Here is a 57,671-nt window from a genome sequence, read left to right on the forward strand (position 1 = left end):
TCTCAAGTCATTGCGGAACACTTTCCGCCTCCACTCTTTTGACCCAAATTCAAGATGTTCGTATTGATGAAACCGTGCGGAGAAGATTTCCGACACATACGGATTCTGCATGAGTGATTGTTCCAGCCTTTGTACCCGGTCGACTTGTTCCTCGCTGAAGAAGGGGCTTGCGATAAATACTCTGACGTTTCTGATGATCGTGCTCTCCATGGGACCTCCTCTGAGACGTATTTACTACGTATCATATTAAGGAGACTTGAGGTTCATGAGTAAGACTTTCATTGGACATGCGAAAATTGAGTATGACATCATACGTACTCGATTTTACTTAGTTAGTAGAAGCTGTCGGAAATCACCATACAAAATTATCGTCAGCGATCATCGACGCCGCTTCATCAGGGAGTGATTGAAAATTACTCACTTTATAATCCCCAACCTTGGGCCCTGCACTCAACCCTATTATCAGCACAAGCCAGACGATGATTGTGATCCAGATCCCCCGCTTTGTCGATACCCAGTCTGCAATCGGATACAACCATTTTTTCATCATGCAGCCTCCTTCTAGTCTTCGCTACTCATTGTAAAGCCTGAATATAAACTTAATATCAACTTTTGTTTACAGAAAGGGGGAAATCATTCACCGGTGAAAGAATCCTAAATGGAGCCGTTTTGAGGATCTAAAAAAAAATCCCAAATGACACTCATTTTACCACCCAAGGAGCTATAAAAAGCAAAAAAGGCCCGTCGATTGACGAACCTTTTGCCTTGTAATATTAATTGATGCCGACATAACCATCTTCAATTATAAGTTTTCAATTTTCTTCATATCTTCTGCAGATAATTCAAAATCGAAAAGATCTAGATTAGATGCTTGATTTTCAGAGTTGTGAGATTTAGGAATAACGATCACACCACGTTGGATTTGGTATTTTAATAAAACTTGTGCGGCAGATTTTTTATAGGACTCACCGATTTCATCCAACACTTCTTTTTGCTGGGCTTCGGCTTTCATAGGTCCCCATGCAACCGGTGCAAGGCCCTCTTCTTTTAATACTGCAAGGAGATCTTTGTTAGGTTCTTTTAGGTTAATTTGAATTTGATTAACGGCTGGCTTCACTTTAGCGAATTCTTTCAATTCTTCCAGATGCTCTTTTTTAAAGTTTGAAACGCCGATTGCTTTTAGTTTGCCCGCTTCGTAGTATTCTTCAAAGACTTCCCACGTGTTTTGAAGTTGTCCTTTGTCTTCGATAGGAAAGTGAATAAGAAGCAGATCCAGATAGTCTGTTTGAAAGTTTTGTAGACTGTTTTCGATGGCTGCTCGGGTAGCTTCCTTCGAAGAAGTATATTCTTCATTGGCTGGAACCTTTGTCGTAATAAATAACTCTTCCCGAGGCACTGTGCTCTCTGCTAACACTCTTCCGACAAGTTCTTCGTTTCGGTACATGATGGCTGCATCGATTGAACGGTACCCCAACTCAAGTGCTGATAGGAGTTCTGGAATTTCATTTGTTAACGCTGCGTTATAGTCATTGTTTTCTTTCCCATACGTATTTGTACCTGTCCCTACAATTGGCATCTTCAGCCCATTATTAAGCGTAATGTATTCCATATGGTTAAGCACTCCCTCTGTATACTTAATTTTCCTGATTACAAAATCCATCATACCAAATTATAGAATTTTCAAAAAGTAATACGGACGGAGGAGTTAGCCCATGGATAAACCTATCAAAAGTTATACTTTACTATTATCCTTATCTGCTAAAAGCTTATCTAATTTTTCTTCGACCCGTTTAAGCCTGCTATTTCTTCTCCTCAGAATAACGACAAATAGAATGATGCCCACTGGAATGGCCAAAAGAAATACTAAAGACACTAACTGAAAAATGATATCACCGGTATTTACTGATGTTGTTGATTGCGCTGATGCGAATAGGAACAAAGAAACATCTCCTTTTAAAATAGTATGTAAATTTATATTAGCCCTTAAAAAGTTGCTCATTCATGACGCTAATGGAATAGATGTTTTCTTCTACTAAGTTATGAATGATTTGTTTTAATACATGCGGTTCTCGCAAATCCTCTTTTTCTAATGCTAAAAGGTCATTCGTTTTTATCCACCTGCTGTCAGTAATTTCATCTTCTTCAAGATGTAAAGTACCTCCCGTAATCTCACCAACAAAATGAAATAAAATGACTTGATCGTTCGTATTACTGGTAAAATTGTATACTCCGGTCGTGCCAATCAGCTTTACATCCAAACCCGTTTCCTCTTTCACTTCCCTTTTAGCTGAATAAAGAATATCCTCACCATACTCTATATGCCCACTCGGAAAGTTCCACTTATGGACGGCATTGGGTTTGTTTTCTTTTATCATCAATACTTTATCCTGATTAAAGATTGATACACTTGCTACTAATACAATTCCATCTTGAGACATCTATTTCTTCTCCATTCTATTTAAATACTACATTTTCTTTATTATGTATTACTTCTTTAACCAGCCAAATAACCTCAAGATGATGACGAACGTTCTTCGCTTTGTTCTTTTTCCTTTAAATACTTTTCATATACTTCTTTGACGCTATCTCTGCTCCCAACTGGTACAAGTTCTTTATGTATGTCATGTATTAAAACGAATGCCCTGAAAATCACTCCTACAATAATTGCACATAAAATATATATACCAATAGGTCCAAAGAAAACCAATATACCTAAAAGCCCAGATAAGAAAATAGATAATAATAATTTCACAAAATCCCCCCTTACACTTTTACTTGATCATAAGAAGTTATTCTTCTACAACCAACCTGCTTTTAACTCAATACCAATTATTTCAAAATAGAGTCCCATACACAAGACTATTCTTCAAAACCAAAAGAGCTCACCCTTCAAATTGGATAAGCTCTTTGCCCCCTTTACTAATTAGTGGCATCTATCATCAAGAACCGTTTCAGGAATTAGATTTTATTGTTATTTTGGAATGGAGAAGGAAAGCAAAAAAATAAACTTATTGCTTCTTGAATCGGTAGCCTACACCCCAAATGGTTTCAATAAATTCAGGGGTTGAAGGGTCCTCTTCAATCTTCTCCCGTATTTTTCTGATATGGACGGTGACCGTCGTGATGTCCCCGAACGAATCATATCCCCAGAGCCTTTCGAATAGATGTTCCTTTGTGAAGACCCTGTCAGGATGGGTGGCCAGGAACACCAATAAATCGAACTCTTTTGCGGTAAATGGTTTTTCTTCATTGTCCACGTATACTCTCCGGGAATCGAGGTCCACCCTGAGGCTCTTGATTTCGATTTCATCTTTCGGGGCTTCCTTTCTGATTAATCGATCGTATCTTGATATATGCGCCTTTACCCGGGCAATAAGTTCACTAGGTGTGAAGGGCTTAACAATATAATCATCTGCTCCGCGGTCAAATCCCCTGATTTTATCAATGTCTTCTTTTCGGGCGGTCACCATAAGAATCGGAATATCTAAGAATTCCCGGAGCTTTTTGCAAAATGCAAACCCGTCGATTCCCGGCAGCATTAAGTCCAACAGGATGAGGTTGTATGAAAGTGTCTTTGCAAGTCGCAACCCTTCCTCCCCTGTCGAAGCGATAGGAGGATCTGAAAAGTATACCTTTTTCGGGCTGACTTTGCTTAAACTCATTTGGGGAAACAGGATCATTTATTCGTCTGGTAAACGAGCCCTATGGCGCCAGAGTCAAATGTCTTGTTTTCAATTAGCTTAAGATTGACCTTTTCTTTGATACCTTGGAATAACGGCAGCCCGCTCCCGATCAGAACGGGAGAAATTGTAATTTTATACTCATCGATTAAATCTAGCTGCATAAGGTAATGTGCGAACCTTGGACTTCCGAGTATGACCATATCCTGACCTGGCTGCTGTTTGAGGTTGTTGATCTCTTTCATGACATCTTCTTTAACCAGTCTGGAATTGTTCCATTCGACTTTTTCCAGTGTCCTCGAAAAAACGATTTTTTCTGTCTTTTCGATCCATTCGGCATGATCTCTTTCATGTTGTGAAGCTGTTGGGTTTGAAGAGACAGATGGCCAGTAACTGTGCATCATCTGGTATGTCCCACGCCCCCAGATGACGGTGTCGGCAGTACTCAGAATTTCTTTCGCATGCTTCTCAAGATCAGCATCGTAGGAAACCCATCCAATGTCCATATCCCCCTTCGGCCCTTCTACAAAACCGTCAAGCGATGCGTGCAGAAAAAGAACAAGTTTTCTCATTTTCAATTCTCCTTTATTTATTAGGAATAATTACACTATACGATAACTGAAAATTCAAAACAATTCCCGACTGGTTTTTTTTATATGGATGCTAATCTAAACTGCCATTCATAAATTAAATATTTAAAATAAAAGTAAAGGAGGAAATTTGAATAATGCGAACAAGTGTTTTATAATGTGTTTTCATAAATGAAAAATTATTGAAACGGGATTATGGAGGCGTGGTATATGTATGTAACGATTGCAGACTTTATTAGAGAATGGAATTGGGAGGCAACCCTAACTCAAAAGGTTTTGGAAGGTTTAACGGATGATTCATTGAATCAAAAAGTCTACCCGGAAGGTCGTTCATTGGGGAGGATTGTTTGGCATTTCACGACAAATATTCCAGAGTACTTAACTCATTTCGGGCTGAATGTAGACGGTGTAGAAAATGTGGAAAATGTTCCTGCCTCAGCTAAAGAAATGGCTGAAACGTTTAAAAATATAAGTTCTAGTGCAGTCAAAGCCATTGAACAACAATGGACAGACGAATCCTTGAAAGAAGTACAAATTGCATTTGGCAGGGAAGAAACAAATGCTCAAGTTTTAATGGGACTAATTAAACACATTATTCATCATCGTGGCCAAATTACTATTCTTATGCGTCAAGCCGGAATCAAACCGTTTGGCGTTTATGGACCGCCAAAAGAAGATTGGATCCACTTAGGTGTGGAAAATCCTCCACTCTAACACTATCTAGCGAGTTCGATAGTATTAAGAATGGGGAAACCCTGTATTTTTTGGGTTTCCTCATTATTTTGACTATATTTCAATATTAGAGTTTAACAGAGCCACTATATTACGATTGGATTAACATCAACAATGGACTCACTACCAATTTTTTTGAAAAAGGAATCTAACTCTAGATAAATTTTATTTTATAAGAGAAAGACGACAATCTCCTAAGTTATTGCCTCACAGTGACTCATTCTGCTCTTTATCCAGCTCCACCTTCTTATTCATCCCCCACCGGAAACGGTTTTAATTCCTTAGAAGAAGCAAGCGATTTAACCCTAGCATTTTGATCACTTTTATCTTATTTAAAGTCATACGATTTTCACGAGGAAATGGATTGTCCAGATTCTTTGACGTTTCGAAAAATCACTTAAATTCTTTCAGTACGACCTTGGCTGCCTTTGCTATAAGTTCATTATCATAGGCAGCATTCTCAGTATCACGGCTGGATAGAATCGCAATGATGATGGGAGCTCGATTCGGCGGCCATACGATAGCGATATCGTTTCGTGTTCCGTAGCCTCCAGCCCCCGTTTTATCGCCTACCTCCCATCCTTTAGGAACAGCGGCACGGATCAGTTCGTCTCCAGTAGTATTCCCCCGCATCCAATCTGTCAGAATGGTACGCTTATCATGCGAGAGCACGTCGACGACCGTCAAAGCCTTCAAGTTGGTCGCAAGTGCTCTTGCTGTACTCGTATCACGGATGTCTCCTGGGATGGCACTGTTCAAATCAGTCTCAAAGCGATCAGCCTCGGTGACATGATCGCCGAGTTGCCTCAGGGCATTTTCAAAGCCGTCAGGTCCTCCGAGTTCCTCTAATAAAAAGTTCCCTGCCGTATTATCGCTGTACCGGATAGCCGCATCGCTAATTTCCCTAAGGGTCATCCCGGTATCCACGTGTTGCTCTGTAATGGGAGAATACGTGACGAGGTCATCTCTGGTGTAGGTGATGACTTCGTCAAGTTCGTCCATCGAGTTTTGCTGCAGCACCAACCCTGCAGCCAAAGCCTTAAAGGTGGATGAGTAGGCGAACCGTTCATCAGGTCGATAAGCTACCGCCTGATTTGTACCGGTGTCAATCGCATAGACTCCGAGGCGGGAATCAAATTTTTTCTCGAGTTGCATGAACTTATGAGCAGTCCCATGACTTGCTGCATTTCCTTTTGCCTCGGTCTGCTTTAATCCGTTGCCGATGAAACTTAAACTTAGCAGTCCGACACACAACATAATCTTTAACATTCTGACACTTTCCAATATCATCAGTCCTCCCCTACTTGATTGACAATAGTCTAATTAGACTTTATACTAGATTAGTCTAATTAGACTTTATACTAGATTAGTCTAATTAGACTATCGTGTAAAGGAATGAAACTGTAATGATTAAATCTTTTTTAATGCTAGGACAATCGAATATGGCCGGTCGTGGATTCTTGCATGAGGTAGATCCTATCTATAATGAAAAAATAAAGATGCTTCGTAACGGACAGTGGCAAATGATGACGGAGCCTATTAACTATGATCGTCCTGTTGCTGGTGTAAGTCTGGCAGCTTCATTTGCAGACCAGTATTCGAAAGCCAACCCGGATGATGAAATTGGTTTGATTCCTTGTGCAGAAGGTGGCAGTTCCTTGAACGATTGGCACCCACAAGGCACTCTCTTTCAACATGCTTTGTCTGAAGCACGATTTGCTCTTGAAACGAGTGAAATTTGTGGCATTCTTTGGCATCAAGGTGAAAGTGACAGCCACCAGTCTCTACATGAGACGTATTATGAAAAGTTATCGCTTATCATTGAAACGTTACGTAACGAATTAAACCTTCAAGATGTCCCATTAATCATTGGTGAGCTTGGTCATTTCTTAGGGAAAGAAGGTTTCGGAAAGTATTCATCAGAGTTTCAAGAAATCAACGCTGAATTACGTCGATTCGCTTATGAGCAGCCGAATTGTTATTTTGTATCGGCAGAAGGTCTAACTGCCAATCCGGATGGTATTCATTTGAACGCCGTTTCCCAACGAAAATTCGGTTTTCGCTACTTCGAAGCATTTTCGAAAAAGTGTCATATCACAGGGCCTCTGTCGGATGAAAATCAATCACTAACGATCAACCATACCTATTCGAAAACGGAACAAATGTATATTCACAGTATGAATTTGGCTCTGGGCAAAATCACATACGCTGAATTTGAAGCACAGATGGCGAAGGTGATGCAGCCTTGATTCCCTTACTTATCCTTGGCTTACTCATTCAAAATCCTGGCGCTCATGGCTACGAACTATTAAGCTTAATGGAAAAACGACATTATAAGTATATCGTCAACTTTACTAAGGGATCATTCTATTACAATTTGCAACAACTCCAAGAAAAAGGGTTGATTGAAGAAACAAATGAAGGACGTCCAAACAATGGTCGTGACATTCACACCTTTAAAGTAACGTCTTCAGGGATAGAAGAATTCCATAAATTAATGGCCAAATACGGAACCAAATCCGAGTATGTCAACTTACCAGTCTATGGGGCATTACTCTTTGCAGATGTATACGATAAGCATAAATTAGTAGATTTAATCCAGTCCCAAATTGATCAAACAGAAGCCAGAATTGCTCTTCTCGATGATTACTTAGCTACCATTGAGGAATTACCTGGTAAGATTGATTATTTTGGTCGCATGAACGAAAATTCCCGTTCTCATCACTTAGTGAATTTAAAGTGGTTTAAGGAATTGAAGGCAGATATAGAAAGTGCGAATGATTAAATAAACTTCCATCGAAAAAAACGTCCTCTTGTTTTGCCCAAGGGACGTTTTTTTATATTTTTTGTATAGTTTCGCGATATTCTTATCTACACTCACTGCCTGGATAAAGAGCGTCAAGCAGAATCATGCGAGATTTACAATAATCGTGCGGGATTTCAGATAATCATGCGGCTAGCGCCACAATCGTGCGAGTTTAATAGAAATCAAGCGAGAAATACGATAATCATGCCGCTGTGTCGAATTTTCTTTATTTCCCTGGCAGAAAATCACCACGGCGACAAGTACAAGCCGTTTCGCAAAAGTAAAATAAGCGGAGATTTTCCGCTTACATTCAGAATGAACGGTGTATTTGGGGTAATTAAGCGGAGTTTTTCCGCTTAACCAAAAAATAATCATCCGTTATTGTATTTCTTCAGTCAATAGGCGGAAGTTCTCCTTCTATTTCAGCCTATTTAACCTAACAATGACGAAATAACCGGAATTTTTCCGTCTATCTGGTAGCTCTGGTAAGTAAGCGACAGGGGAAAGCGCCACGGGGACAGGCACCGCGGCTCCAATTCAAAAAGCCAATCGACCTGTCCCCGCAGCTCCCTCCTCTTCAACTCCTCAAACTCCCCCTCATCCAAGCCTTCTCCCGAAAAGGTCCGATCGGAATCTGAATCAAGGTCGTTAAGCTCTCAGAATCCAGCTTATAAATTCCATCCGTCACCCCTGTATCAAACCCAAGCAGTGGATGTCCCCCAAACCCGGCGGCGGCCGAAGATAAGAGCAGGCGCTGAACAAGCATTCCCGCTTCCATCTGCATGACCCTGTACCCTCTGTAGCCAAGGGAATCCTTGAAATAGTCTTTATTCCCGATGATATGAAGGCACATCGGCACCTGCAACAAATTGACGTTATCCAGCGACAGCCCCGATTGCAGCTGAAGACGATAATCCCCCTTACCGATTTCCCTTAGTGAATGGCGGACGCTATCATATGCGTATGCGCCATTTGGTATGCCTTCAACGTTATACAAACAGCCGTAAATCGAAACACGGGGTGCTTCCCCGTCAAAAACGTTGTCTAGGTCACTTCGAAACGAGTAGGAATGTGCGGCCCTTTTCAACAAAGCCGCGAGTTGCTCCTGACTAACCTTCCCCATAACAAAATCCATTTCCGGTGAATGGCGCTTTTGGCATGCTTCCACAAAATCATACGGACCTGACTCGATTTCCGGGAGATGGATTTCTTTTTCTCCCGCTCTCATACCCGGTTGTTTCGTCACCTTTTGAAAATCACCGGTACATTCGAGTTTAGAAGCTTGATTCACCTCCAGTAACCTAGGAAACTCCCGAACCTTTTCAGACTTTTCATAGTGTCCAAGAGAAATAGCTGGCAGCTCCCGGCATAATTCTTCAGCGGTGACTGCCCGCTCCACCCCCCTGCCACCCCAATTCGTTGCAGCAACGGAAAGCGGGATGACGGAATAGACGCTTTCCTCTTCCTCTGCTAGCCCGAGCAAATGGTTGATCGGGGAATCGAGAAATTGAGTATACACCCCTGTCTCGAATCCGAACTGTTTGGATGTTTCCAAGAGCTGCCCCATCAGGACGCCGGCATCGAGCCCCTGTAGGCGGTAGGAGAAGTTATTGTATTTAAAAAAGTTCTTCCAATATCTCACCGACACAAAGGCCGTGGCAAAACACGTTGAGATGTCGGAGCGATTGCCGAGTGCCCGTTCTACGTACGAATCGACATTCCCGTCCCGGAGCAGGACAAGCCTGTGGTGGGCGGGATCATAATGATAGATTCCATCGGGTAAATCATCGAGTTTCAAATAGAGATAGAGTTCATTCGGATACAGCGCACCACCTGATGGAGCAAACCTCCGATAGGAGTGGATGGGATACGACTCCTCCCCGAAATCATCGGGATGCACCGACTGGCTTACCCCGGAGACGCCGTACACATACCAGAGAAAATGACCGATTCTTTCGACATCGGGTTTCCACGGCGGCAGCTCCCCGGTGAGTGACAATGGTACTTCGAGTGACAATGGTACAACCGGCAACCCTCGGTACAGCTTATAGGGAAGGGGCCCATCCTCCCAGTCCACTTCCCAGTTGGGCTGATTGGCCCGGTTAATATCACATTGCAGATTGTGCAGAAATTCGTTCAGACTCACCTTCCTTACCTCCCTCGTACCTTAAGGAAACGGATGCGGTTTTTGATTGAGCTCTTCAAATGTCAACGGCCGGTCCCTATATCCCAGTTCCGCCGGGACGTGAAGGACCCTTTCAAGACCGGTCAGACGGGTAAGATGTTGGCCGAATGTCATCGGCAGCATGCCGGGAATCAGAACTTTTACGCAGTGAAGTCCGTTCTTTTCAAGTTCCGGCGCGGTTTGGTCCACCACGATGACATCAAGGTTTCGGCTTCGGAATCGTTCAAGAATTTCCTTCAGGTCATCCGTCAAATCCGCATGACGGGAATTCCATTTGAACTCCTCCTGGAAACTTCGCATGGACCGATCCTGTAAAAAGCTGAAACGCTCCTCCGCCTGGGGCAATCCATACAGCATGCCGTGATCATCCATCTGTCTCACTAGAGAATCATCGTACAGCATCTTTTCATAGTTCGCCTTGTTCTTTTCCAACTTATCATCCAGATTCAGCATCATCCCGGCAAGCTCCTGAATCGCACTTTTCGCCGCTCTTACAGGGTCCAGATGGGCACCTGCCGCAAGGATCAGATTCAATCCCGTATCCTTCCTGTTTTTAGCCATGGCAAAGACGCTTGGAATTCCGTGCTCCATGGTGGAGTTGTATAAAAAGAGATCGTACCCGGCGACCGCCCTCATCCTCTCAATCATTAACTGGAGCTCCTCGTCTTCTGCAGTAAAAGGATCGAGACGAGGCAGACCCAGCTCTGCATACCAGGTCATCAAAAAGGAATCCCGTTCGACAACCTCCATGATTCCGTAGAAAATGGCTTCCTCCCTGCTTCCCCCAAGGGCACAGCCGTTGGACGTTTCATAAACAAAACCGGATGAACCGCAGCCCAGACTGTAGTAGGCAAGGAGCTCTGGGACGAGAATCGGCCGCTCTTCGATGAGCGAGTATCCCCACACCCAGTCGATCCTCCTGTCAGGGTCGAACTTTTCAAATGGGAATCCCGGCATAGCATACTGTTCGTCAGTGTGCACGCCGACCTCCAGAGGATTCAATGCATGTTCCTCCACATTCCGGTAACTGTCATGGACAACCGTCCGTTTACCCCGCGCTTCCAATCCACAGTGACGTTCCAACCCTTCAAGAATGGCGGTCAGCTCGCTGTCTGAGTAGGCTTGAGTCCGTCCAGCCGTCCCTTCATCACCACCGGAGATCATCGGCATATTGACGCTCGCATCAGCAAAGGGCGTCACCAGGTCATACATCTTGCTGTTAAAAAGCCCGGTCCGGTTATCCAGATAATCGTCTACAAGAACCGATTTCAATTCATCCAAGGGAGTACATCGGAAACTGTCGGCTCGGATCTTCGGACTGGGGTTGAGGGTAACACGGGCTAGTTCCGCCGAATCGTCCGGAACCTGACTGCAGTTCGGGCATAACGAATCGGGTACGAATGAATGCCAGGAGCTCTTCAATGTTTTCAAATCGGTCAAACATACCTTCCCTCGGGAAAGTGGCTTTGCACCTTCCAGGACCCGGTAAGCTTCTGCAGCGATGATGTGAGCCATATGCGATAATCCGGTATTCGAAGCCCACGGATCTTTCGTCATTCCCCCTACTTCAGCAAGTTTCCCCTGCACCTCCCGCATCTCATGCCGTTCCTTTCCTCCAAGGAGACGTCTCAGATCGGCACATTGGGAGCATCCCGGTGTGTCGGGCTGAACCAGTGGGCCGATGATCCCCTCTCCAAACGAGACGAAGCCCCTCAGCCATGAAACCCCAGTGCCCCTCATTACTTCTTCTGCCATGTGATGGACAGCTGGATTCCATGCATCATCCAACACCAGTACTAAATCTGTATTTGCCGGGAAGCTCGTTTCAACGGTCTTTTGCCTGAAAACGGGGTACCGTGCTGACATTTGCGCACAGACACGGTCCGACAGCATTCCCTCCCCTACAATCACTACGAAAGAACTCATTAGGCTTCCTCCTCTCGCAGCAGCACACCAAATACGCCTTCCAGCTCTTGTTTGAATGCGGGCTCAATATCCAGTTCATACACCGTTACCTGTTTCTGATTCACTTTCAGAGTGTTAAGAGCATCTTTCAGATGATCAGGCGCGATCCGATCTTCCCCTGCCGGAATAATGATTCTTTGTACATTCTCTTTCGCCAAAGCAACGGCAACAGGATTTGCGTCGAATGCATCCGTACCGTTCTGGGCTTGAAAGAGTGCTTGCTGCAGGGAATTCCTCAACGCCTTGGTGATCGTGAAGCCACTATTTCCGTACCAGCCATTTCTTCCACGGACATAGACAACCGGAAATCCATGCACATCCTCCCCTAATCCGATGTCAGGTTCCATTTGCATCGTCGTCAGTGCTTTTAGATAAAAATGGCATGTTTCATCCTCCACTGCTTCTAATTCAAGACGGGAAATGATGTTCTTTTGAAGAGACTCCCTTTTTCTCAGCTCCTCCGTCAAACACTTCTCTAAACCGCGACCAACACATTCCGCGAACGTCGTCCCTGTACAGAACGCCATGAATTCTCCGGTATCATGTGGGACCACCATACTCCCCAATCTTGAAGCATACCTCTCTATTCCTCTTAACCCGGCTTCACGACGTGCCTCTGCATGGGTCAAAGCACTGCATACCTCCGCATCCAGCAGTTCTGCAGAACCTTCAGACCGTCCGTCAACAGGCTGCACACGGCATTGAGCCAACGGAAGCTGCTTCGTATCCCCTTCCTCCCATACATGAAAGATCCCCGTTTCTTTGGACGTCAGCAAACTGAAGAAATACAGTAGTTTTTCAGGATCAGACCTTTCTGCCCCCTGATCCAGACGGGTTTCCAGATTCAGCACAGGTTCAGCTCCAACTCCTGTTTCCAGTGGATGCGGTAAGAAGGAATGCCAGCTTCCTTCAAGTGTTTCGGTATCCAGCAGAAAGAGCCGGTTTCGCTGATCCGGTTTTGTCACTCCTGTCATCTCTTTGAATAGTTCAAATGTAATCATGTTCGCCATCATCGCACCAGGCACTGCCGACTCAGCATGGTACTCCTCTTCTTTTTGCAAGGCAGTCGCGTGAAGACGCCTCCAGGCAGATTCCCACCCCGCCTCGGAATCAGGATGGATGATGGGTCCAGCGATACATGTCTGCTTGTGACAAATCGCCGGGATCAACAGCTTTTGATCTGCCCTGCAAATGGCATGAAGAAGGTCGAGTTCCTCGAGGCTTTCGTTTTGCGTCACATATAGGATCGAATCGTATGGCCTTATCGTCTCCCGCCACCCGGATCCACTAAATTCCACTTCATAAAGCTCTACATCGGGATCGGTTTTCCGGGCATGGTCCACAAGTTCCTTCAGCCTGCGTCTATTCGTAGGCACCTCATCGGTCACGAGTACCTGCAGCTTCGCCAACCCGGATTCAATGAGGGATGAAACCAATGAAGTCAGAAGAGGACCAGACCCCGCTGCCAGGACATTGGCATGACGATAGGTTTCAAATCGTGAAGCACCTGAATCTGCCAAACTATCGACGAACTCAATCTGTGACGCGAATTTTCCCACTGCATGTTGAGGCAGGTTATGTGGCAGGTCCCTGCTTACGTCCCGGACAAATCCATTCTTAAGCAACACCTCTGCTATTTCCATGACCCTGTTTCGATAAGGATCAGGCAGTCCGTTCGTCAAATCCTCAAGGGAGTACTCCCCATTGAACATCGGCAAGAGCTTTTCCACCCACTGATCAATGCCGCTTCCCTCCATCCGGAAAGAGCATAGGTTATTCCTGAAATACACGCCGCTGTCCCGCTCAGGGAGATAAAACGTATCCCTCTTCACTTTTAGTCGCATAGAAGGGTTCAATTTTCCCATAGCAATCCTCCTAACCCCCGCTTATCTCATTTATATTTTGGCTGTCATTATTAGCGTATGAATTTCAATTTGTCCCTTATGTATAAAATAAAGATCCCTGCACACTCACAGGGATCCATTTGAAACCGATATTCTCCTAACGACCGCAGCGTCCACATCTGCCGCAACCGCCACATCGTCCACATCCGCCACAGCGGAAGCATCCTCCGCAGCCACCGCAACGGAAACACCCACCACACCCGAAGCAGCTAAAGAAGCATGCGAATCCAAAGCCGAAACAGCCTCCCAATCCAAGGAAAAGTCGTTCGTCGTTCGGATCATACATATTCTGATCCCAGGAAACGGGCTGTGTTGCCTGGAAATCACCTACATTCAAATTCTGAAGTTCATTATGAAAATTATTCATATCCTCATTACCTCCCAAAAAAAGTACCATAAGGCTTTCTTATCGATTGACATGGAGTTTCTATTAGGCGAAAGCACGATAAATGTGAATCATCCTCAATAATTTATGTTCGCTGGCTGGGTGTTGTGACTGGTGAAGAAGCCTAGATTGGGATTGAGTATTTTTGCACAAAAAAAGCCGGCGTCAGCCGACTCTTCGTAAAACTTATTGATGATTCCTGCACACTTCCCGTAAATCTTTCATCACTTCTTCTTTCTCTTCCCATGAATAAATGGACGCACCTGCAGCCAGTGGATGACCTCCACCATTGTACTTTTTGGCAATCGTGTTAATGACAGGACCCTTCGAACGAAGGCGAACCCTGATTTGATCATGTTCTTCAATAAAGAAGACCCATGCTTTCATGCCTTTCACATTCCCCAGAGTACTCACAAGAAGGGATGCTTCAGATGGTACAACAGCATGCTCTTCAAGAATATCCTTCGTCATGACCATCATGCCACAGCCATCCCCGTCCATCTCGAAATTTTGCAGCACATATCCGTTAAGCTTCGTGACGTTGGAATCGACTTCATACATTTTATTGAATAATTCATTCCGGTCAAAATCATAGCGGATTAATTCACCGGCGATGTCAAAAGTCTTCTGAGTGGTGCTTGGATACAAGAATCTTCCCGTATCGCCGACAATCCCCGCGAACAGGAGGCGAGCCCCTGAATCAGGAAGGGTCAATCCTTTGTCTTTTCCGAACTGGTAAAATTCGTAGATCATTTCACTGACGGAGCTTGCCGTGGTATCGATCCACAGGTGATCCCCGTAGGCATCTTCGTTTGGATGATGATCGATTTTCACAAGCAGGTCCCCTAGTTTATAGCGGCGGTCACAGATCCGCTCTTCATTGGCCGTATCACAGACGATGATCAGGGCTCCTTCGAATACGGAATCTTCAATATCGTCGAGACGTTTTAAGTAATGGAGGGTTTCCTCTTCTTTCCCGACGGCATAAATGTTTTTCTCAGGGAAAGAGGCTTTCAGCATTTCCACGAGTCCTCCCTGGGATCCGTATGCATCCGGGTCTGGACGGACATGTCTATGTACAATGATCGTTTCGTATTGTTTGATGAGGTTCAGGATTTGTTCTTTCATGGGAATCTCCTTTGTAGTGGAATTTATATTTGGCATTCTGCTCCGTTATCTGTAAAATAGTAGCGAGAGATGTCAACGATGGAGGACAAAAAACTATGTATTTTCTCGCATTACTGATTGTCGTTACGTTCACGTTCTATGTCTTTTATAAAATAAGACAAGTGCGGACACGACGACCGATGGAAAAGAAATGGTTATCTGCGAAAGCAAGCATTGCCCTTGGGCTGTTCGTTGCCCTGTTCGGGATCAATCAGCTGTTTTTATTCCCAAGCACACTGACGTATGTCATCGGCACGCTGTTCATCCTTTTGGGACTTGGGAGCTGCTGGGCTGGATATAAGATGTACAAGCATGTGCTTCCTTTTGCACAGAGGGAAGCGAAGGAACTGGATAACCAATAAAGTACTGTAAAAGACTAGATGCCCATCTAGTCTTTTTGTTTTACCGATTAATGCCGGTCAATCAACTGACAAATCATCAGGGATTTCCCCATGAGCACGCCTTCGTTATATACTTCTACATCCACTTTACCAAATTTTCTCCCGACGTCGAGTACCTTTGGATGGATTTCGAGTATACTTTCCATTTGGACAGGCTTGATAAAGTAAATAGTCATGTTTTCGATGACGAGGTCGCCTTTTTTGTATGGCTTTAGTGCACGGTTGGCCGCTTCGGTCATTAAGGTGGTGAAGACACCATAGGAAAGCGTCCCGATCCCCGTTGTCATCTGCGGTGTGACGGCAAATTGGTAGATTTCTTTGTTGTCTTTCTTCTCGCCGACTACTTCGACTGCATTTGAGATGAGGTCATCGATCGTTTCCCCGACCTGTGGCTGACGCTGGATCATTTGCAGGGCCTTTAATACATCCTGACGGCTGATGATTCCCTGCAGCTTGTTCTGTTCATTGACGACGGGAAGTAATTCGATCCCTTCCCAGATCATGATATGGGCAGCGGATGCGACGCTCGTGTTCGGGCTGACGGTGATTGGCTGCTTCGTCATGATCTTATCGATGCCCGCATACTTTTCCTGACCCATAACGTCTTTTGAAGTCACCATCCCATGGACTTTCAGGTTTCGATCCACGACAGGGAAACGGCTGTGGAATGTGTATTGATTCTTTTCGTACCATTCTTCCAACGTGTCATCCAGGTGCAGATAAATCGTATCATCCACTTTGGTTAAAATGTCTTCCACTAACACGATTTCTTTCTTGATAAGCTGATCATAAATCGCACGGTTGATCATGGTGGCGACGGTAAAGGTGTCATAGGAAGTAGAGATAATCGGGAGTTCGAGTTCATCCGCGAGCTTCTTGACGTCTTCGTCTGCATCGAATCCACCGGTGATCAGGACGGCTGCTCCTGCACGCAAGGCATGTTCCTGAGCCTGGTTCCTGTTCCCGATGATGAGGAGGTTCCCCGCTTCCGTGTATCTCATCATGGCTTCAAGCTTCATGGCTCCAATGACAAACTTGTTGAGCATCTTATGCAGGCCGGATCGTCCACCGAGTACTTGTCCATCGATGATGTTGACCACTTCTGCGTACGTAAGCTTCTCGATATTTTCTTTCTTTTTCTGTTCAATCCGAATCGTCCCTACGCGTTCGATGGTGCTGACGTAGCCTTTTGTTTCGGCATCTTTGATCGCTCGGTATGCCGTTCCTTCGCTGACGGTCAGTGCTTTTGCGATCTGGCGGACGGAGATTTTTTCTCCGACAGGCAGGGTATCTATGTACTCCAGTATTTGTTCGTGTTTTGTAGCCAAGCTTTTCACCCTTCTTTATAACGTCCTACTTTATATGTTTATTATAATGTGAAAAGCGCGGTGTTTCAATTTAATCGGGGCTTTGAGTGATACAAGCCCCGTTTTTCTTTACCCAAATGATCGTGATTTCACTTTCCGAACAGGCTTCGATTTCAACTTCTTACCCTTGCCTGTTCCTTTCGGTGTGTAAAGCAGGGCGGCTAGGTTTCCGGCTAAGACAAAGGTGGCGAGTATGAGCCAGCCGATGGCGAAGTACCCTTGTAGGCCTTCTGCAAAAATAGACATGCGTGGGGCTCCGTAGTAGATGAGTGCCCCTGTGATGAGTAAACAGAGTATATAACGTTGTTTCAAACATTTCCCTCCTCTCTAGGCTTGTATCATGTATATGCGAGTGGTTGATGGATGTTGTGTAAAGGTGAGAAAAAAGGGGATGTGTTTGTCTATCTATGTAATTAAGTTTTGTGAAGGATGATATTAATTGGTTGGTGTATGAGCTTCCTTTTTAGCACTTTAAATGAAATGGTTGTTTTAGTTGATGTCTCAAGGGTTTTTAACATTATGTGGTAATATAAATGTAAAGATTACGAATCTTCAGTTCTTCAATTACCAGGCAATTTAGAGGAATAGTTCTTAGGGGGAATTATGTGAGTAGAAAAAGTATATTCTTATCTGCAGGGATTGCACTACTAATTGCTATCAGTTGGTTTGGCTATCATAAAGTCACTGATGATACTTATGAAGGTATGTCGATTATTCCAGAGCAACACAAAGATATCCCTTTATTTAAGGGATTGAAACCAACTAGAAGCCAATATGTCATAAAGGGAAATCATTGGGAGGATATATATGACTTTTATATAAGTAAACTTACATCCCTAGGTTGGGAAGTTGAACATGTCGAGTCAGCGTTGGACGATAACGATATTGAAAATGACTGGTCTGGTTTCTATTCCCGATGGAGAAAAGAAGGTTTTGACGGGGAGTTATGGATTTCTTCAAATTATAATCAATTTGATGATAAAACAGAGGTCATCTTTGATAAGACTCCTATTCATAAATCAACTTCTTGGATCGAAGAAACACCAAACAACCTTTGTATCTATGAAACCTTAAACCAAGAGGATTGTTTTGTTATAGATGATAAATCAAAGGTCAAGGGAATAAAAACACTAATAAATAAGGCGATTGACTGGGATGATGGGAAACTATCTAATCGGGAGAAAACAAGTGTCATTGATTTCGGAAACATGAAAATTAAGGTTTATTATGAGAATGATAAAGAAATTTATTTTCAATCCAAAAAAGGCACTAAAATAATGAAACCAGAACCTGAATTCTTTGAACTGACAACTCTTTCACAATAATTCTTTATACATTAATAGAGGCTATAATTGAATAAGAACAAACAAAAAGCTTGGGATATCCCAAGCTTTTTGTTGTGGTATTTTTATTGTTAACTTACTTCTTATTCCCTATTAATATTCAATAACATCTCCAGCCTTCATAACCTGCCCCTCAGAATCCTCAAGCATCTCAACGAATTTATGCGGATCCTGCTTAATCGGCGGGAATGTATCATAATGAATCGGCACGACTTTCTTCGCTTTCAAGAAGCTTGCTGCCGTTGCCGCATCCTCTGGTCCCATCGTGAAATTATCCCCGATCGGTAGGAAGGCAAGGTCGATTGGATGACGCTCCCCGATCAGCTTCATATCAGAGAATAATCCTGTATCCCCTGCATGGAAGATCGTCTTCCCTTCAATCATTAAGAGAACGCCTGCTGGCATACCCATATAGATGATTTCATTTCCGTCTGTGATGAGACCTGAACCGTGGAAGGCTTGAGTCAGTTTCACTTTACCAAAGTCGAACTCAAACGCTCCTCCGACGTGCATCGGATGGGTCTTCACTAATTGCCAGCTTAGGTACGTTGCTAGTTCGTGGTTAGCGATGACAAGTGAATCGTTTTTCTTCGCAAGTTCCACTGTATCCCCTACGTGATCGTTGTGACCGTGTGTCAAGATGATCACATCTGGTTTCTCGTCGTCCACTTTCAGATCCGTCAGTTCATTCCCATTGATGAATGGATCGATCAGGATCGTTTTACCGTTGGTTTCGATTTTGACTACTGAATGTCCGTGATATGAAATCTTCATAATCTCTCTCCTCCAAATAAACTTATCTATTTTTCTTACTCCCGTATACTATTTTATGTTATACCCGAATTTCATAAAAATAAAAGTGAGTTTGATCATTGGTGAAGAATTCAGCATATAAAAAAGCCGACTGAACATTCCCATGCAGTCGGCTTCCTGTTGTTATTGTTGCTCTAATTGTGTTCTAGTATCTGAGTAGTCTACATCATGCGCTTCAGCAACCGCTTGGTACGTCACATATCCGTTCAATGTGTTAATACCTTTTAATAAAGCTTCGTTGTCTAGGCACGCTTTTTTGTAGCCTTTGTTTGCGATTTGAACCGCGTAAGGTACGGTTACGTTTGTTAATGCGATGGTTGACGTACGTGGTACGGCACCAGGCATGTTGGCAACGGCATAGTGTACAACGCCATGCTTCACGTATGTTGGATCGTCATGCGTTGTAATGCGGTCTGTTGTTTCGAAGATTCCGCCTTGGTCGATGGCGATATCAACAACCACTGATCCAGGTGTCATCGCTTTGATCATGTCTTCTGTTACTAATTTAGGTGCTTTCGCTCCTGGAATCAGTACAGCTCCGATCACTAGGTCTGCTTCTTTGACAGCTTGTTCGATGTTTAACGGGTTAGACATAAGCGTTGTTACGTCGCTACCGAAGATATCATCAAGCTGACGAAGGCGATCCGGGTTAAGATCAAGGATCGTGACGTTGGCACCAAGTCCGACAGCCATTTTCGCTGCGTTCGTACCGGCAACTCCTCCACCGATGATCGTTACTTTACTACGGCGAACCCCAGGGACACCTGAAAGTAATACACCTTTACCACCGTGGATCTTCTCTAAGAACTGGGCACCGATTTGAGTCGCCATACGTCCAGCCACTTCACTCATCGGAGTCAGTAATGGAAGGGCACGATTCAGTTCAACCGTTTCGTACGCGATTCCGATCACTTTATTATCAATTAACGCTTTCGTTAATTCCGGTTCTGGAGCAAGATGTAAATATGTAAATAAGATAAGCCCCTCGCGGAAATAAGAGTACTCACTTGGAAGTGGCTCTTTTACCTTCATGACCATATCCATGGACCATGCTTCCGCTGCAGAATCAACGATGTGTCCACCTGCTGCTTTGTAATCTTCATCTGTAAATCCTGAACCCATTCCCGCTCCAGCTTCGATGTAAACCTCATGTCCGAATTGAACAAGGTTCACAACACCAGCCGGCGTCATGGCCACACGATTTTCGTTGTTTTTAATTTCCGTTGGTACACCAATACGCATACTAAGCCAACCTCCTAAATGCACTATTGCTCCTTGGAGCATTCACTTCCTAAATATAACACTATTCATATATAATAGCGAAGGGCAATTACTCACCCTGTAAGCACTTACATTCTAACAAATAAATAAGGAAATATCTCTACTTTTCTTTAAAAAAATAAATGATTATTTCTTCGCTTTTTTTCAAAAATTCTTTAAAATAGAAACCATGCATCCTAGTATACCCAAAGGAGACTATTATATGAAACAACCCATGATCGAACGGCTCGGACTCGAAAAGGTCCCACCCGAATTAAAATCAACCACATGGATCGAATACTTCATCATACAGCTCGCCTTCTCCGTGAACGCAGGAAACTTCCTCATCCCGGCACTCGCCGTCCTGGAAGGCGGACTATCCTTTCAGGCAGCATTTCTTGCCACCGTACTCGGAGCAAGCGTCGCCTTCCTATTCGTATCATTCCTATCTCTACCGGGCTCCCGCTACGGCCTGCCCGCTCAATACGTCCTGAGGTCCATCATTGGAACCCGGCTGTCGATGCTCATCGCATCCCCCATCCGGTCCCTGACGTCCCTCTACTGGTTCAGCGTCCAGACCATTGGAGGAACCTTCGTCATCATCTCCATGGTGGAAAAAGTAACACCTTACACGATTCCGTTCATCCCAGTCGCCATCGGACTCGCCATCATCATGACCCTTCTAGCCCTCATCGGCTTCGAAGCCGTCAAAAAAGCGACCAAACTATTCATTCCGATCCTCGTGATCGGCCAGGGAATCATCCTGTACCTGTTCCTGACAAAAGGAGCCGATTCCCTCCCAACACTAAGCCAAGGTCAGGAACCCTTCTCCATCGGAACGTTCCTATTCTACTCAAGCCTCGTCTTCGTCCAATACATCTCAGGCGTCAGCGCATCCTCCGACATCACCCGCTACAGCAAAAGTGATCAGCACGGATTCTGGGGGCTGTACGGAGGAAACGTCGTCGGATTCATGATGACCGCGCTGCTTGGAGGATTGAGTGCCAGCTTGTTCAAGGATCTGAATCCGTTCGTGGCAGCTGGGCAGCTGACCGACTCCAGTCTGCTACTATTGGTAATCACCGCTTGTGCGATGGTGTCGATGATTTCAATTAATCTTAGTAATGCGTATACGGGGGGATACAGTCTACTTAACGCACTGCCGTCCCTATCACGGATTCAAAGTGCATTGTTGTTTAGTCTTGCAGGGATTATTTTAAGTTCGTTTCCTCAGCTGGTTTATAATGCGCAGGAGTATATTTCTTATCTGGGGATCTTGATTATTCCGATATCGGCTATTGTTGTGGTTGATTATTTGGTTATTCGGAAAGGGAGGATTTCTGAGAGTTCGCTTGTTCGGCTTGCGAGTGGGGAGTCGAATTTTAATCGGGAGGCGTTGTATGTTTTAGTGATTGGGATGGTATTTTATTTGGTGATTCCGGATTCGTTTTCGCCGGGGTTTAGTTGTTTTATAATCACTTCAATTATATATGTATTAAGTAAAATAAAAAGTAGGGTAGAAAAACAAGACCCTATTCAGAGACTTGGTTAATTTAAGAGAGTGAGCCTTTAGGTAAGGTTCACTCTTTGCTTGTAAAGGCTTCTCTTTAAATTTTCTAACTCAGAGGTAATAAACAAACTTGCTTCTACACTACACATATTTGGATGGTGATGGCAGATAAATATTGATGCCGTGGTGTATACCTTTTACTTTTTAATTTATTTTCATTTAAAATATAATACTACATCATTTCGCAGGTAGGGTGAGAATGTGTAATATCATTTACGTCGTTTCAAAAATGTATGGAAAATCATCGTTTCTAGCAAACAGCGTTGTAACATTTTCTTGATGTTGCGTTAGCATCAAGTGAATACTAGTTAGCCCACACTATAAGTGTGTATATAGGTGTTGGTTTTTTAACTTAAATAAATCTCACTAATTTATTGACACTTTTTTCATAGATAAGTATCGTCACTAAGTCTAATAATTAATTATCTTTTAACCACTTATTATATTTCATCTGAAAAATAAGTTGATGAATTTATTATTCTGTTAATAAACTTTTCAACTTCAACGTATTTTTCTTTTTCCTCATTTAGTAATTCAGCTAACTTTGGGTTCCCCATAATATTAAAAGAACCTACGATTCCAGTTTTGATTTGATCTGACGAACCTGAAGAATTAGTGAAGCTAATAGTTTGTCCATCATCTGGATTTTTATCATTTTTTAAATTTTCAACAAGATATAGAATGCCTTTATTTTTGTGTGCAGGTTTCTCAATTTTATCGATAACATCTTTCTCATTAATAGACTTTAAATCTTTCTTTTTCAATAGTTGATTTACTAAAAATACAAGGACTTTCGGATACAATAAATCTTCAATTTGCAAATCTGGTTGGAATTTTTCTTCTGTAATTTCCCCCAAAAAATTTGGAACAAACATGCAAAATACATTTATGTGTTTATATTTCCCACTTTTGGTTCCTCCTATTTTTTTAAATACTTCTCTACCTTTTAAATCATTATCTAAGATGACTAGGATTTTAGGTTTATAACTTTTTTGCTTAATATTACGGTAATAGGAGTCATAAAACTCTAAGTACCCAATAATTTTATCGGCTCCATGAGCTGCAATAATGTTTGGAGCTTCGTAATCAAAGTATTTTATTAACTCATGAATATACTTTTTATCTGTTTCACCCTCAACTAAAATATTATATTGTTGTAATACTTCATAGTCTTCAATGCTAATACCTAAATATTCTCTAATTTTTTCTTTACCCGTATCTTCATTAAAATTTACTAATTTAGTTTCTAAAATAGAGTAGTCTCGTTTTCTCCTTTTAAAATATTGTGATGATATTTGTAATTCTAAAAGATATACATTTTCTAATCGATATGTATCAATAAATATTTGAGAGTGAGTAGTTACAAAAGTTTGAACATGTTTTCCCAATTGTTTTAAATCTCTATATAGTTTTTTTTGTAATCCTTCATGTAAGTAGACATCAGGTTCATCAATAAGGAAAATAACATTTTTATTCTTTATCTTTTCAATTATTTTAAAATGTAAAAGGATATGTGCTAATCGCTGTAAACCTGCTCCTTTACCATCTATTCGTTTATTTGATCTATCATTTATATAAAAATCTATATCATCTGTAATTAAATCCCTGAACTTCTTAATGTCATTAGGGATATCAAATCCAACCCCCCAATTTTCTTTATACTCCTTAAACTTCGGGTTTATTTCGTCTGCAAGTTGTTGCAAAATAGAATCTAAACCTTCAACATATTTATCAAAAGCATCTTTTAATTCTTTTTTTGCTCCTCTAAATTGACTCTTAGCATACTCTAAATCATATATGTCATCTATGATATTGTTTATTACTTGAGGTGTTGAAATATTTATTGATTCAATAAAGAAAAAACTAAATGAATCTAAATATTCTTTTATTTCTTTTTCCGTCATCTTGATTCTCTCTATTTTTTTTGCTCTTGCGTTCTTAATACCAACTGTATGCTCCAAACCTCTTTTATCGAATTTCCTAATAATTCTAATCGTTTGTTTTTGAGTAGTCTCAAAATCAATCAAAATCTCAGGAAATACAGCGCCACCTCTAGTACCTTCAATTTTATGATATGGAGAGTCATTTTCAGCAATATATTTATCTGGATTAAAAAATATATCTAATGCTCTTAATGTATTGGTTTTACCTGAATTATTCTCTCCACATAAACTCATATAATTATTTTCAACATTCAAATTTATTTCTAAATCTATAATTGAACGAAATCTTTTAACTACTATTCTCGATATTTTATCCATTTCTTATTTCCTCCGTATAACCTCAAAGCTATATTATTTAAACGTTCAAAGTAAGTTACTATCAATACTTAATACTAAAACTTTAAAAATATTATCTATTAATCTTTAACCAGGATCGATAGATCACTTATATTCTCCCTGATAAAAATCATAATAATAAGTTGTGAGAAAAAACAGTGTTTATATTTTGTTTTCTAGAAATGATGTCCATACTTAATTTCTAACCTTCAGGAATATTATACCACTAATACCATTTACATATATTAAACAAGTGGCAGTTCCGTTTTATTCCCTCTGATCTCCTTAACAAACAAACCTTTAGGTTTTCTTTAAAGGGACTCGTAATTTGCTTGTTATGATTCTCTGCTTTAAGCCCTATTACTACATCAATGTAACGCCTACCTATTTTACTTTTTCAATAAGAAGTCAAAATTCTGGCCACTACTCATCCTCAAGGTAGTAAGGGTCTAGGTAGGATGTTTTCTCTAAATGATAGACATACTTCTTTACGTTCAAAACTGTTATCCTCTCTTAATTCCATTGAGGTCTTATATATCAATAAGGGTCTGACCCAATACAATAATACGATATCGCCCAGGTTCTGACCCATGAACTCACTGAAACTATTCAATTAATATAAAAGAGCATCTAAAACCACAATACCACCTAATTGCTTAACAATTGCTGGATCAATTTTCAACATAAACTCTCGATATTGTTCGGCATTTCTTAGAAGAACAGTAATAAGATTATAATGAAATGTTAAGCTTCCTAAGATTCTCCATTCACGTTCGTGTGTCCAATCTGTAACCTGTCCATTAAAATAAAGTTCTTTTAAATCAAAATCCACAATTCTCCAGTATTGACTTGGATGGATAAATTCCTTAGCAAGTTCAGACCTTTCATAAATTACCGGTCTAGCACCAAAATCAGGTATACGTTGATTACTATCCAGCGTATAAAGCTGAGAAATTGTCGATTTATGAAAGGAAATCCCACAGGCATCATAACGTAACTTTCCAGTTTTTCCTGATTCGTAATCTTCGATATGATTTATAGCATTTTCCGCTACTGAATATAGGGGAATATCCTGAAAGCAAACTACTTCATTCCCTCCGATAATAAAGCCTTTTGAACTTCCACGGAGTTGTCTTTCTGTTAATATTTTTACTAGTACATCAGTAGCACTCATTTCAGCACCTTGCCTCCTTGTTAAATGCGTAAGAAGCCCTGTTAAATCAGTGCGATTTTTATTAGTCTGGTTCCATTGGGAGATTTGAAATACCATTGTATTCTCCTCTATATCATTTTTTTAATATGAACTACTTTTATATCGACTTATTAGAAAACATATGAACATAAAAATAATAAAACTTCACTTTCTCTAAATAACTGGTGTCGCAGGGCAGCTAACCTTCCTCCTTTCATTAACTTAATATGAAATTTTCGGTAGAACAAAGGTGGAGGGGGAGTATAAAAAATAGTTGTCTTTATAAGGAATGGTTTATCTGTTGCGTTGAATCCTGCATTTAGTTTGAAATCAATCACTGAGAGGTTTTTCAAATATTAAATGAATATCATAGGGATTTTATACAGCGCCATATGAGAGATGATTACTCACAGTTTTATTTTGAGGAATCTATTGCTTCTATTGAATCACTCTAGATAATGAGTAATTTAAACGGGAAACTGGTCAGACCCTCAGTTCATTTACACTTTAACGCAAAGTAATAGAGTATCTAATATATGAACTGCTTCATCCCTTTTGAAATTATTTTCAAAGTAACTTGATATCTTTCATTGACTATTTTAATTGGTAGTAAAATTGTATTTTGTTAGTACAACTATATTAATTATTGATTTCTTTACAATCTTGTAATGCTAGCATGTAAATTCTAATTGTTATATACTTAAACATGGAAAAATTGGTGAATTTAGGAGGCTAACCGATTGAGATTAATTCCGTCTGACCCTGATATTTACACAATTGTACAGAGAATAAAAAATGGTGACATTGATCTCCAGCCTGATTTTCAACGTGGTGAAGTTTGGAGTGAAGTGAAAAAGAAAAGACTAATTGATAGTATCCTTCGTGACTGGCATGTACCCCCAATCCACGTCGTAGAAGTTATTGAAACTCGTCGTCAAGATGTACTTGACGGACAACAAAGGCTTGTAGCAATTAGAGATTTTATAGATGGGAAAATAACCATAGATGGGTTTATTGAACCTAATGATATTAATATCCAAGAACTACATGGTTTCAAATATAACGATCTACCCGTAGTTTGGCGTAGAAAGTTTGAACAATTTACTATTAGACTGTTTAAAATTACTGATTACAGACCTGAAGAACCAGGGGAATTGTTTTTCAGATTAAATCAACCCACTAATTTAACATCGGCTGAACAAAGAAATGCATTTTTTGGTCCCGCAAGAGAACAGATTAAGAGTTTAGTAGAAAGTTTCTCTTACTTTGGTTTGTCAGAAAATGTACTTAAATTTTCAAATTCAAGGATGGCCTATGACGATATTATTGCAAAGTTATGTTTCACACTTGAAATAGGGACTCTTTACGAAAAAATAAATGCAAATGATATAACTAATAAATACAGATCTCAAGATAAATTTGATAATTTAATTATAACTCGTGTCCAAAATTCTATTAAAGCTTTGGGGCAAGCAAGTAGTTATATTGATCTATCAATAAGATTTAATAAAGCAACATTATTTTCTTGGTTATGTTTCTTATCTGAAATTGAAAATGAAAATTTTTTATTTGAAAATATAGATGTATTAGGAGAATATATTTCTTATTTTGAGATAGTTAGAAAAACTAACAAAACACTTCCACTAAGTATATTCTCAAATGACTATGGTCATCCAGATTCATTTGAAGAACATCTTTTAGGATTATTCAATGATAGAGCAAGTTCAAGGGTGGCTAATGTTACTTCCGTTGTTTCAAGAGATTTAATAATTTGGATTTTCTTTTATAAATTTTTAAAACAAAGGAATATTGATCCCGATTACTTTGATAACAATAAAGCCTCCATATTGGAAGAAATTATTACAGAGGCAGAGTTGAAATTCAAAAGAAAAGAAATAGCTGACCTCATTAATGATGTAGTAAGTAAATACTCCTGGGGTAGATACATATGAGAAGTGCTAAAGTTAATGACCATTGGCGAAGAACTTATGCAAGAACCTTTCCGAATAAATTAAGTTCAATAAAATATGAAAATATACCTAGCATGGGTTCGGGTGTAATTAATTTTAATGGTGGAATTACCGCAATTTGTGGCATTAATGGGGCAGGTAAAACTACATTACTTTCTGCAATACTTGGAATATTAAACCCTGATTATATTAAAAATTCTAATGTTCATTTATTGAAGATACGAGAGTCTACCATCACTGGTCAACTAATATTAAACAACCAACCTACCTCTAGATCTCTTACTATTAATGACAGTCAAATAACTATCACTCCAGATTTAGATCAAATGAACTCAGTTTGGATAGATATTTCATCATATAGTAATGAAATGATTGATTTATTTCAAGACATGGATAATCTCGGAGAGCTCTTAGCACAACACGAGCCCAGATCCTCCTCACATGAGGAAATTGAACTCATATCCTATATTACCGGAAAAACTTATAATTCTATATTGACATACGAGGTAGAGGTAGAAAGTGATAAACTCGTTCCTTATTTCACTGTAAATTGTGATGGAATATCATACGGTTCAGAGCTGATGGGAGCAGGAGAAATATCTGTATTCTTTATACTTTGGCAATTACATAGACTATCCAAAAACTCTATCTTAATTGTAGAAGAACCAGAAACATTCTTATCACCACATGCTCAAGAAGCTATACTTAACGTTTTTGCAAAATATAGTGAAGAGAAAGGTATTTGGGTTATTTTATCTACTCATTCACCAAATATTCTAAGTAAGATTCCACCTCAACATGTTAAATTAATTTCAAGATTAAGAAATGATGTAAAAATTATCGTTCCTCAAGATCAATCATATCTTACAAGCTTAGGGATTCCTTTAAGTAAAATAGGGATTCTATTTGTGGAAGACAGGGCTGCCAGAGAATTTTCGAAGGTATGGATATCAAGATATGGCCCTCAGCTTATTTCACAACTTGAAATAAAAGATATTGACTCTGAAAGTAAAATAAAAGAAATATTAAATGGATTTCCTGCTCTTGATAGATGGTTGAAGATTATAGGCGTTTTTGATGCTGACCAATCAGAATGTATTAATGAAACTTACAATTGGCCATATACTTTTCTTCCAGGTGAAAAATCACCTGAAGAAGAACTAAGAGAATCTGCATATTCTAATCCTGAGTTTCTATCCTCACTATTATATAGAACACCTGAAGTGGTGCACATGATTCTTTCAGAAATCGATGGGTTAAATCACCATGACTGGTTGGTAGAGTTCCACAAAAAGCTCGGATTAACCTACGAGCAATTAGTATTCGTTCTTTTTGAAACATGGCATGACTTTGAAGGCAATTCAGAATTAGCTAAAAAAAGTTTCGATGATTTAGTTGAGTTATTAAATATATAGAAATTCAAAATCAGGGTCTAACCCCCGGTACATTAATGCTTTACCTTGCCAAGGGTCAGACCCCAATATTTTGTTTATTTTTGTAGTATGGTTTAAATTTAGTTAATTTACAGGAGGTGTGTATATGAAGGAGAAGTTTGCGACATTTTTAGCGGACCCAAATCGTGTAGGTCTTAGGGAAATTTTTGAGAACCAGTCAGGGGAACATAATGAATTGGATTTTAAATTAGAATGGCCGGTTAAAGGAAATTTAGCAAAACATATACTAGCTTTCGCTAACTATGGTGGCGGTTTTCTTATTATTGGTGTTAAAGAAGAAAACGGCGTTATTGAGCCTGAAGGGTTAAAATCATTCAAGCCCAAAGAAAACGTTTTTAACGAATTAGAAAATTCACTTCCGAAGTCTCTATTAAATGCACTTGATATATTTGATTTTAACTATGAAGAAACTGAATATAACAAATTAAAGGGTAAAAAATTTCAAGTTTTATTTATTCCGAACTTACCAAAGCTAATTCCTTATGTTTCTATTAAAGATAGTGAGTCACTAAAAAAAAATCGAATATATATTAGGCGAGGAGTTACAACCGCTGAAGCATCTTATGAGGAAATACAGCAGATAATTAGCAAACGGATTGATACCGGTTACTCTATTACGGCTGAAATGGAATTAGAATCCCATTTAGACCAACTTAAGACATTGTACTCCCAGCTTAAACAATACAATATTTATTATAAGAACACCCCTTTAGCGGATATGAGTATTGCAATCACCCGGAATATGGCATCTGTTTTTGGAGAAGCGGTCAAAGAGACTAATCCTAATTACCCTATTGAAAGTTATGAAGAATTCATTTCAAGAATAATAAAGCAAAAGAAAAAAAGAATTGAAATTGAATTAGATGTACTAGGGATCAATGATTAGCAAAATAGAGCTACCTTAATGGTGGCCACTAAAGTACTATCGTTCTCCAATCCTCACCTGCCTCTTTCATCAAAAAAACCCTTCCGCACAATCATACGGAAGGGCATTCCTATCAATTTTATTCTCCAGATTCCTCAACATTCTCCTCCGTCACCAACTTCAACGACACCGGAATCTTCTCCTTCACTTTCTTCCCCTGCAACACATCAGCCCTAGCCTGAACCGCCAACTGACAAATCTTTTCAGGCTGCTGATCAACAGTAACAGACAGGTTACCATTACGAATGCTAGTCATCGCATCTTAATTTCCATCAAAAAATTGGGGTCAGCCCCCCCCCGGTACATTAACGCTTTACCGTACCGAGGGTCTGACCCCATTATTGCGTTCTTATCTAAGTACGCAATAATGCTCCATTCGGCTCTTTTAACTCCTGCTCTACTATTTGATTCATCTTAGAGAAGTGGTCCAGAAATTGTTGTGCCAGCTCTTGTTCCTCCGTGTCACTTTTCAATGAAACGATGTCGCGCAGAATCTGAGCCATCCAGGAATTATCAAAATATCGGTACTTGCCTGTATTCCATGTCGTTTGCTGAGGGGATTTTTCATTGACATAGTACTTCCAGAAAGGCATCTGTTTCGATTCCTCGTATGTCAGTTGGAGTCTGTAATGGGAATGGGCAGGAATATTTCCATCTTCACAAAATTTACCGATGAAATGATCCTTCACCATATAGACACCTAAGATCCGTCTGTCTTTTTCAGGCATGCTGGGATCGACCGCTGTCAGCAGGACCGCACTGTTTTGGTGTAAGCGACTGGGCTTGTTTGGCTTACCCTTATTCGTACCACTTTTTATTTCGCCAGAGGAAACCGTCCAATCTGTAAAGGAGCTACTCTGTTCTTCTGTATCGCACCTGTAAACCATCTGCGATTCGGGATGAAGTTTATGATTTTTCATACTTTTTTCATGCCCCACTCGAAGCTCCTGGTTTCTTTTTTGCCGTGCCTTTTCCTCTTGCTTCTGCATTTCTTCCTCTTTGAGTTCCATTTCCTGCTCATGTAAAATTTTTTCAAGTGAATGGGCAGCACTTTTATCATGTAGCTTCAAGTGCTGTCCAAATGCATCCGGGTAAACAAATTTTTTATTTTCCGAGGCGAAATGGATTTCAACTACCGTATCACTATGATTCACGATGCTTCCCATACCAAACCGCTCATGTGTAACTTTCTTATTGATTAAATTCAATATATTAGTCCTCCTTGTATAAACACTCGGGTACTATTGCCTAAAAAGCTCACAAAAACTGTTTGAATTTCCCTTCGGAATAAATAAAATGGATAACTAAACGTTCAATGTAAAAAATCACCAGATAATAATCATACCATTTTATTGATAAGAATACAACTTTCGTGTTGACAAACCATTTTATTGAGAGGTAAAATAAAATTTTGTTCAAATCTTGATGATTGGTACAAGAGTGCTTTTTTGGTTTTTCTCCGGTTAAATGGGGACGGATTCAACTTGGTTTTTTGCATTAATCTGGACAACTCTTCACCTAGTAGAACATACTCTCTTCCACGTGTTCGAACCAGAGCTTCTCCGTATCAACTACTCAAACATCATGATTACATCCATCCCGATAACCAAATGTCCAATCAGCGCCTCCACCCTATCTACATCCTTAGCGTCTCTATGTTGGTGGTGTTCTCTAATATCTATTCTTTCTCTAAGATCTTAGTCTGTTTGCAGTTTATTTCCGTACCCGATTCACACGCTTTTCGCCGCACGAAGACATTCCGGAATCAGCTTTATTATCAAGCTGGTCAATCCCAGAATCATTACATCCCCTTTTTACAAACATTCTGATCCCACAAGCTAAATCATTCATCGGCTTAAACGTATAGACTCCCCCATACTCATACCTCTCCGACACCAACCCCTTACAAAAAGGCCTTATTCTCACTTTTAAAAACAGATCCTCTCGAGTCCTCCCAATGGACCGAATATAATGCCCTTCACCGAGCACCACACACCCTAACTGAACTCCGCCCTCATACATGGCATTCAACAGAATCAACAGATACAGGTGATAAAATGTATCCAAATCCAACATCCAATGATTTAATTTTCTCCATCTACTCATTTGATTCACTCCTGATTCAATCTGTATTCAACTTTTATATAGAGAGATGGGCTGGGAAAGGATACCCTAAGGTGAATATTCTTAATTTATGTTGTTATTAGAGCTGAGGAAGGTAAATACCTTTGAAGGAGAAAATGAAGAGCAGGTTTGTTATCATTCAACTGAAAATCAGGGTCAAACTCCTACTTCATTTGGAGCAAACACAAACAAGAAAAGCTAAATTCGTTTCTCCACTACTTTTATCAACAAAGGAAAAAACCTCATTCGTACAAATGCACAAATGAGGTTTCCCACCACAATTTATTCTGTAGATTCTTCTATATTCTCCTCCGTCACCAACTTCAACGGCACCGGAATCTTCTCCTTCACTTTCTTCCCCTGCAACACATCAGCCCCAGCCTGTACGGCCAACGAACCAATCTTCTCAGGCTGCTGAGCAACAGTCGCAGACAGGTTGCCATTCCGAATGCTAGTCATCGCATCTTCATTTCCATCAAATCCAACGACTAATACGTCACGTCCGGAACTTTGGATCGCCTGCAGTGCTCCCAATGCCATTTCATCATTATGAGCGAACACGGCTTTGATGTCTGGATTCCCTTGAATCAAGTTCTCCATCGTATTCAGTCCCTCGGTACGATCGAAGTTTGCCGTCTGTTTGGCCACGACATCTAGCTTTTCATCCGCGATGTTGTGAAATCCGGCTCCACGCTCACGTGTGGCAGACGCTCCAGGGACACCTTCCAGTTCTGCAACCTTGGCCCCTTCACCGAGCTGTTCGACGAGATATTCCCCGGCCATTTCGCCACCCTTTTCGTTATCAGAGCTGACGAGTGTGGCTACGTCTCCTTTTTCCGCTGAGCGGTCAAGGGTGACGACAGGGATGCCCAGGCTGTTGGCAGATTGGACGGCAGTCGAGATAGCTGCTGAGTCCGTCGGGTTGATGAGTAGGACGTTGACGCCCTGCTGGATGAGGTCTTCTACGTCATTGATCTGTTTGGCGGCGTCGTTCTGTGCATCGACCACGACGACTTCCATGCCTTGTTTCTTCGCTTCGTCTTCTACTCCGTTTTTCATGGAGACGAAGAATGGGTTATTCAGTGTTGAAACGGATAGTCCAATTTTGATGTCTTCCGGGTTTGAGCTTTTATTTGGCTTTGCCCATTCCGGCGGCTGCAGGGAGCAGGCGCCCAGGAATAGGAGTGACAAACTGATTAGTAGTAACCATGCTTTTTTCATAGTATCCCTCCTACGCTGCTTTCTTTCGGTCGATGAGAACGGCGATGATGATGACGACACCCTTTACGACCATTTGGAAGAAGGATGAGACGCCGAGCAGGTTCAGACCGTTGTTTAACGTTCCGATGATAAGTGCACCGATCAGTGTTCCGACGATCAGTCCGCGTCCGCCTGACAGGCTTGTCCCGCCTAGGACGACGGCGGCGATGGCATCAAGTTCATAGGATGTACCCGCTGTCGGCTGGGCTGAATTCAGGCGTGACGTGAGGATCGCTCCTGCGAGTGCTGCCAGTAAGCCGGCCAGGGAGTAGATCATCACTTTGATGCGTGGTACTTTGATTCCTGAGATCAGTGCTGCTTTTTCATTCCCACCGATGGCATACGTTTTTCGGCCGAACGGGGTTTTATGCAGGATCACCCACAGGATTGCGAACGTCAGGATCATCGTGACGGCAGGGACAGGAATTCCAAGGAAGTATCCTCTTCCAAACAGTTGGAATGCATAGCTGTCGCCGAGTCCTGTGATCGGGTTACCGTCTGTGTACACGAGCGTCAACCCACGGAACATCGTCATCGTTGCAAGTGTTGCGATGAATGGGGCCATTTTTCCTTTTGTGATCAATAATCCGTTGACCATTCCCATAACCGCTCCAAGGATACAGCCGATCAGGATCGCTAAGATCGGGTCGATTCCCGATACCATCATCCCTGCCATGAGGGCACTGGATAAGGCGAGGATCGAGCCCACGGATAAGTCGATTCCTCCGGTCAAAATAACGAAGGTCATCCCGTAGGCAATCAGGGCGTTGATCGCGACCTGTCGTAATAGATTCAATAAGTTCAAGGGTTCTAGAAAACTAGGGTTGATGATGGATACGGTCGCAATCAGCACAAACAGTCCGAGGAGTGGACCGAGCTTTTGCATCAGATTGCCGACGTGATTCGTTTTGAGTGCGTTATTCATGTGCGTGACCTCCTGTCGCCAATGTCATGATTTTTTCCTGTGTGGCTTCTTCCTTAGATAGCTCTCCTGCGATGGTCCCTTCATGGACAACGAGGATGCGGTCGCTCATTCCGAGTACTTCCGGCAGCTCGGATGATACCATCACGATCGCGACTCCCCGGTCGGTGAGCTCGTTCATCAGTTGATAGATTTCCCGTTTTGCGCCGACATCGACTCCCCTTGTTGGTTCGTCTAGGATGAGCACTTTCGGACCGATTCCGATCCATTTGGCGATGACCACCTTCTGCTGGTTCCCACCCGAAAGGTTCTTTGCGTGGGTCCGGGCTGATTCGGTTTTGATCGTCAGCCGTTTGATGAGCATTTCCACAAAGTCCTGTTCACTTTTATCATTGATCAAGCCTTTCTTCGTAAAGCTGTAGAGGCTTGGAAGAGCGATATTATCCTTCAGGGAAAAGTCGAGGACGAGTCCTTCATCCTTCCGATCCTCGGTGATGAATCCAAGACCAAGCTTCACTGCCTGATCTGGTGTTTTAATAGTGACCCGTTTCCCGTTCACGAGGACTTCGCCTTCATAACGTCCGTCGAGTCCGAAGATGGTGCGCATGATTTCCGTTCGGCCTGCCCCCATCAAACCTGACATGCCGACGATTTCTCCTGAACGTACTTCGAAGCTCACTTTTTCAAAAAGTCCCTTCTTCGTCAGGTTCCTCACTTCAAGCATCGTTTCGCCAGGCTTTGGTTGGCGTTTTGGAAAGCGGTCTGTTAATTCACGTCCGACCATTTTCTTCACGACCTCATCGAAGTTCGTCTCGGGGATCGGCGTCGTATCCACCGTGCGTCCGTCCCGCATGACCGTGATCGTGTCACAAATCGTGAAGATCTCTTCCATCCGGTGGGAGATGTACACAATCGACACGCCTGCTTTTTTTAACGAACGGATGACGGTGAAGAGTGTCTCGATTTCCCGGTCCGTCAAGGCCGCCGTCGGCTCGTCCATGATGATGACTTTTGCATCTGTCATGAGGGCTTTGGCGATTTCGATCATTTGCTGCTGCCCGACCGAGCACTGTCCTGCTTCTTTTGTGAGGGGAATGGAAATGTTCAGCTTTTTAAACTGTTCATTCGCAACCGCTTTCATTTTTCTGGTGTTGATGAGACCGAATTGTGTAACCGGTTCCTTATTGATGAAAAGATTCTCAAGGACAGTCATCTCCGGCCAGACGTTCAGCTCCTGATGGATGAAGGCAACGCCGAATTCCTCAGCCTGCTTCGGATTATCGAACGTCATGTCCTTCCCGTCGATGGTGATCGTTCCCTGATCCTTCTTGTGAAGACCCGTCAGGATGTTCATCAGGGTCGACTTTCCGGCACCGTTTTCTCCCATCAAGGCATGGACTTCACCTTCCCCGATCTCGATGTCCACGCCTTCAAGGACCTTGTTCGTCCCAAATGCTTTATGGATATTCTTCATGCTGATCTGCATGCTACTACCCCCTTTGTTTTAAAAAATGACTCCCGCGTGAAGGATGCAATTCGCGTACGGTGTGACTTCTCCCGTGCGGATGACGGCCTTCGTCTTATGTGTTTCTTTCTTGAAGTCTTCATGGGATACATACTGGATCCCGTCAAACCATGAGGTCATTTGTTCGTGAACCCCTTTATTTGTTTCGACTTCCTCGGCAAGTGTGACGGTTTCGACGACCATTTCTTCCTTTAACAGTTCAACCACATCAAGGAAGGACGGCTCTCCCGGTTTCAGTGCCAGGTCGATCTTCACGACGTCTGACGGAATCGGGAGACCGGCATCGGCCACGACGATCGTATCCGTGTGACCGAGATCGGCTAATATTTTTGCAATGTGACTGTTCAAGATGCCATGTCGTTTCATTCTGCCAGCTTCCTTTCCACTTCGTCTCTTGTCGGCATTCCGCCCTGTGCCCCGAATCCGGTCACGGAAAGGGATGCGGCGCGGTTTGCGAATCGGAGGCTTTCTTCCATTGATTGTCCTTCAGCCACAGCTGTTCCGAAGGCGGCATTGAACGTATCGCCTGCCCCTGTCGTATCAACAACTTGGACTTTGAAGGAAGGAACGAGGATTTCTTTTGTTCCATCATGGTAGCGGACTCCGGCTGCTCCTTCGGTGATAATGACTTTGTCAGGATATTGTTTCAGCGCTTCTGACGGTTTCATTCCATTAAAGAGAACATCTGCTTCATGTTCATTCGGTGTCAGGTAGCTGGCACCAACAATGACTTTCTGTGAAATCTTCCGTGCCGGTGCTGGGTTTAACAGCAGTGGGACTTCAATCTGGTTGCAAAGGTCTGCCACGTACTCAACGGTTTCCTCCGGGATTTCCTGCTGGATCATGATGAGATCACATGTTTTAAGGAAATCGGCTGTTTTCTCCACGTACTCAGGTGTCACAAGATCATTGGCCCCTTTTACGACGACAATGCTGTTATCCCCTTCAGCAAGGATGATATGAGCGGTTCCGGACCTCTCACCTGTAACCGGTTCCACATACTCTGTATGGACACCGTTACTCTTGAAGTTTTCCAAAATCTCTTGGCCGTAAGGATCATCGCCGACGCATCCGATCATGTAAACATCTGCCCCAAGTCTTGCTGCTGCAACGGCCTGGTTGGCGCCTTTTCCTCCGGGTACCGTGTCAAAGCTGTCGCCCAGTACCGTTTCCCCTGCACCGGGGCGTTTCGCTGATGTGACCACCAGATCCATGGATGAACTGCCGATCACGGCAATCTTCGCTTTTTTCATCTTCCTTCATCCCTTTCGTGTTGTGTTTCTCTGTATGAGTTCAACCGGAAGCTGAACCGTTGTATCGATGTCTTTTTCTTTTTTTATCAGTTTAATCAGAAGTGCTGCGGCCTGCCTGCCCATTTCGTAAGCCGGCTGCCTGATCGTGGAGAGCGCCGGATAGGAAAGGCTGCTCTGGGGGATGTCATCGTAGCCGATAATCTGTACGTCTTCCGGAATCTTTTTCCCGAGCCTCAAGGCCTCATGAAGAATCGCGATCCCGACGATATCATTGCTTGCGATGACCCCGTCCGTATCAGGATAGGTTGCGAACAATTCCTCTGCCCAGCCCTTTGCGTCTTCAAAGGAGAACGACGTCGTGGACATAACGGTGAAATCGACGTCCGTCCCGCTTAGGTACTCGACGGCTCCACGGAATCGGTCCTGTGCCGGCTTGACGTGGGCCGGTCCCTTCATGACGGTGATCCGCTTCGCCCCTTTTTCAACTAAGGTCTTTGCCGCCAGGCGCCCCCCTTTACGGCCGTCCGCATAGACAGCCGGATAGTTGTCCGTGGTCCGGTCAAGGAGGACGAGTGGGAGATTCAATTCACTATACAGTTGATCATGCTCCACATGATTGGTCGCTGAGATCATGCCGACGACATTGTTCTGAACGAAGGTCTGGATATAATCCAGTTCCTTCTGGATGTTCTCGTCGCTGTTACCAAGGAGGAGCCTGAACCCCGCCTCACTCACTTCATCCTCGACCCCTCTCGCCAGCTGCGGGAAGTACGGGTTCGTGATATCCGGAAGCAACAGTCCGATCAGTCTCGACTCCCGTTTATAGAGAGAGCGTGCGACCTCATTCGGGCTGTAATTCAGCTTCTCGATCGCCCCCATCACTTTCTTCCTCGTCTCGGCTCCTACATAGCCGTTATCATTCAGCACCCGGGAGACCGTCGCCACCGACACCCCCGCTTCACTCGCCACATCCTTGATTGTTGCCACGTGCGTCACTTCCTGTTCGTTTGGTTGGTTATTGTGTAACCGGTTACACATAAGGTAACACAAATTTGTAATCGCTTGCAACCTTTTAAGTATAGATACTTTTCACCGTGCGAGGATATGAGCCCCTAAGGCTAGAAAGGTGAACTTAAGTCATCATTCACGTTCCATGTTTTTCAATACTACATTCCAAGAGGTGGGGAATGTACCCACCTACTTGAAAATTCATTTGTTCCAATACGCTTTTGCCTCATCTTCAAGAACTTTCAACCTTCTATAATAATCAGGAAATTCGTTTAAATGAGCCAATGCAATTTTCCCAGTAGCGATTGGGTCATCCCCTGTAACACTTGTTAGGTAGTATTTTTTCCCGTGTTCAAGCTCAGTATTTACTCCCATCCAAAACTCAGTTAAATTGAATTTACTCTTACTAAAATCAATACCTAAAAGTAATGCTATGGCTGCTGCTTCCTCTTTAGAATAGCTGGTTTTGAAGGTATTTGACTGAGGGGCGGTGGGTCTGAACATAGTTGTTTCTTCCAATGTTGCATCTGACTTGGCAGCATGAACAGGACCAAATGAATGGTTGGGAGGAGTATATCCTCTGTGAGCAGGACGACTTACATAGCTTTGCATAGCTGGATTGATATCATTATGATATTGGTTTTGATTTTGATATGGGTACATACTGGAAACATTGTACATTTTTTTCATTCCCTTCACCTATATACGAAATCATGATATGCCTGCACTCCGGGAATGTTCTTCTATTCATATTAACGTATAGTCACCCTTTATTCTTGGCAATCAGTCTGTCAATGGTGGCTGATACATCTCGAAAATTCATTTTCCATTTTTCTTTTAACGAGATGCTTAATCCAATATGGAACACTTTTTTAAGGGAAAGATGTTTTGATAAGAAATGAGAGTCCATTACCTGACCGTAAAAAAAACATTTCATAAACTGAGGAACAGCGACATACCACGTGGTAAAATAAGGATATAATTATGATATCAATTATTCCATAAAAGGTCAGGAAGCGGAAGTAAGCTATAGATTATTGGGGAGCTAGAAGATGAAAAATAACAAACAAAACAGAAAAGAATTTTTTAAAGATACCCTTCTAGAGTTTATATCTGAAGTGGTTTTCAACATCTTATTGTTTATACCAAAAATGATTTTTCGCTTGATACGAAACATTTGGTGAAATAGGAAAGCAGCAATAACTGAAAACCAGCTACATGCCGGCAGTACCCTCTTCAATGATCATACAGGTTAATGGTGTAAGAAACTAAATGTAAGGGGAGAGAAATATTGGCGAAGGATACAATAGAACTGATTAAGGTTGGTAGTTTAGTAGTTATTGCCATTAGTATGGCTGTTATCGCTTGGCGAATGGGCGATGTAGTGAACTACCTATATGATATTGCTCTGAAATAAAGATCCTTTCTTTAAGGGGCTTTGTTAAGCCACCAGCCTCCCTTTGTTCAAGTAAAGGGCAGGTTAATTGAATAACAACAGAATAAGGAAATATAGGGGTGAGCAATTTGGAACTTATTTTAGCATTATTAGGTATTCTATCTACCGTAGGCATTCTTTATTATATGGGGAAGTCTGGATTTGAATGGGGAAAGAGTATCGATGAAGATGACAAGGGACAATAAATTTAGGTCTTTCTTTAGATGTTCGAGTAAAGGGACTCTTGCTGAACAATCAACCACCCTCTATTCCAGTAAAGGGCAGTTTAATGCAAGAAGAAATAAAATTGGGGTGAAGTGAGTTATGTTCGTTAAAGTTTATCAGTATCATATTCAAAAAAATAAAGTAGACGAATATTTAGCAATTCAAGAAAAAGCATCAGAAATTTACGGGAGACATTTAGATTTTCACACAATGTGTCTAAATAGTAAGGATGATGCTACGAAATGGATAGAAATTTCAAGATATAAGGATGAAAATGAGTATCAAAAAAGTATTGATATGATTAATGAACAAGAAGAAATACAAGAACTATTCAAAGCATTCCAATCTATCTTATTTAGTGAAATAAGTGAAGAAGACTTTATTGAAAAGAAAGAAAAATATACTTTTTAGGAATTACCTTGTTCAACAAACGGGGGCGTTTGCTAAACAAGTAGCCGCCCCGCCTTGGTTAGGTCAGAGCATCTTCGGCTTACGGGCAGGATAGTGAAAAAAACAATAAAAGAAAAATTTATAAAATGACTTTTAACCAGGGGGAGATAAAATGAGATCAGATATGGTTTTGGAGAAGGTTATAAAGAAGATCAATATTCAGAGTGAGTACAAACCTTTTGTAGAGGAGTATACAGCTGGCTTACTTTCAGAGTTCAATGGGAAGATTCACAGTATTTATATGTGTGGCTCCATTCCTAAAGGTACTGCTAAGCCATTTGAGTCTGATGCAGATTTTACAATCGTATGCGAAAGACCAGAAGATATAGATTATGATAGAGTATCATGTCTGAAGGATCAGATGTTACAAAAATATCGATTCGTAACGAAGGTTGATACGGTTATTTGTTCACTGGATGATGTAAGAAGTAAGCCCAATGAGTGGGGATTCTGGATCAAGATCATCTGTGTTTGTATATATGGTACGGATATTGGTGAAGAAGTACCGCCTATTCTTATTTCACCTGAGTTCATATTAGACTTAAATTCAGACACTCAAGAGGCAGTGGAGCGCGTTCGCGGTTTTCTATCTAATGCCAATGATGACACCCTGAAATCCAGATATACCAAAGGTTACTCAAAGAAATTAATTCGTGCATTATACTCTTTGGTTTTAGAAGATACAGGGGTTTGGCAAGATGACATTTCTAAGATGAAGAATGGCATATTAGATTATTGCACCATTGATTCAGCTTTAGTTGACTATCTGTATGCATGCTACTTGGATAGTCATGTAGATGTTGATGAATTTCTGGGGATTGCAGACGAAGTATATCGTTATATTGAGAAGGCTTTAACTGCATTGGCTGTTTCCAGAACTACTCCTTCAGAAATATAATTTTTTTCGTGCATACTCGCTTATATGTCGCAAATAATTTATATTCCAAAACAAAGAGACTCGTCAATCGACGAATCTCTTTACTTTTTATGGCTTCTAGTTTGGGTGTCACTATTTGTTGTCCGAGCACCTCAAAACGGTCCACTTTTGGCCTCTATAGATGATCCAAAAACAACTCCGGATAATCAGTCATGACAACCTCTACACCCGCTTTTTTCACCAACTGAAATTCTTCCATTGTATTGATGGTAAAAACACGCAACGGAATTCCCATCTTCATGACGATTCTCCCCGTTGGCGATTGAGCGAACACCGCCTCACAGTGGATAGCGTTGACCTGTAAGGGCTTGATCCGGTCCAGAATATTTGCTGGTATCCCTTCAAAAAGGAAACCTGTCTCAATATCAGGATCAAGCTCTCTGACCCTTTTCAGACTCTCGGCATTGAAAGAAGAAATAATCGTCTGTTCTTTCATTCCTTTTTCTTTGAGCAGCTCCAGGACCTTATCTTCCAACTGTGGGTAGTCGATTTGATCGTTCTTCAGCTCGATATTGATGATGATCGAGTCACGATGCGTGGTCACCACATCCAGGACCTCCTCTAATGAAGGAATGGACTCTCCTTTGAAAGAGGGGTGAAACCAATTTCCGGCGTCATAGGTTCTGAGCTGCTCCCACGTCATATCCTTCACATAGCCGGTTCCATTCGTGGTGCGATCGATGGTTTCATCATGGATGACGACGATCTGGCCGTCTTTTGACAGCTGTACGTCCAGTTCAATCCCGTGGGCACCTGACTCAGCTGCTGCTTTAAACGCAGTCAATGTGTTCTCCGGAGCCTCTCCACTCACTCCGCGATGAGCAAATAATTTCATTCTCGTTTCCTCCTTTCTCCGCGAACTTTGACCAGAAAAATCCTTTTAGCAGTTTCTAAAAGTATGCTTTTTATAATTAGTATACGTATTCTGAACAGGTTATAAAGAAAATAAACGGAGGTTTTCCGCTTACGCCCAGAAACATCACCTCTTATTGCGTTTCTTGAGTTAATAGGCATAATTTTCCACTCTATTATTTAGTGACGAATAGGACGTTGCATCCGATTAATGGGGGTTGGGTTGCTTCATTCATTTAATTCCCAATCTTACGCAAATGAAACTTCCCAATAGGACTATCGTCAGGAAAGTCTAAATAAAAAGCCCAACTTCTCTACAAAACAAAATAGAGAAATTGAGCTCTTCAGCACCTTCATTTACTTATTGAATTCATTAACTGAAAGAAGTATTGGGGTTCATGAGTCTTATTCAGGTGATACCATGAATCTAATGTATCCGGCGCAAACACATCTATTTTTTTCAGTACCTCCATGGAAAATTCCAGAGGAGCAATTCCTGATGACGTGACTAAATTATCATCAGCTACCGCAGGTCCCGACTCATAGAACTTCTCTCCTTTATAGTTCGGACAGACCATTTTCGTATATTCCAAGTTATTACTTGTATGCTTTCTAGTATCTAAGTATCCCCTATCCGCAAGAGCCTCAACTGCACCACAAATGGCAGCTACATTCGTGCCCATCTTTAAAACTTGGTCAACTCTTTCCAAGATCGGTTGATGAATGTCTTCACTCCATGTAGTCCCTCCGGGTAAGATTAAAAGATCTTCCCTCTCAAGTGTACATTCATCAAGGCACATATCTGGTTTTATGCTCAGTCCTCCCATCGTCGTAACCATTTCTTTAGTAGTTCCTACTGTCATGACTTTTACAGGAGCTGCCTCTTTTTTGAAATATCTGCCTGAGTTTAGCTCAGCCAATAAATAACCATATTCCCAGTCCGACATTGCATCAAATACATATAGAAAAGCTTTTCGTGTTTGCATCCAATTACACTCCAATCACCATTGATAGAGCCATTATAATAAAACTTCCCTGACAGGTAGCGTCAGGGAAGTCATTAATCTTGATGAAATTCTATTAACTCTGCCAGAACCTCAATTAGTCTTTTCTTAAGACTTACTGGCTCCATCACTTTAATCGATCTATTGTACGGTAAAAGTAAATAAGGTACATAGGTATGTATGATCTCTTTTTCAAGAAGAAACACCGCTTGATTGGAGGTACGTTCCTGTAAATAATGTCCTAAAAACCAATGTTGGCAAAGATCATCCAATGCACTTTCCCCTCCATGAAGAACCAAAGTCATAATCCCTTCCTTATCTTCCAACGTTGGAAGAAGGCTTTTTATAAAGTAGTCACGTGCTGAAAAATTTTCCGGCTGGTTAAACGTATTTTCAGTCAGCACCAGACGTTCCATTCGATCGACTCTAAAACTACGGATATCACTTCGAAGATGACAAAATCCAATCACATACCACTTGTTATTCCAATAGATCATTTTGTATGGATCGACCAATCTTTCACTAAATGACTTTTCGCCACTTTTATGATAAAGAATGTCGACTGAATACCTGTCAGCTACGGCCTGCTCCAACTCCTTCAAGAAAGGTTCAATAGAAACTGAACGTAATCCACTTATGACTTCAAGACTCGTTACATGTTGGCTTACCTTTGTTTCCTGCTCTTGATTGGAGTGGTGACTGAGTTTAGAAAGGGCCCTATCGAGTGCTTCCCCTCCATAATATCCTGCTTCCTCTGCAAAAACAGCCGCATGATAGAGGGAAGTTTGCTCCTCAACATCAAAAAACAGAGGAGCCTCAACAAAATGGTTCAATAAAGAGTACCCACCGTTATGTCCTGGTTCTGAAACGATCGGTACACCACTTGTAGAAATGGTATCAATATAACGATACACCGTCCTTATATTCATCTCTAGTTTTTCTGATATTTGCTGTGCCGTCACTTTTTTTCCTGAACGAAGCATCCATAGAATGGCTAGCATATTGTCTATTTTGGGCATATGATTCTACCTCTATATCACTCTATATTTTTAAAAAACTAAGCTTTAATTTCGATATTCTTACACCGTTTAGAGAGGATTTCAATAAACTCATCTCTATTAATTGGAGAAATGAGCACAGAGTTATAGTAACCGTACACAATCTCAAGCCTTTTTAGTGACAACGCAGGACTTGATATTGGGTTTGTTGTTTTTCGTACAGACTTTATCGTGTCTAACGGAACAATCTTTTTAAAAGGACCAAACCTAATGGTTAAGTGGTTCTCGTCTACCACATAATAGGTCGTTACCCACATCCACATTATAAAGAATGGCAGAAGAACACAAAGAGTGAAAGTAATGATTAGATCAAAGGTATTAAGTGTTTTATCAAAAAGTGCATAAAAACCACTTCCAATAGCTAATATCATGGTCGCCCAGACGATAAGGGATAACCACCAATCTTTCCGTGACTTAATTTTCAATAAGTGCACCCCCAAGCAATTCAAAACCTCTTACGTTAAACAACTCATATACGTTTCGCTAACCTGCCCCTTAAACTTGAATAAGATATTTAAGGAATTATAATGATCGGGGACTGTCATGCATGGTATTAACAAGAATTATATAGATAAGTATATTAGCAGGTAATAAAAGAAATATTAACCTTACTCCCAAAGAAGAAATGCCCAAATACTCCGCTATTCCTCCACAAACACCGCTTATTGACTTATCTGTTCGGGATTTTGTTAATTTGTTATTCACTTCAACTCCCCTCCTTGGGACACCAAAGTATTTATATTTTTGACGGGAATTATTCCATTAACCTGCCCGATAACTTGAATAAAAAAACGAAGATCTGCTGCATGCTCTTCACTTAATACCCCTTCAGCTTAACAAGGTGTGTTAATTACGATTTCCATTCGTGTTCCAAAACACTGTATAGTGTTGAATCTCGCCAGCCATCTTTCATGAACAAATCTTCACGAATTCTACCTTCTTTGGTCATTCCAACTTTCTCCAAAACTCTTGATGAACCTATGTTCCTTGGGTCACAAGTTGCATATATACGATGAAGTTTATGTTCTCCAAATCCAAAATCAATTAATAGAGTGGCAACTTCTGTCGCTATCCCTTTTCCCCAATAATCTGGATGAACAATATAGCCAATTTCTCCAACTTTATTAGTAAAATCCCTTATATTAAACTCTCCAGCTCCAATCAACATTTCATCATATATAATGGCAAAAACAAACCTTGTTCTTGGGTTTTGTGTAGAGTCTTTTATCGCTTTATTTACAAAATCCTGCGACTCTTTTTCTGTATTCGGTCCCCAAGGTTGATATTGACAAACGATCTCTTGTGATGCGTATGTATGTACACCTATCCAATCACTCGTAGTAAATTCCCTTAACCATAACCTTTCATTTGAGAGATTACTATTATTGTTTTCGATTATAATCCCCTCCACCTATCCTTTTTTACTAAGTTGCCTCAATTAACACATCTTTGCCCCTCTACTTTAAGAATCCTTATTTTTTTAGGGCCGTATTTACTGCTTCAATCGCATGAATAACGGTTGTATCAAACAATGGAACTTCTGAATCATCCGGTTTAATTAACAATCCGATTTCTGTACACCCCAAGATGATCCCTTCAGCTCCTCTATCCACTAATTTTTGAATAACACCCTTAAAATAATCCTTAGATGATTGTTCCATTTTCCCTAAACACAACTCTTCAAAGATAACTTTATTGATGGTGTTTCTTTCTTCTTGATCCGGAACCAACACGTTAATCCCGTTAGATTGAATCCGAGATTTATAAAAATCCTGCTCCATTGTATAGGTAGTCCCAAGTAAGCCAACCGTTTTCATATCGGCCCTTTGAATTTCTTTTGATGTGGCATCCGCAATATGTAATACCGGAATGTTGATCCGTGCCTCCACATGATCAATGACTTTATGCATCGTATTTGTACAAATGACGATGAAATCTACACCTGCTTTTTCTAAAGATGAGGCAACTTCTCCTAATGCTCTACCCGCATTTTCCCAATCACCTTCAGCTTGATAGCGTTCAATCTCCTCAAAGTCAACGCTGTATAATAGACACTTTGCCGAATGTAAACCTCCTAATCTTTCTTTTACTTCTTCGTTGATTACTTTGTAATACTTTACTGAAGATTCCCAACTCATTCCACCTATAAGTCCAATCGTTTTCATCGCTTTGTCCCCCCTGGTTTTCATTTGACTCAACTTATCTTGCATAAAAGAGGTATGGATAATTTATTATATAAACGATTAATGCCAAAATGCTTCAAGATTATCATTATATTTCGAAACTGAGTCTTTTACAGAACTGCCCGTTCACTTAATACCAATTATTTCAAAAATTTTTATTCCTTACAATGATTTTACTCCGCAAAAAAAAGCGCGATGTTAAATAATCGCGCCCGTTCTTGGACAAAGCATAGGCTCTCTTCCATATCTCAAGAATGATCTGTCATTTTTTTAAAACTATCCATGTTGCTGAACCAATGCGCTACAAAGAAAAGGGATAGAAAAATAAAAAAGTCATAAATGGTTGGCCATCCTTTTGGATCGTAAAAATCAATCATGGCAAAGAAATTCATACCTATAAAAGCCCCAATTGCAGCAAATATTAAACCTTTTAATAGTGCATTCGTTCTCGGTTTAATTTGAAGTGCAAACATAATGGCAACAGGAGCTAATGAAAAATGATAGGGAAGAAATAACAGTGGAGCTATAGGTGAAAATTTTACGGGGTACGACCACAACCCATAAGCCAAGGCAATAAGGTCAATGATTAATGATAAAATGATGGTGACAAAGCCCCCGATAAGAAGTCTGCCTGTACTTTCCTTATTCCTAAACAGAAACCAAAGGATCCAAGGAATAATAAATAGTCCGATTCCAAACCACCATTGCCATGTAAACATAAAGGAATGAACTACTGCATCCGTCATCAAATCATTTACTTCAATTATCTGTTCGGTAGCTCTATTCGCTTGTTGTATTCCTTCTCTCACTGTCATTCTTCAATCCTCCTCGCATATCCCTCACATCTTAACCCCTGAATTATACGTGTGTCTTAATGGTTATCTTTTGTCATTTATTTTCCTATTATGCGTTTAACCATTTTATAAGTGTTTTTAAGTTCTCTTTACTTTAGTGGGAAATGAATATTCAACGATTTTGCCCGAAACAAGAAGAAAGAGCCTCAGTCCCAATGAGGGTTGAAGCTTTGAAATGTGAATAATATTTGCAATAGTGCACGGGCGCAGATTCCCACTAACATTTGCTATTTATTCACTTCAACAAGAGTTATATGACGTAAACAGTTAGTTGTGTGTCGTCTTTTGCTAGTTACAAAACAACATGGGGTTGGTAATATGATAACTATCCTATCAACAGGGTCAACACAATAACAGCTGTTCAAGCTATAGATAGCTAGGGGAGAGGATGATAAATGGCGGCTTATACAACTATTAAATTCCCGGCAGGATTTTGGTCGGGATTGCGTCAACTAGGGATTGCCCCCCATGAAGTGGTTCGAAGAGCTGGACTTCCACTCACTCTTATCAATGAACCAATGGTCACAACTGCCCAATATTTCTCCATTTGGGAGGCGTATTCGGATATCATAGGGGACATTGCAAAAGGAATCATTAAGCTAACGACCGGATTCGAAACAGTTCATTTTCCACCAACTGTTTTAGCAGCTTATCACGCCCGTGACTACCACGACGCACTTACACGAATGATTCGGTATAAACGGTTGTGTCCCCCTGAAAGCTTACGTATCACAGAGGAAAACAACGAATGTACGATTGAACTCGGATGGTTGAATACAGAGCAACCGGGTCCGCCAATGTTAATAGGGATTACGCTTGCGTTTCTTTTAGAGTTGGGACGGAGGGGAACTGGTCAGCCCTTGACTGCGAAATCCGTTGAGTTTTCACACTTGATGGGCGACGTTCAGTCGCTTGAAACCTACTTCGGGTGCCGGGTCCAAGTCGGTGGTAGACGTAACAGATTGACGCTCCATAAAAGGGACCTTCGCCGCCCTTTTGTCTCTTATAACGCAGAATTGCTTGAAATCTTGACTCCCGTACTGGACCAATCCATTGATCAGCAGCAACCTGGCCACTCAATTATCGAGAAGGTCAAGTGGATCACCAAACGTAGCCTGCCGGGAGGACTTTCCAGCATCCAGACTGTCGCAGCTGAGTTAGGAATGAGCAATAGAACCTTGCAGCGCCGTCTCCATGGTGAAGGGACAAGCTTTCAACAGCTGTTATCACAAGTCCGACAAGAACTTGCACGGGAGTACTTAGCAGATCCTTCACTTGAAATAGGAGAAGTGGCTTTCCTGATTGGTTATGAGGATCAAAATTCGTTCTATCGCGCTTTTCGGCTTTGGGAGGGAGATACGCCCTCCCATTGGCGTACTGTACATGTAGGTGTTAACTCAAAAAACTGATCTTGTTTTTAACTAAGAAAAGGGGAAATGTATGATGGAAATGGGACTAACCAATAAGACAGCTTTAGTTACAGGTTCAACAAAAGGTATAGGTAAAGCTATCGCTCTTGAGCTTGCAAAGGAAGGGGTAAATGTCCTTATTAATGGCCGTCATGATGAAGAGGTAGAAAAAGTTGTAAATGAAATTAAATCAAAATTCCCTACAACCTCTCCTCAAAATGCTGCAGCCGATATAGTAGATAAAGAACAGCGAGAGAATTTATTCAAAGAGCATCCCTACATTGATATATTAGTTAACAATATGGGGATCTATGAAATCATGCAGTATGAGGACGTAGACGATGAAGTATGGGAAACCTACTTCCGCACCAATGTTCTTGCTGCAAATGGTTTATCTAAATTTTATTTACCAAAAATGTTGAACAATGAGTTTGGCCGGATTATCTTTATAGCGAGTGAAGAAGCCGTGATGCCTTCAGGACAAATGCCTCAGTATTGTATGACAAAATCAATGCTTTTATCATTGTCAAAAAGCCTATCTAAATTAACAGTTGGGAAAGGTGTGACGGTCAATACAATCATGCCAGGACCAACCCTCTCTGAAAATGTTCATCAAATCATTGACGGTATGTACAATAGAAAAGACATGACTTTTTCAGAGAAAGAGAAGGATTTCATGACTTCAAACCTGCCTCAATCTGAGATCCAAAGATTTATCCGACCGACAGAAATAGGAAGACTTACTACATTCCTCTGTAGCCCGTATGCATCGGCATTTAAAGGATCCCCAATCCGTATGGATGGTGGGCTAATTCCGACTATCTTTTAAAGGGGTTGTCTTTGTTCTAAGAGTAGAAGAGAGATTAATTCAAAACCTGTCTTTATTGCTTAACATGGAATAGATAGTGTCAACTTCCTTAACAAGGCCCTAAAGTAGCCGGTTTGTGAAAGGGGTGGCTTCTTTGAGTGATTTTTTATTCCTAATGGAGGGTGTAGCGATTCTTGAATAACGCATTTATTTCTCTACTCAACTCAAAAAAGCCGGAGACCTTTTGTCATCCGGCTTCCTCTTTCAATTCATTACTCGTTAGAAACTGAGCTTTTGTTAGAATGAGTTCTATTGTTCTTCTGAAGCTTTATCGTCCTTATCCACTTCATCATCACTCAATGTTTCACCTGAAGGATCTTCATTAAGCATACCTTCATTATCTTCTTCATCCGCTTTATCTTCATTCATAGAATCTTCGTTTTCTGATCCTTGATCCGTATTGCTTTCATCTTGTGAAGTGTCCTGCTGTTCCATATTATTGTCTTCCTCTTCGGCACCTTCATCATTTCCACAACCGGCTAAAACCAGTCCTGCACTTAGTGGTAATGTTAGTAATAAATTTCTTACTTTCATTATAACTCTCTCCCTTGTAAGTGTAGTTTGTAAGTACTTAGTTTTTGTTTACCACGTATATATAGTGATAAACAATTGGTTGATTTTTAAAGAAATAATTCCAGGGGTAACCAAAAAAAGCAAGGAGAACAACGAGTCAATTACCGAAAGGGATAAAAAGAATCATTGGATATGGATAAACCCCTTCCTTGGCCAATCCGAAAGTATCCCTTTTAGAGTTTGACCGTATTCAAAGCGAGCTGGGTTATCAACAGAGTAGAATTTATCACTTAAAGTTATCAGGAAAATAATAAAAAGGGGCAGTCCCCAAAGTAGCACTACATACTACCTGGAACTGACCCTTTTACCATAAGCTCTATTCCTCTTGTTCAATCAGTGTTAAAGTCGTGCTCATCTTTTCTCCCCCCCGATAGTAAGTCACTTCAATCTTTGATCCTACTTCTTTTTCATTGTATAAATATTTTCTCAGGTCACTGACCTTTTCCACTTTTTCACCATCGATCATGGTAATGACGTCATATTGCTGGAGACCAGCTTCTTCAGCAGGTGAACCCGGATCCGCTTGTCTCACAACGATTCCTTCCTTCACTTCTTCCGGAAGATCGAGAGGTGTATCATAGTATTGCGACGGAATTTCGGATAACGAAACAGGAACAATGCCGATGTAAGGACGTTTCACTTCCCCAAACTCCTTTAGATCTTTCAGGACCGGAATGGCGATGTCCACCGGGATGGCAAAGCCAATTCCCTCTACGTTCTCCATGGCAATTTTGGAAGAATTGATCCCGATCAATTCTCCATCTAAATTAATTAGGGCACCACCAGAGTTTCCTGGATTAATGGAAGCATCGGTTTGAATGACTTCAGACTGCCAGTCTACTACTCCATCCTTGTTCACATCCACGGGCATAGAACGGTCGGCGGCACTTATAACACCTGCCGTTACGGTACCTGCCAGGAATCCTAAAGGATTTCCGATGGCGATGGCACGTTGACCAGGCTTCAGGCTGGAGGATTTCCCTATTTCAATCACATGCTTCACTTTCTCTGAGTCCACTTCAAGAACGGCCAGGTCCAAGAGAGCATCTGATCCCAGTAATTTAGCAGGAATCTTAGAACCATCATTCAACGTGACTTCCAGCTGACTGGCTCCTTCCACCACATGGTGATTGGTGACAACGTAAGCTTTACCGCCTTGTTTTTCATAAACCACCCCTGAACCAGAGCCAGCTGGCCTTGGATCAGACCCTTCAAACATGTTACCACCTTCGAATTTCACAACGCTGACAACCGATGAACGGCTCTCCTTCACCGCTTCTGCGATGGATTGACTGTCGTCATTCCCTTCTGCGCTGGCCTTAACTGCCTTCGGTTGAGATGAGGCCCCTTCAGAACCATTCATTTCAGAACCGATTGGAAAATTAAAACCTTCCACAACGAGAAACATGACCAACACACCTAATATGAAGGACACAACCCCAGTTCTAAGAGGCGTAATCTTTTTCTTCCTATCCTTTTTTTGATCTTTTGATTCTTCCACCAATTATCAACCCTTTCTATTAGTCTTCTACCTTCCTCTAAACTAGGAAAATAGGATATAGTTCTTCTTTACCCCATTTTGGAGAAGATAAAAGTAAAAAACATTTAGGTTGTCTAAAGGATGGAAAAGGAACATGGACATTGTCGGTAACTGTTTGATCAATCTATCGATGAATGGCGTATAATGACTACAGCAAAACTAAATTTGGGATTAACTGATGCTCTAACAAGTGGTCCAGTATATACGTTCTCTTACCAGATTACTTGTCGATCTGTATTAGAGCTGGGCTAATCTTCTATTATCTCTTACTTATGGGTATAGGTGCCCTTCACAAAAAAGAGCCCAGCAATGCATGGACTCTTTTTGACCTATCTACCCGAAATCACTCCCAGAGGGGATAGTTCCCTTATTCATATCTCAGTGATTCCATTGGATCCAGCTTTGATGCCTTGGCAGCGGGCATTAAAGCAGCAAGGATGCTAATGATTACGCTGATGATAATGCCTGTCAGCATATTTCCCGCGCTGATCTGGATCAACTTCGCTTCGAATGCCTGCTGCATGACATTATTGCCTAGAACTCCGATGCCACTAGCAATGAGTACACCGATCACTCCGCTTGCAAGTCCAAGCAGAGCTGCTTCAGAGAAGAAGATGCGTTTGATGTCTTTTCTTCTGGCCCCCACCGCTCGTAGTATGCCAATTTCCTTTGTTCTTTCCACCACACTGATATACAACACGACAATAATCATTATGGCAGATACAAGCAGGGAAATTCCCGCTATGCCTGCAAGGACATTTGTGGCGATATTTAAATAATTTGTCACCTGGTTCAGGATGTTCCCGACTCCGGTACCGGTGAATCCGGCATCCTTGAGGTCGGTCTCAACCATATCCACGTATTTCTCACTTTCCACCGTCACATTCAGTTGGGTAGCCTTTAAAGTGATGTCATCCTGTTTGTACATGTTTTCCAATGTTCGATAGGAGGTATAGGCAAGATCCTGATTCATACTGCCTTTGATGATTCCTGACACCTTCATTTCTTCCTTAAGGACGACTGGTCTGTTCTGATTATCCGTTGTGTTGATGTAGACTTCCACCTTTTCACCGACCAGATCTTCCGGGGAATCTATCGCCTTTTCTGCAGCCGTTTCAGAAAGCAATACTTCTTGATCTTCAGGCAGGTCTCCTGCTATCAGGTCTTCTCCCGTCACGGATTGATTCATCGTTTGGTACTGAACGATATTCACCGAAGTGTCCTTATAGAGAACGGAGCTTCCCATGGTTAACGTATAGACCTTCTCCACATTCTTCACATGTTCAATGTTCTTCACTTGATCAATATCCTTCTGTTCCAGAGTCACTGTCTCCTGTACTGGATTTGGAAGGGGGCTTGAGCCGGCATTGGATTGATCTTCAGGGGATTTCGTCACTTGAATAAGGTTCGGGTTTACATTTGCATTTATTTCTTTATTGATATAGTCGGTCACCCCTGTACCAAGCCCCAACATAAGAATGACACTTAAAATCCCGATTGCCCCGCCAAAAGAGACTAGAAGATTCCGTTTCAGATTCAAACGAATATTGTTAAAAGCCATCTTTATCGCTGCTGCAAACTTCAAATTCTTCGTTCTCACCTTTTGCCCTGACGGTTTCCTATCATAAGTCTCCCTGACCGACTCATCTTTAATGATGGTTCCGTCGTCCATCGTAATGATCCTGGTTCCATAGTCGGCCACCTTTTGAGAATGGGTAACAGTAATAACAAGCTTCCCTTGTGCAGCAATTTGATCCAGCAGCTGCATGATCTGTTCGCTGTTTTTCTTATCCAGCGCCCCTGTCGGCTCATCCGCCAAGATAATATCCGGGTCATTGGAAAGAGCACGGGCAATGGCTACCCTCTGTTTCTGACCTCCTGAGAGTTGATTCGGTTTCTTATGGAGATGGTCGCCCAAACCAAGTTCAGTCAATGTCTTCTTCGCTTTTTGTTCTCTTTCAGAAGTCTTCATATCGGTCATCTGCATTGTCATCACCACGTTCTCAAGGACCGACAAATGGCTGATCAGATTAAAACTCTGGAAGATAAAGCCGATTTTCAGCTTACGGTAGGCATCAAGCTCGCTTTCACTCATCTCTTGAAGGCTTTTCCCATCCACCTTCACTTCACCTTCGTACTCACGGTCCATGCCACCGATGATGTTCATCAAGGTGGACTTCCCACTCCCGGACTCCCCCAGGATGGATACAAACTCTCCCTTATTGAAAGCCACATTTACATCATGCAATACTTGAATTCTGTCTTTCTTACCAAGCTTATAATATTTATTAACGTTACTGATCTTAATATCATTCATACACTCTTCCTCCTACTTTTAATATGCTTCGCTTACATTCTTTTCCGTTTGGTCTGCTGTTTCTCTATTTAAGAAGAGGGATAGAACCAATGCACCAATGGCAAGGATTGTAGCAAAGAGAAATGCTTGGTTATATCCGTGAATCATGGCCAACTCCCCTAGCCCATTGGTCCCCTTTCCCTGTACATCTGTGTAACTCTGTGAAGACATGGTCATCACCGTAATCAATATAGCGGTTCCAATCGAACCCGATACCTGCTGGAACGTATTCGCCAGTGCCGATCCATGGGCACTCCATTGAACAGGAATCTGATTCAGGCCACTCGTCATGACCGGCATCATCGCTAAAGATAAGCCGAACATCCGAAGGCAATAAACCGAAGAGAGATAGATAATCGACGTCTCCATGGACAAATTCGTCATGAGGAAAGAGGTCACGACGACAATCAGAAGTCCCGGAACCGCCAGTTTCTTTGCTCCCCAGCGGTCGAAGAGGATTCCGGTTACAGGGGACATGATTCCCATAACAATCGCCCCCGGTAATAGCATTAACCCGGACTGGAGCGGGCTGAACCCTCGTACATTCTGCATATATAAAGGAAGCAATGTTTCTGCGCCGATCATGGACACGATCACGACCATGGTAATGACAAGCGACAATGTAAATCTCTTATAACGAAAGACTCTAAATTGAAGTAACGGTTGTTCCAGTCTGAGCTGCCTCCAGATGAACACCCCAAGTGTTAAGAAGCCAAATAGGATGAAGAGAAGGACACTTGGACTGGACCAACCTTTTTCCCCGGCTATGCTAAATCCATAGAGCAAGCCCCCAAACCCCAGAGAAGAGAGGACGATCGACAGAATATCGATTTTTGGCCGGGTCAGTTTTGTCACATTCTTCACATAAATCATCGCCAGCATCATCACCACCGCCACAATGGGCACTACGATCAAGAACAATGCTCTCCACGAGAAATATTCCAGTAGTAACCCAGACAACGTGGGACCAATCGCCGGGCCAAAGGAGATGACGATTCCAGCCCAGCCCATCATCCTTCCCCTTCTGTCTTTCGGAACAATGGTCAGAATGATCGTCATAATTAAAGGAAGCATAATGCCTGAACCTGCGGCCTGCACCACTCTTCCAAGCAATAACATGGAAAAGCTTTGGGAGAGTGCAGCCACTATTGTCCCAAGACCAAATAATCCGATTGCAGAAAGGAATAACGCCCTGGTCGAGAACCTCTCAGTGAGATAGGCCGAAACGGGTATCATCACACCATTGGTCAGTAAGAAAGCCGTTGTCAGCCACTGAACCTTGTTTTCATTCAACCCAAAATCATTCATAATCGATGGCAACGCCGTAGACAATAACGTTTCATTTAGAATCCCCATGAAAGCCCCAAGCAGCATGACCGTAAACATTGGGCCGAAACGGAGCTCCTTGCGATTTAGTTCTGACATATTGATCCCTACCCTTTCAGAAAATGTTGGATATAACGGGCCGTATCTCTGGCACCATGTTCTTGTTGCACCTGTTTCCCCAATTCTTGGGCAGCCTCTTTCACAGGGGAAGATTGAATATGACCGATCGCTTTGGATAGATTATCCACCGTCAGTTTCTTCCTTGGAATAGGGGTGGAACCCACTCCTAATTCTTCTGTCCGTTTTCCCCAGGCGAACTGATCATTTCCGTGCGGGATGACGACACTCGGAACACCTGAACGGAATGCAGTTGCAGTCGTACCCGCTCCTCCATGGTGAATGACCCCGGAAACTTTCGGGAAGAGCCATGTGTGAGGAATACTTTCGATAAAGAACATATCTTCATATTCATCCTTGTCATCGACGTGATTCCACCCCATGCCAATAATCCCCCTCTTTCCGGATTTTCTAAGAGCTTCTACGACTAATTTGGTTGTATCTTCCGGGGATTCATCGTAGATGCTCCCGAATCCCACATAGACAGGTTCATCCCCTTTCTCCAGGAATTCAACCAGATCCGCCGGCGGGCTCCATTCACCTAGATCCTCATCCAGAAACCAGTACCCAAAGGACTTCATCTGTCCTTCTGGCTGCGGAAAGACATGCGGACTAATCGACATGATAGACGTATGATTGTTTGTCTCCGCCTTACCGAATGGGTTGTTGAAATGGGGTGGAAGCTTCCCAAATCGTTCCTTCCAGAATGTGACGATAGGAGGCTTGACGGTAAGCCAAAATCCCTTTTCAAACAACTTGTGGGTCAGCAGATTGGCCGTCTTCCCCCATCTCAACTGATAAAAGATCAAGGCAGGGTACTCCCTGGTAGGTGCCATAGGAAAAGGGGAGGCAAGGATCGCCGGTACACCGAAATGCTCACCTGCAAATTCCCCGATGGCTGCTCCTGGATGATAGATGATGGCATCCGCTCCTTCGCAAGCCTCGAACAGATCCCTTTGCATGCCCAGTTGTTTATCTTTTATATACGGTTTCATCTTCTGAAAGCTCGTAAAAAATTTAATGGGATTGTCTGACTCAATTGAACTCTTGGACATTTCCCTCGAAATCTTGGCAATGTCTCCCTTGATGGGATGGAAGTGCAATCCATGATCTTCTACTAACTTCCCATAATTCTCAAACGCAGCAAGTTTGACTTCATAACCAAGACTCTTTAATTCCTTTCCAAGGGCAATGTAAGGTTGGGTATCCCCTCTTGTACCTGTTGTTAAGATTGAAATTTTCATGTTTACACACTCCTAAGGTCAATTAGTTTCTTTCATTTTATTTAGTTAGTTTAACTTACCTTTTACTCTATTATATTAGTTAGACTAACTTACTTTATGTTGAAACAGAGCTCTTCCCCTGTTCCTATGATCATTGAGTGTTCTTTTCGTAGAATCCCTTGATCAGCTTTTCCATTGTTCTCTTGAATTGCTCCGTCTCCTCGGCGGTAAGAAGGTGTTCGATAAATGAGACATAATCCTCCAAGGCCTGCTGATTCAAACGCATGAATGTCAGGCTTGATTCAGTTAATGTCACATGATAGATCCGTTTGTCTTCCGTGGATTGTGTTTTCTTCGCATAACCGAGAGAAACCAGCTTGTTAATCCCCGCCGTGGCTGAAGCCTTCGTAATATTGAGGGAATCCGCAATCTCACTGATCGTCGGATTTCCAAGTTTTCCGATGGCTTGTATATATTGAATTTGATTCACACTTAAATTCGAAACACCTGCAGTTTCAATTGTTTCTTGTACTAACTTCTTGAATGAGGTGTCGAGTGTGACGATGAATTCACGAAGGATTTGTTCCAAAGTAGCAACACCCACCTTTAATTTAGTTTGACAAACTAAATATAATGCATGGTTTGAATTTTGTCAAATGAAATTGTGGAGGCTAAATTATATCCATTATACGATTATAAATTCATTCACCGGAACTTCCTATCTCTGACATTGGCCATCTCAGACCCCTCCCAGATTGACTTCAGGCTGGAATCGACCTCTGTTTCCACGAACATTCAGAAGCTTTTCTGCATACAAAGGATGCCTGAAGACCCGAACGATCTTTCGAAAAAGAAAAATCGTCCGGATATCCCACAGGGTCATGCCTCAATCCTAGTCCTCTTCACTCACGCAGTATCAATTCGTAAGGTCTTACTTAAATCGGAGCGAATAAGATTGAAGATAATTCTTTAGGCTATTGAGATCTTGGTCTTGATTGGTGTAAGCAATGTAGCCATCTGGTCTGATCAGATAGATAGCATTTTCCATTAGACCTTTTTCTTCCATAGGTGATTCCCAAGGGAAGACGTGCAATTCGGCTCCAGATTCTTCCTTGAATTTCCCTAACTGTTCTGAAGCTTTCCCATAAATGTGGATTTGCCATTCACAAGAGGTAAGCGGA

General features: G+C 41.8%; 59 protein-coding genes and 1 pseudogene (2 of these 60 cut by a window edge). 14 read left to right on the plus strand and 46 right to left on the minus strand.

Features of this window, described 5'->3' with window-relative positions:
• The 8 genes from M1J35_RS19605 to M1J35_RS19640 all read right to left on the minus strand — a co-directional run.
• Window positions 1-210: the start of a nucleoside 2-deoxyribosyltransferase gene (locus tag M1J35_RS19605; protein ID WP_254652043.1), read on the minus strand. 252 nt of this gene lie to the left of the window's left edge; the window shows 210 of its 462 coding nt (coding positions 1-210); it begins with the start codon at window positions 208-210; its stop codon lies beyond the left edge, outside the window.
• 142 nt (window positions 211-352) lie between these two features.
• Window positions 353-550, minus strand: coding sequence for a hypothetical protein (locus tag M1J35_RS19610; RefSeq protein WP_254652044.1), 198 nt, complete (start codon window positions 548-550; stop codon window positions 353-355).
• A 252-nt stretch (window positions 551-802) separates the two neighbouring features.
• Window positions 803-1,609 (minus strand): aldo/keto reductase, encoded by an 807-nt coding sequence (locus M1J35_RS19615; RefSeq protein WP_254652045.1) that lies wholly within the window; start codon window positions 1,607-1,609, stop codon window positions 803-805.
• A 123-nt stretch (window positions 1,610-1,732) separates the two neighbouring features.
• Window positions 1,733-1,999 (minus strand): hypothetical protein, encoded by a 267-nt coding sequence (locus tag M1J35_RS19620; protein ID WP_254652046.1) that lies wholly within the window; start codon window positions 1,997-1,999, stop codon window positions 1,733-1,735.
• A complete protein-coding gene (locus tag M1J35_RS19625) occupies window positions 1,977-2,438 on the minus strand; it encodes an NUDIX hydrolase (protein ID WP_254652047.1) in 462 nt (153 codons plus the stop codon). The genes M1J35_RS19620 and M1J35_RS19625 overlap by 23 nt, the downstream gene beginning before the upstream one ends.
• Before the next feature lie 74 nt (window positions 2,439-2,512).
• Window positions 2,513-2,752, minus strand: a complete 240-nt coding sequence (locus M1J35_RS19630) for an ATP-dependent Lon protease (RefSeq protein WP_224519223.1) — start codon at window positions 2,750-2,752, stop codon at window positions 2,513-2,515.
• Window positions 2,753-3,008: 256 nt separating this feature from the next.
• Window positions 3,009-3,662 (minus strand): response regulator transcription factor, encoded by a 654-nt coding sequence (locus tag M1J35_RS19635; protein ID WP_254652048.1) that lies wholly within the window; start codon window positions 3,660-3,662, stop codon window positions 3,009-3,011.
• Between the two features lie 14 nt (window positions 3,663-3,676).
• Entirely contained in the window at window positions 3,677-4,252 is a 576-nt protein-coding gene (locus tag M1J35_RS19640) for a dihydrofolate reductase family protein (protein WP_254652049.1), read from the minus strand.
• Between the two features lie 228 nt (window positions 4,253-4,480).
• On the opposite strand from M1J35_RS19640, the gene M1J35_RS19645 reads away from it, so the two are divergent.
• Window positions 4,481-4,984 (plus strand): DinB family protein, encoded by a 504-nt coding sequence (locus M1J35_RS19645; protein WP_224519220.1) that lies wholly within the window; start codon window positions 4,481-4,483, stop codon window positions 4,982-4,984.
• Between the two features lie 411 nt (window positions 4,985-5,395).
• Here the strand turns inward: M1J35_RS19645 and bla are convergent, their stop codons facing one another.
• A complete protein-coding gene (gene bla / locus M1J35_RS19650) occupies window positions 5,396-6,292 on the minus strand; it encodes a class A beta-lactamase (RefSeq protein WP_254652050.1) in 897 nt (298 codons plus the stop codon).
• A gap of 116 nt (window positions 6,293-6,408) precedes the next feature.
• On the opposite strand from bla, the gene M1J35_RS19655 reads away from it, so the two are divergent.
• On the plus strand, window positions 6,409-7,251 hold the full coding sequence (locus tag M1J35_RS19655) for a sialate O-acetylesterase (protein ID WP_254652051.1): 843 nt from the start codon (window positions 6,409-6,411) through the stop codon (window positions 7,249-7,251).
• Window positions 7,248-7,787 carry a PadR family transcriptional regulator gene (locus M1J35_RS19660; RefSeq protein ID WP_254652052.1) on the plus strand — a complete coding sequence of 180 codons (540 nt, stop codon included), beginning with the start codon at window positions 7,248-7,250 and terminating at the stop codon, window positions 7,785-7,787. The genes M1J35_RS19655 and M1J35_RS19660 overlap by 4 nt, the downstream gene beginning before the upstream one ends.
• A gap of 598 nt (window positions 7,788-8,385) precedes the next feature.
• Here M1J35_RS19660 and M1J35_RS19665 read toward each other — a convergent pair.
• From M1J35_RS19665 to M1J35_RS19685, 5 genes are all read right to left on the minus strand, one after another.
• A complete protein-coding gene (locus M1J35_RS19665) occupies window positions 8,386-9,954 on the minus strand; it encodes a SagB family peptide dehydrogenase (protein ID WP_254652053.1) in 1,569 nt (522 codons plus the stop codon).
• 21 nt (window positions 9,955-9,975) lie between these two features.
• Complete coding sequence (locus tag M1J35_RS19670; protein WP_254652054.1) at window positions 9,976-11,919, minus strand: TOMM precursor leader peptide-binding protein; 1,944 nt, start codon at window positions 11,917-11,919, stop codon at window positions 9,976-9,978.
• Window positions 11,919-13,823 carry a putative thiazole-containing bacteriocin maturation protein gene (locus M1J35_RS19675; RefSeq protein ID WP_254652055.1) on the minus strand — a complete coding sequence of 635 codons (1,905 nt, stop codon included), beginning with the start codon at window positions 13,821-13,823 and terminating at the stop codon, window positions 11,919-11,921. Before M1J35_RS19675 ends, M1J35_RS19670 begins: the two co-directional genes overlap by 1 nt.
• Before the next feature lie 136 nt (window positions 13,824-13,959).
• Entirely contained in the window at window positions 13,960-14,259 is a 300-nt protein-coding gene (locus M1J35_RS19680) for a heterocycloanthracin/sonorensin family bacteriocin (protein ID WP_371928689.1), read from the minus strand.
• 174 nt (window positions 14,260-14,433) lie between these two features.
• Entirely contained in the window at window positions 14,434-15,375 is a 942-nt protein-coding gene (locus tag M1J35_RS19685) for a DHH family phosphoesterase (RefSeq protein ID WP_254652056.1), read from the minus strand.
• A gap of 95 nt (window positions 15,376-15,470) precedes the next feature.
• Here M1J35_RS19685 and M1J35_RS19690 point away from each other — a divergent pair, with 95 nt between their 5' ends.
• Window positions 15,471-15,776 (plus strand): YtpI family protein, encoded by a 306-nt coding sequence (locus M1J35_RS19690; protein WP_254652057.1) that lies wholly within the window; start codon window positions 15,471-15,473, stop codon window positions 15,774-15,776.
• Between the two features lie 47 nt (window positions 15,777-15,823).
• On the opposite strand, the gene M1J35_RS19695 is transcribed toward M1J35_RS19690, so the two are convergent.
• Both M1J35_RS19695 and M1J35_RS19700 read right to left on the minus strand, forming a co-directional pair.
• Window positions 15,824-17,143, minus strand: coding sequence for a DRTGG domain-containing protein (locus M1J35_RS19695; RefSeq protein WP_079533633.1), 1,320 nt, complete (start codon window positions 17,141-17,143; stop codon window positions 15,824-15,826).
• Window positions 17,144-17,251: 108 nt separating this feature from the next.
• Window positions 17,252-17,494 carry a hypothetical protein gene (locus M1J35_RS19700; RefSeq protein ID WP_254652058.1) on the minus strand — a complete coding sequence of 81 codons (243 nt, stop codon included), beginning with the start codon at window positions 17,492-17,494 and terminating at the stop codon, window positions 17,252-17,254.
• A gap of 293 nt (window positions 17,495-17,787) precedes the next feature.
• Here M1J35_RS19700 and M1J35_RS19705 point away from each other — a divergent pair, with 293 nt between their 5' ends.
• On the plus strand, window positions 17,788-18,507 hold the full coding sequence (locus M1J35_RS19705; protein WP_254652059.1) for a hypothetical protein: 720 nt from the start codon (window positions 17,788-17,790) through the stop codon (window positions 18,505-18,507).
• A gap of 111 nt (window positions 18,508-18,618) precedes the next feature.
• Here the strand turns inward: M1J35_RS19705 and M1J35_RS19710 are convergent, their stop codons facing one another.
• Together M1J35_RS19710 and ald are read right to left on the minus strand one after the other, a co-directional pair.
• Window positions 18,619-19,299 (minus strand): metal-dependent hydrolase, encoded by a 681-nt coding sequence (locus M1J35_RS19710; RefSeq protein WP_254652060.1) that lies wholly within the window; start codon window positions 19,297-19,299, stop codon window positions 18,619-18,621.
• A 162-nt stretch (window positions 19,300-19,461) separates the two neighbouring features.
• Window positions 19,462-20,580, minus strand: a complete 1,119-nt coding sequence (gene ald / locus M1J35_RS19715) for an alanine dehydrogenase (RefSeq protein WP_113969681.1) — start codon at window positions 20,578-20,580, stop codon at window positions 19,462-19,464.
• A 241-nt stretch (window positions 20,581-20,821) separates the two neighbouring features.
• Between ald and M1J35_RS19720 the strand changes: the two genes are divergently transcribed.
• Window positions 20,822-22,150: a purine-cytosine permease family protein gene (locus tag M1J35_RS19720; RefSeq protein WP_254652061.1), complete on the plus strand. Its 1,329-nt coding sequence runs from the start codon at window positions 20,822-20,824 to the stop codon at window positions 22,148-22,150.
• Between the two features lie 458 nt (window positions 22,151-22,608).
• Here the strand turns inward: M1J35_RS19720 and M1J35_RS19725 are convergent, their stop codons facing one another.
• Together M1J35_RS19725 and M1J35_RS19730 are read right to left on the minus strand one after the other, a co-directional pair.
• The gene (locus M1J35_RS19725) at window positions 22,609-24,429 is read right to left on the minus strand and encodes an ATP-dependent nuclease (RefSeq protein ID WP_254652062.1); all 1,821 of its coding nucleotides are present in this window, start codon (window positions 24,427-24,429) and stop codon (window positions 22,609-22,611) included.
• Window positions 24,430-25,060: 631 nt separating this feature from the next.
• Window positions 25,061-25,717 carry a hypothetical protein gene (locus tag M1J35_RS19730; protein WP_254652063.1) on the minus strand — a complete coding sequence of 219 codons (657 nt, stop codon included), beginning with the start codon at window positions 25,715-25,717 and terminating at the stop codon, window positions 25,061-25,063.
• A 662-nt stretch (window positions 25,718-26,379) separates the two neighbouring features.
• Here M1J35_RS19730 and M1J35_RS19735 point away from each other — a divergent pair.
• From M1J35_RS19735 to M1J35_RS19745, 3 genes are all read left to right on the plus strand, one after another.
• Window positions 26,380-27,591 (plus strand): DUF262 domain-containing protein, encoded by a 1,212-nt coding sequence (locus M1J35_RS19735; RefSeq protein ID WP_254652064.1) that lies wholly within the window; start codon window positions 26,380-26,382, stop codon window positions 27,589-27,591.
• Window positions 27,588-29,024 carry an ATP-dependent nuclease gene (locus M1J35_RS19740; protein WP_254652065.1) on the plus strand — a complete coding sequence of 479 codons (1,437 nt, stop codon included), beginning with the start codon at window positions 27,588-27,590 and terminating at the stop codon, window positions 29,022-29,024. The genes M1J35_RS19735 and M1J35_RS19740 overlap by 4 nt, the downstream gene beginning before the upstream one ends.
• A gap of 124 nt (window positions 29,025-29,148) precedes the next feature.
• Window positions 29,149-29,949 (plus strand): AlbA family DNA-binding domain-containing protein, encoded by an 801-nt coding sequence (locus M1J35_RS19745; protein ID WP_254652066.1) that lies wholly within the window; start codon window positions 29,149-29,151, stop codon window positions 29,947-29,949.
• Window positions 29,950-30,067: 118 nt separating this feature from the next.
• On the opposite strand, the pseudogene M1J35_RS19750 reads toward M1J35_RS19745, so the two are convergent.
• From M1J35_RS19750 to M1J35_RS19795, 10 genes and pseudogenes are all read right to left on the minus strand, one after another.
• Window positions 30,068-30,265 (minus strand): annotated as a pseudogene (locus tag M1J35_RS19750) (D-ribose ABC transporter substrate-binding protein); the annotation flags it as partial.
• A 76-nt stretch (window positions 30,266-30,341) separates the two neighbouring features.
• Window positions 30,342-31,196, minus strand: a complete 855-nt coding sequence (locus tag M1J35_RS19755; RefSeq protein ID WP_254652067.1) for a malate synthase — start codon at window positions 31,194-31,196, stop codon at window positions 30,342-30,344.
• Window positions 31,197-31,701: 505 nt separating this feature from the next.
• Window positions 31,702-32,094 (minus strand): hypothetical protein, encoded by a 393-nt coding sequence (locus M1J35_RS19760; RefSeq protein ID WP_254652068.1) that lies wholly within the window; start codon window positions 32,092-32,094, stop codon window positions 31,702-31,704.
• Between the two features lie 300 nt (window positions 32,095-32,394).
• Window positions 32,395-33,333, minus strand: a complete 939-nt coding sequence (rbsB, locus tag M1J35_RS19765) for a ribose ABC transporter substrate-binding protein RbsB (RefSeq protein ID WP_254652069.1) — start codon at window positions 33,331-33,333, stop codon at window positions 32,395-32,397.
• 10 nt (window positions 33,334-33,343) lie between these two features.
• The gene (gene rbsC, locus M1J35_RS19770; RefSeq protein WP_034756545.1) at window positions 33,344-34,297 is read right to left on the minus strand and encodes a ribose ABC transporter permease RbsC; all 954 of its coding nucleotides are present in this window, start codon (window positions 34,295-34,297) and stop codon (window positions 33,344-33,346) included.
• Window positions 34,290-35,780, minus strand: coding sequence for a sugar ABC transporter ATP-binding protein (locus M1J35_RS19775; protein WP_254652070.1), 1,491 nt, complete (start codon window positions 35,778-35,780; stop codon window positions 34,290-34,292). The genes rbsC and M1J35_RS19775 overlap by 8 nt, the downstream gene beginning before the upstream one ends.
• An 18-nt stretch (window positions 35,781-35,798) precedes the next feature.
• Complete coding sequence (gene rbsD, locus M1J35_RS19780) at window positions 35,799-36,185, minus strand: D-ribose pyranase (protein WP_254652071.1); 387 nt, start codon at window positions 36,183-36,185, stop codon at window positions 35,799-35,801.
• The gene (gene rbsK, locus M1J35_RS19785) at window positions 36,182-37,072 is read right to left on the minus strand and encodes a ribokinase (protein WP_254652072.1); all 891 of its coding nucleotides are present in this window, start codon (window positions 37,070-37,072) and stop codon (window positions 36,182-36,184) included. The genes rbsD and rbsK overlap by 4 nt, the downstream gene beginning before the upstream one ends.
• A 6-nt stretch (window positions 37,073-37,078) precedes the next feature.
• Entirely contained in the window at window positions 37,079-38,059 is a 981-nt protein-coding gene (locus M1J35_RS19790) for a LacI family DNA-binding transcriptional regulator (RefSeq protein WP_079533693.1), read from the minus strand.
• Window positions 38,060-38,281: 222 nt separating this feature from the next.
• Window positions 38,282-38,770, minus strand: a complete 489-nt coding sequence (locus M1J35_RS19795; protein ID WP_254653810.1) for a DUF5661 family protein — start codon at window positions 38,768-38,770, stop codon at window positions 38,282-38,284.
• A gap of 601 nt (window positions 38,771-39,371) precedes the next feature.
• Here M1J35_RS19795 and M1J35_RS22735 point away from each other — a divergent pair.
• The 3 genes from M1J35_RS22735 (at window position 39,372) to M1J35_RS19805 (ending at window position 41,088) form a co-directional block, all read left to right on the plus strand.
• Window positions 39,372-39,497, plus strand: coding sequence for a hypothetical protein (locus M1J35_RS22735; protein ID WP_256503919.1), 126 nt, complete (start codon window positions 39,372-39,374; stop codon window positions 39,495-39,497).
• Between the two features lie 342 nt (window positions 39,498-39,839).
• Complete coding sequence (locus M1J35_RS19800; protein ID WP_254652073.1) at window positions 39,840-40,151, plus strand: hypothetical protein; 312 nt, start codon at window positions 39,840-39,842, stop codon at window positions 40,149-40,151.
• 163 nt (window positions 40,152-40,314) lie between these two features.
• On the plus strand, window positions 40,315-41,088 hold the full coding sequence (locus M1J35_RS19805) for a nucleotidyltransferase domain-containing protein (protein WP_254653811.1): 774 nt from the start codon (window positions 40,315-40,317) through the stop codon (window positions 41,086-41,088).
• Between the two features lie 154 nt (window positions 41,089-41,242).
• Here M1J35_RS19805 and M1J35_RS19810 read toward each other — a convergent pair whose 3' ends face one another.
• The 8 genes from M1J35_RS19810 to M1J35_RS19845 form a co-directional block, all read right to left on the minus strand.
• The gene (locus M1J35_RS19810; protein ID WP_254652074.1) at window positions 41,243-41,962 is read right to left on the minus strand and encodes a glycerophosphodiester phosphodiesterase; all 720 of its coding nucleotides are present in this window, start codon (window positions 41,960-41,962) and stop codon (window positions 41,243-41,245) included.
• A gap of 370 nt (window positions 41,963-42,332) precedes the next feature.
• Window positions 42,333-42,965: a type 1 glutamine amidotransferase family protein gene (locus tag M1J35_RS19815; protein WP_254652075.1), complete on the minus strand. Its 633-nt coding sequence runs from the start codon at window positions 42,963-42,965 to the stop codon at window positions 42,333-42,335.
• A gap of 74 nt (window positions 42,966-43,039) precedes the next feature.
• Entirely contained in the window at window positions 43,040-44,002 is a 963-nt protein-coding gene (locus tag M1J35_RS19820) for a helix-turn-helix transcriptional regulator (protein WP_254652076.1), read from the minus strand.
• A gap of 38 nt (window positions 44,003-44,040) precedes the next feature.
• Window positions 44,041-44,466, minus strand: a complete 426-nt coding sequence (locus M1J35_RS19825) for a PH domain-containing protein (RefSeq protein WP_224522275.1) — start codon at window positions 44,464-44,466, stop codon at window positions 44,041-44,043.
• 97 nt (window positions 44,467-44,563) lie between these two features.
• Window positions 44,564-44,746, minus strand: a complete 183-nt coding sequence (locus M1J35_RS19830; protein ID WP_224522274.1) for a PspC domain-containing protein — start codon at window positions 44,744-44,746, stop codon at window positions 44,564-44,566.
• A 145-nt stretch (window positions 44,747-44,891) separates the two neighbouring features.
• Window positions 44,892-45,452 carry a GNAT family N-acetyltransferase gene (locus M1J35_RS19835; protein WP_254652077.1) on the minus strand — a complete coding sequence of 187 codons (561 nt, stop codon included), beginning with the start codon at window positions 45,450-45,452 and terminating at the stop codon, window positions 44,892-44,894.
• A 61-nt stretch (window positions 45,453-45,513) separates the two neighbouring features.
• Entirely contained in the window at window positions 45,514-46,206 is a 693-nt protein-coding gene (locus tag M1J35_RS19840; protein WP_254652078.1) for an aspartate/glutamate racemase family protein, read from the minus strand.
• Window positions 46,207-46,472: 266 nt separating this feature from the next.
• Window positions 46,473-47,039: a CBO0543 family protein gene (locus tag M1J35_RS19845; protein ID WP_254652079.1), complete on the minus strand. Its 567-nt coding sequence runs from the start codon at window positions 47,037-47,039 to the stop codon at window positions 46,473-46,475.
• 434 nt (window positions 47,040-47,473) lie between these two features.
• Between M1J35_RS19845 and M1J35_RS19850 the strand changes: the two genes are divergently transcribed.
• Window positions 47,474-48,487, plus strand: a complete 1,014-nt coding sequence (locus tag M1J35_RS19850) for an AraC family transcriptional regulator (RefSeq protein ID WP_254652080.1) — start codon at window positions 47,474-47,476, stop codon at window positions 48,485-48,487.
• Window positions 48,488-48,521: 34 nt separating this feature from the next.
• Window positions 48,522-49,316, plus strand: coding sequence for an SDR family NAD(P)-dependent oxidoreductase (locus tag M1J35_RS19855; protein ID WP_254653812.1), 795 nt, complete (start codon window positions 48,522-48,524; stop codon window positions 49,314-49,316).
• A 288-nt stretch (window positions 49,317-49,604) separates the two neighbouring features.
• On the opposite strand, the gene M1J35_RS19860 is transcribed toward M1J35_RS19855, so the two are convergent.
• The 8 genes from M1J35_RS19860 to M1J35_RS19895 all read right to left on the minus strand — a co-directional run.
• The gene (locus M1J35_RS19860; RefSeq protein ID WP_254652081.1) at window positions 49,605-49,889 is read right to left on the minus strand and encodes a hypothetical protein; all 285 of its coding nucleotides are present in this window, start codon (window positions 49,887-49,889) and stop codon (window positions 49,605-49,607) included.
• A gap of 355 nt (window positions 49,890-50,244) precedes the next feature.
• Complete coding sequence (locus M1J35_RS19865) at window positions 50,245-51,336, minus strand: S1C family serine protease (RefSeq protein WP_254652082.1); 1,092 nt, start codon at window positions 51,334-51,336, stop codon at window positions 50,245-50,247.
• Window positions 51,337-51,835: 499 nt separating this feature from the next.
• Window positions 51,836-53,785: an ABC transporter ATP-binding protein/permease gene (locus tag M1J35_RS19870; protein ID WP_254652083.1), complete on the minus strand. Its 1,950-nt coding sequence runs from the start codon at window positions 53,783-53,785 to the stop codon at window positions 51,836-51,838.
• 18 nt (window positions 53,786-53,803) lie between these two features.
• A complete protein-coding gene (locus M1J35_RS19875; RefSeq protein WP_254652084.1) occupies window positions 53,804-55,249 on the minus strand; it encodes an MDR family MFS transporter in 1,446 nt (481 codons plus the stop codon).
• 8 nt (window positions 55,250-55,257) lie between these two features.
• Window positions 55,258-56,511 carry a glycosyltransferase gene (locus tag M1J35_RS19880; protein WP_254652085.1) on the minus strand — a complete coding sequence of 418 codons (1,254 nt, stop codon included), beginning with the start codon at window positions 56,509-56,511 and terminating at the stop codon, window positions 55,258-55,260.
• Window positions 56,512-56,641: 130 nt separating this feature from the next.
• Window positions 56,642-57,079 carry a MarR family winged helix-turn-helix transcriptional regulator gene (locus M1J35_RS19885; RefSeq protein ID WP_159362523.1) on the minus strand — a complete coding sequence of 146 codons (438 nt, stop codon included), beginning with the start codon at window positions 57,077-57,079 and terminating at the stop codon, window positions 56,642-56,644.
• Window positions 57,080-57,229: 150 nt separating this feature from the next.
• The gene (locus M1J35_RS19890; RefSeq protein ID WP_254652086.1) at window positions 57,230-57,373 is read right to left on the minus strand and encodes a hypothetical protein; all 144 of its coding nucleotides are present in this window, start codon (window positions 57,371-57,373) and stop codon (window positions 57,230-57,232) included.
• A 48-nt stretch (window positions 57,374-57,421) separates the two neighbouring features.
• Window positions 57,422-57,671, minus strand: partial view of an FAD-dependent monooxygenase gene (locus M1J35_RS19895; protein WP_254652087.1) — the 3' portion only. It continues 1,262 nt past the right edge of the window; only the last 250 of its 1,512 coding nucleotides appear in the window; the start codon falls outside the window, past its right edge — the gene reads right to left on this strand; the stop codon is at window positions 57,422-57,424.

Origin of the sequence: Rossellomorea sp. KS-H15a (genome assembly GCF_024195245.1) — a bacterium.
Taxonomy (GTDB): Bacteria; Bacillota; Bacilli; order Bacillales; family Bacillaceae_B; genus Rossellomorea; species Rossellomorea vietnamensis.

Bases quoted from the DNA above. Each gene is read 5' to 3' on its own strand.
- M1J35_RS19610 (WP_254652044.1), bottom strand. From the start codon at position 550: ATGATGAAAAAATGGTTGTATCCGATTGCAGACTGGGTATCGACAAAG.
- M1J35_RS19615 (WP_254652045.1), bottom strand. From the start codon at position 1,609: ATGGAATACATTACGCTTAATAATGGGCTGAAGATGCCAATTGTAGGG.
- M1J35_RS19620 (WP_254652046.1), bottom strand. From the start codon at position 1,999: ATGAGCAACTTTTTAAGGGCTAATATAAATTTACATACTATTTTAAAA.
- M1J35_RS19625 (WP_254652047.1), bottom strand. From the start codon at position 2,438: ATGTCTCAAGATGGAATTGTATTAGTAGCAAGTGTATCAATCTTTAAT.
- M1J35_RS19635 (WP_254652048.1), bottom strand. From the start codon at position 3,662: ATGAGTTTAAGCAAAGTCAGCCCGAAAAAGGTATACTTTTCAGATCCT.
- M1J35_RS19640 (WP_254652049.1), bottom strand. From the start codon at position 4,252: ATGAGAAAACTTGTTCTTTTTCTGCACGCATCGCTTGACGGTTTTGTA.
- M1J35_RS19645 (WP_224519220.1), top strand. From the start codon at position 4,481: ATGTATGTAACGATTGCAGACTTTATTAGAGAATGGAATTGGGAGGCA.
- bla (WP_254652050.1), bottom strand. From the start codon at position 6,292: ATGATATTGGAAAGTGTCAGAATGTTAAAGATTATGTTGTGTGTCGGA.
- M1J35_RS19655 (WP_254652051.1), top strand. From the start codon at position 6,409: ATGATTAAATCTTTTTTAATGCTAGGACAATCGAATATGGCCGGTCGT.
- M1J35_RS19670 (WP_254652054.1), bottom strand. From the start codon at position 11,919: ATGAGTTCTTTCGTAGTGATTGTAGGGGAGGGAATGCTGTCGGACCGT.
- M1J35_RS19675 (WP_254652055.1), bottom strand. From the start codon at position 13,823: ATGGGAAAATTGAACCCTTCTATGCGACTAAAAGTGAAGAGGGATACG.
- M1J35_RS19680 (WP_371928689.1), bottom strand. From the start codon at position 14,259: ATGGTACTTTTTTTGGGAGGTAATGAGGATATGAATAATTTTCATAAT.
- M1J35_RS19685 (WP_254652056.1), bottom strand. From the start codon at position 15,375: ATGAAAGAACAAATCCTGAACCTCATCAAACAATACGAAACGATCATT.
- M1J35_RS19690 (WP_254652057.1), top strand. From the start codon at position 15,471: ATGTATTTTCTCGCATTACTGATTGTCGTTACGTTCACGTTCTATGTC.
- M1J35_RS19710 (WP_254652060.1), bottom strand. From the start codon at position 19,299: ATGAAGATTTCATATCACGGACATTCAGTAGTCAAAATCGAAACCAAC.
- ald (WP_113969681.1), bottom strand. From the start codon at position 20,580: ATGCGTATTGGTGTACCAACGGAAATTAAAAACAACGAAAATCGTGTG.
- M1J35_RS19720 (WP_254652061.1), top strand. From the start codon at position 20,822: ATGAAACAACCCATGATCGAACGGCTCGGACTCGAAAAGGTCCCACCC.
- M1J35_RS19725 (WP_254652062.1), bottom strand. From the start codon at position 24,429: ATGGATAAAATATCGAGAATAGTAGTTAAAAGATTTCGTTCAATTATA.
- M1J35_RS19730 (WP_254652063.1), bottom strand. From the start codon at position 25,717: ATGGTATTTCAAATCTCCCAATGGAACCAGACTAATAAAAATCGCACT.
- M1J35_RS19740 (WP_254652065.1), top strand. From the start codon at position 27,588: ATGAGAAGTGCTAAAGTTAATGACCATTGGCGAAGAACTTATGCAAGA.
- M1J35_RS19745 (WP_254652066.1), top strand. From the start codon at position 29,149: ATGAAGGAGAAGTTTGCGACATTTTTAGCGGACCCAAATCGTGTAGGT.
- M1J35_RS19760 (WP_254652068.1), bottom strand. From the start codon at position 32,094: ATGAGTAGATGGAGAAAATTAAATCATTGGATGTTGGATTTGGATACA.
- rbsB (WP_254652069.1), bottom strand. From the start codon at position 33,333: ATGAAAAAAGCATGGTTACTACTAATCAGTTTGTCACTCCTATTCCTG.
- rbsC (WP_034756545.1), bottom strand. From the start codon at position 34,297: ATGAATAACGCACTCAAAACGAATCACGTCGGCAATCTGATGCAAAAG.
- M1J35_RS19775 (WP_254652070.1), bottom strand. From the start codon at position 35,780: ATGCAGATCAGCATGAAGAATATCCATAAAGCATTTGGGACGAACAAG.
- rbsD (WP_254652071.1), bottom strand. From the start codon at position 36,185: ATGAAACGACATGGCATCTTGAACAGTCACATTGCAAAAATATTAGCC.
- rbsK (WP_254652072.1), bottom strand. From the start codon at position 37,072: ATGAAAAAAGCGAAGATTGCCGTGATCGGCAGTTCATCCATGGATCTG.
- M1J35_RS19795 (WP_254653810.1), bottom strand. From the start codon at position 38,770: ATGAAAAAAATGTACAATGTTTCCAGTATGTACCCATATCAAAATCAA.
- M1J35_RS19800 (WP_254652073.1), top strand. From the start codon at position 39,840: ATGTTCGTTAAAGTTTATCAGTATCATATTCAAAAAAATAAAGTAGAC.
- M1J35_RS19805 (WP_254653811.1), top strand. From the start codon at position 40,315: ATGGTTTTGGAGAAGGTTATAAAGAAGATCAATATTCAGAGTGAGTAC.
- M1J35_RS19810 (WP_254652074.1), bottom strand. From the start codon at position 41,962: ATGAAATTATTTGCTCATCGCGGAGTGAGTGGAGAGGCTCCGGAGAAC.
- M1J35_RS19815 (WP_254652075.1), bottom strand. From the start codon at position 42,965: ATGCAAACACGAAAAGCTTTTCTATATGTATTTGATGCAATGTCGGAC.
- M1J35_RS19820 (WP_254652076.1), bottom strand. From the start codon at position 44,002: ATGCCCAAAATAGACAATATGCTAGCCATTCTATGGATGCTTCGTTCA.
- M1J35_RS19840 (WP_254652078.1), bottom strand. From the start codon at position 46,206: ATGAAAACGATTGGACTTATAGGTGGAATGAGTTGGGAATCTTCAGTA.
- M1J35_RS19845 (WP_254652079.1), bottom strand. From the start codon at position 47,039: ATGACAGTGAGAGAAGGAATACAACAAGCGAATAGAGCTACCGAACAG.
- M1J35_RS19850 (WP_254652080.1), top strand. From the start codon at position 47,474: ATGGCGGCTTATACAACTATTAAATTCCCGGCAGGATTTTGGTCGGGA.
- M1J35_RS19855 (WP_254653812.1), top strand. From the start codon at position 48,522: ATGGAAATGGGACTAACCAATAAGACAGCTTTAGTTACAGGTTCAACA.
- M1J35_RS19860 (WP_254652081.1), bottom strand. From the start codon at position 49,889: ATGAAAGTAAGAAATTTATTACTAACATTACCACTAAGTGCAGGACTG.
- M1J35_RS19865 (WP_254652082.1), bottom strand. From the start codon at position 51,336: ATGTTTCTCGTTGTGGAAGGTTTTAATTTTCCAATCGGTTCTGAAATG.
- M1J35_RS19870 (WP_254652083.1), bottom strand. From the start codon at position 53,785: ATGAATGATATTAAGATCAGTAACGTTAATAAATATTATAAGCTTGGT.
- M1J35_RS19875 (WP_254652084.1), bottom strand. From the start codon at position 55,249: ATGTCAGAACTAAATCGCAAGGAGCTCCGTTTCGGCCCAATGTTTACG.
- M1J35_RS19880 (WP_254652085.1), bottom strand. From the start codon at position 56,511: ATGAAAATTTCAATCTTAACAACAGGTACAAGAGGGGATACCCAACCT.
- M1J35_RS19890 (WP_254652086.1), bottom strand. From the start codon at position 57,373: ATGACCCTGTGGGATATCCGGACGATTTTTCTTTTTCGAAAGATCGTT.